A 57,671-nucleotide genomic window follows, 5' to 3' on the forward strand; every position below is an offset into this window, starting at 1 on the left:
GGCAAGGGGTCGCGGGGGCACGGGAGCGAGGACTTCGGTGCACGGGATTGCCCGTACAGTGCCCTTTTCTCCCTGTCGGTCCCCGGTGTGCCGTGCCTACCGTTCGTCGGGTGACCACAACGACCGAGTTCGGTCTCCCCACCGTGGTTGTCACGCCCGGTCGGGAGACCAGCACGACGATGACGGTGCGCAACGACAGCGATATCGTCGAGGCGTACGAGTTCGAGGTGGTGGGCGGGTGCGCTCCCTGGACCACCGTCGAACCGGCACGGCTGTCGCTGTACCCCGGCACCTCGGAGCAGGTCGCGATCGTGCTGCGGCCACCGCGATCGCCCGAGGTGCGCGCGGGCGAGGTGCCGCTCGGGGTGCGGGTGCTGCCGGTCGAACGACCGCGGACGGCCGTCGTGGCCGAGACGACCGTGATCGTCGAACCGTTCGCGCAGCAACGGGCCCGACTGGTCCCCAAGCGTCGTCGTGCGTGGCGCAGCGCGCGCTTCCGCGTCGAGGTGCACAACGACGGCAACACGCCGACCGCCGTCACGCCCGCGTTGCCGGAAGCCGACGACCACCTGAAGCACACGGTGGCGACCGCACCGACCACTGTGGACCCCGGCGCGCGGGCCGAGCTGGACCTGCGCGTGCGGGTGGCGAAGCTGCTGTGGTTCGGCAAGCCCCGGGTGTGGCCCGTGCGGCTGGACGCGGTGGCCCTGGCGGCGGAGGAGCGGCACGAGCACGAGCTGGCCGGTGAACTGGTGCAGCTGCCGGTCCTGTCCAAGTGGCTGCTGTCGGTGCTCGGCGCGCTGGCGATGCTCCTGCTGGCGTGGCTGCTGCTGGTGCGCCCGGCGGTGCTCAGCGCGGCACGTGAAGCCGCCGACGACCGTGCCGCGGAGATCGTGCGGGCCGCCGCGCCGCAGGTGCCGGTCGAGGAGGCCGGCGTCGCGCCGGAGCCGCCGCCCGGCGGTGAGCAGGGCCAAGGGCAAGGCCAGGGACAGGGACAGGGCCAAGGGCAGGGGCAGGGTCGCGGCACGTCCGGTGGACGTGAACAGCACTCCGGCACCATCGAGGTCCGCACGAACGCCGGTCAGCAGGCGACCGGGACGTACGTCGTGCCGCCGGGCAAGGTCTTCCACATCACCGACATCGTGCTGGCCAACCACCAGGGTGACGAGGGCGTGCTGACCATCGCGTTCGGCGAGCGCACGATCACCACGATCGCGCTGGAGACGTTCCGCAACCAGGACTACCACTGGGTGACGCCGATCGACGTCCCGCAGAGCGGCACCGTGACCGCGACGGTCGACTGCGCCCGGCCAGGCACCCCCGCGAGCGGCAGGCAGGCCCCGGGCTGCGCGCAACTGCTCAACGTCAGCGGCGAACTGGGCGACATCGTCCCCTGAACCCGTCCCAGCCGCGACGCCGCGCACTCGTTCCCGTGGGTGCGCGGCGGATTCGCGTCGGTGGGACTTGTACCGGCTGAGTTCGGGCCGGCTGAACTCGTGCCAGGGGTGTCACCGGGCGCGGCGGTTCCACTCGTCGAGCAGGGTGTCGATCCAGGCGAGCACCAGCTCCACCGTGGCGTCGTCCTGGCGCTCGCGGTAGTGGCGGAGGTCTTCCACGGCCGTCGCCAGTTCCAGGCGCAGGTCGCAGGACGTGAGCCCGCCGGGTGCCGGCCTCACGGCTCACGCGGCGCGTTGCGGGCCGCCATCCGGAACGCCTCGATGTACTTCGGCAGCTCGACCAGCGCGCGCTCCCACGAACCCGACGTGATCTGCTCGGCGAACACCGCGTCCACCACGAGCCGGTCCACGTCCGGGTCCATGTCGTCGCCCGCCGCGTCCCGCAGCCGCCGCGACACCGCGATCCGATGCGTGCGCGACCGGACGACCTCCAGGGTCCGCTCCAACTCGGCGATGACCCGTTCGGCCTCGTCCGGCCGCACCACGAGCCAGCCCTTGGCCGCCAGGTCGAGGAACAGGTCGCCCGCGAACCTCTCGCGCGTCGAACCATCCGCCACGCGACCGCCGTCCTCTTCGGACCACATCGCCTTCGCACCTCCGTACCGGCACCGGGGCCGGTACCGGTCCTCCGGGACCCCCGTCCGTCGTGCGGCAGGGGGCCGGCTTGAGCCCATCACGGGGACCGGGTGCGTCGGAAGACCGGCGGGCCAGGTCTGCCCGTCCGTACCCACCCGCATTCCGGACGCCGGGGCGTCCCGTGAACCGGACTACGGCGAACGGGTGGTGTGCGACGGGATCTGAACCGGTGCGGGTGGCTGCGCGTGCCCCTCCTGACCAAGGGGGTGCGGATGTGCTCTGAGGAGCTGAGGGTGAGCGTGCTGGGGCCGGTGCGGGCCTGGCTGGGGGAGGTCGAGCCGGCGCTGGGGCCGACCCGCCGGCGGACGGTGTTCGCGTTGCTGGCCGGTCGGGCTAACCAGGTAGTGTCGCGCGACGAGCTGGTCGACGGCGTGTGGGGCGACGAGCCGCCGATGGGTGCCGTCGGGAGCCTGCACACGTACGTATCGGGGCTGCGCAGGGCTCTGGGGTCGGCGCGGGAGGCGTTGGTGTCGCGGAACGGCGGCTACCTGCTGCGGCTGGCCGAGGCGGCGCTCGACGCGGAGGTCTTCGAACGCGGGCGCGTCGAGGCACAGCGGCTGCTGGCGGCGGACGACTGGAGCGGTGCCCGTGCCGCGGTGGACGCCGCGCTGGGCCTGTGGAAGGGGGCCGCGTACTCGGGGGCGTCCGGCCCGTTCGCCGAGCAGGAGCGGCGGCGGCTGGGAGAGTTGCGGTTGAGCGCGCTGGAGCTGCGCTGCCGTGCCGCGCTGGAGTCGGGGCAGCACGCCGAGGTGGTCGCCGAGGTGACCGCGCTGCTGGTGGAGCACCCGTGGCACGAGTCGTTGAGGGCGCTGCTGATGCTGGCCCTCCACCGCGCCGGTCGGGACGGCGAGGCGCTGGAGGTGTTCCGGAACGCGCGGCGGGCGCTGATCGAGCACCAGGGCATCGAACCGGGCTCGGCACTGCGCGACGCCCACCGGATCGTCCTCGCCGAACTCTCGCCCCGGCGCGCGGCCAGGGCCTGCTGACCCGAACGGAGGTCGTCGGCGAACCGCAGCCGTGGTGCCGGTCGACCTGTGGGCGTCCTCCTGACTGCGTCGCCAGTAGATTCGCCGGCATGCGCGTACTGTTCGCCGCCCTCGCCTCGGTGGGCCACACCTACCCACTGATCCCGCTCGCGATCGCGGCCCGTGAGGCCGGGCACGAGGTGCACTTCGCCGTGGGGGAGGGGGTGCACGCGCCACTGGCCGCGAACGGACTGCGGCCCTTCCGCCCCGCCGACTCGTTCTACGAGATCTACGCCGAAGACCTGGAACCGGAGCTGGCCAGGCTCGAACCCGACCTCGTGGTGCACGAATGGGGCGTGCCGGGAGCGGCCGTCGCCGCGCGGCGGGCCGGGATCCCCGCTCTCTGGCACGGTTTCGGCCGCATGTTCCCCGAGGGCATCGGCCTCGAATCGCCCACGAAGGCCGTCCCGGGACGCCCGCACGTCGACATCTGCCCGCCTTCGTTGCAGGACAAGGACTTCCTCGCCACGGAAGACCGGATCGCGCTGCGCCCCGTCCCGTACTCGGAACCCGGCCCGCTTCCCACGTGGGACGAGCCGGTGGTCTACTTGACGCTGGGCACGGCGTTCGGCACCGCGGACCTGCTGACCACGGTCATCAAGGGCTTGGCGACCCTGGACGCGCACGTGGTGGTCGCCACCGGCCGCGTCCGCCCGGAGGAGCTGGGCGACCTGCCGCACAACGTCACCGCGCGGCCGTGGGTGCCGCAGGCGGACCTGTTGCCGCACGCCGCCGTGGTCGTCCACCACGGCGGCAGCGGCACCACCCTCGGCGCGCTCGCGGTCGGCGCACCGCAGTTGGTCCTGCCCCAGGGCGCCGACCAGTTCGCCAACGCCGACGCGATCACCGCCGCCGGCGCCGGTCTGCGCCTCCTCGCCGACGAGCTGAGCGCGGACGCCGTCGCCGACAGCGTCCGCGCTCTGTCACAACGCCAAGGCCACCGTGACGCGGCCCGTGCGATCGCCGAGGAGATCGCCCACATGCCTTCACCGGATGACGTGGCCCGCAGCCTGCCGGACCACGCCGAAGCTAGCGCTGGGTGATGTCGGACGGTGAGTAGAAGCAGTTCCTGCCGTCCGCGCCTTCGCCGATCTTCTTCGGTTCGGAGCCCTTGGGGACGCCTTGGTACTTCTCGCAGATGACGGTGCTGCCGTAGACGGTGATGCGGGAAAAGCGGGCGGTGTCGCCCCAGTTGGTGTTGATGCCGGCGAGCACCTTGGTGCTGCGGGCGGTGACGCCGTCCATGACGACGTGCCGCTGGTACGACGTGGAGCAGTTGCCGCAGGCGCGGTAGAGCTTGCCGGAGCCGTGGACCTGGAAGTTGCGGATGGTGACGGTGCCGGCGCCGTTGTGCTGGAAGACCTTGTCGGTGCCGGACTTGGCACCGCCGCCGTCGACGAGGTAGGTGGCGGAGGAGCTGGAGGACTTGAACGTCGCCGCGTCCTCGCCGACGTCGTTCCACCAGACGTTGCGGATGGTGCAGGAGCCTTCGCAGTGGATGCCGTCGCCGGCGGGGGCGTCGATGAGGAGGTTCTGGATGGTGCCGCCGTTGGCGACGACGAACATGGGGTCCTGGCCTTCGCCCTGGCCGCCGTCGCCGATGCCGTAGTAGCGCTTCATGCCGCCGTCGAAGTAGGTGCCGACGTTGCGGGTGGTGGTCTGGTGCACGCTGCCGGTGTCGCCGGGCCACGGGCCGCTGCCGTCACCGCCACCGGGCGTGCCGCCGGTGCCGACCTTCACCATCTGCCACTGCTGGTTGGCGCCACCCAGGTCGTCCCACTGCGAGATGCGGGCGCCGTCGGCGGTGGACCACTCCCACGCCTCCAGGGCCTTGCCGCTGTGGCGGTTGAGCAGCCGGACGTGCCCACCGTCGGAGTCGGCCAGCCGGAACTGCTGATTGGTCGCGTTCAGGTCCGTCCACTGCACGACCTGGGCGCCGCCTTCGGCGTTCCACTCGAACAGGTCGAGCACCTTGCCGCTGTGCCGGGACTTGAGCCGGTAGTAGCCGGAGCCGGAGCTGACGAACTGCCACTGCTGCCACGCGCCGTCGTTGCGCGGCCACTGCACGATCGCGCCACCGTCTGCGGTGGACAGGTTGTGGACGTCCATCGCCTTGCCGCTGTGCCGGTTCACCAGCACGTACCAGGCGTTGGTGTCCACGGTGGCGGCCTGCGCCGGCGTGACCGCGACGACGGCGCCGGTCGCGACCAGCGCCGTGGAGGTGAGGGTGACCAGCGCGGCACGCCACCTGCGTACGCGTGGGGCCCGTCTTGCGAGTAGCGACATTGCGACTCTCCGATCCGCAGGGAGCACTCCGGGCCGTTGGTCCGACCCGGCGATTCAGGGACGTGAACGGGTGGCGGCGGTTCACTCGCGAATGAGGGGGATAGCGCTTTCCACCGGAGCGTAGGTCTGCCTGGAACGTCGGTCAACCGGGTGCCCGAGGGTTGACCGTCGCGAAGAGCGACTTACAGGTTGAGAGCGCTCACAAGCTTGGACACGAGGAGTAACCACACCTCATCATCTTGACGAGCGATGCGGACGTGTTCAGCGGCGATCTGGTCGTTAGCGCTCACATGGACCATCCGCCGCACCGCCGAGTGGTGTGCACCAATGCGCGCGAACTGCCGTAGTCGCCATTCCCCGGAACTGCGAACGACCCGTGGACCACCGTTCTACCTCTTCGTGGAGCGGCCTTCTCAGCCGCAGTGGTGCCCTACGGTGCCATCATGTTCGGCGACGCGGCCGGAAAACCGCGTGCCCGCAGGTGCCGCTAGCGGGAGGATGGTGGGAGGCGTGCCACGGTCAGGCGTCCGCGTCGCCGTCGACGGAGGGGAAGCTGTGCGAGTTTTCAGCGACCTGGTGATCGGGCGACTGCGCGGGCGTCTCGATCGGTTGTCGGGTGCCGGGAGCCCGCCGGAGGACTTGCCCTCCACACCGCCGGCTCCGGAGGACATCGACCACGCCATCGACGGTGCGGCGAGTGGCCGGGTCGATGCCGCCGACGACCTCGCGTCGATGCTGCTCGCGGTCAGCCGCTGCGGGGACGCCGACCTGGTCGCGCGCACCGCACGCGCTCTGGTCGCGGCGAGTCCGCGGATGTGGCTCGTGCTGGACGTCTCCGCTCGGCGGAGCCCGTGGCGTGCGCCTCGGTGGACCGTGACCGTCGCCCGCCGTCTTGCCCAGGGTCGATCCGGGCCGTGGGACCTGCTGCTCGCTGCGTGCCACCCGGACGGCTTCGTGCGGGAGGCGGCCGTGGCCGCGATCTCCGAACTGGACGAGAGGGTCGTGCTGCCGACGCTGGCCCTCCGTGCGGCGGACTGGGTGCCCGAAGTCCGCGACCGTGCCCGCTCGGCTTGTCGGTGGTACCTCGACCACAAGCCGGCCGAGTCGATCACGACCCTGGCACCGGTCGCCCTCGCCCTGCGCGCACGGCAGGAGGGTGGGTGGCTCGCCGACGCCGTGCACGACCTGCTCCGCGACGGCCCGCCGGAAGCCATGTCCGCCGCAGTGGCGGCCGAGGACTGGCGCACCAGGCGAGCCGCGCACGTCATCGGCCTGAACGCGGGTCGGCTCGACGCCGACCAGCTGTGGCGTGCGGCGACGACCGACAGCGACCTGCCGATCCGGATCATGTGCGCGGAAGCCGCCATCCGCGCCGCGCAGGCCGTCGGCGACCGTGAGGTCCCGCGCCGGCTGCTCGCCGGCGGAGCAGCCGCGGTACGCGCCGAAGCCGTGCGCGCGCTGGGAGTCGTGGGTGAGGTCGGCCCGGCCACCGAGGCGTTGACCGACCGCAGCGCACTCGTGCGCGCGACCGCCCAGGCCATCGTTCGCCGTGCCGGCACGGACCCTGCCACCCGGTACCGGGCACTGCTCGCCGCGCAGCAGCCACCCGACCCCTCGGTGATCGCCGGCCTCGGTGAGACCGGGATGCGCTCCGACGCCGATCTGCTCAAGCCATGGCTGGACCACCCCACGTCACGCGGTCGGGCCGAAGTGGTCCGGGCACTGCGGCGGCACGGTTGCACGTCACCGCACCTGCTCCTGCCGTTGCTCACCGACCCGGTCTCCTCGGTGACACGACAGGTGATGCTGTCACTGCGCGGCCAAGCGGACACGTTGGACGAGCACTCCCTGCGGCTGTTGCTCGACCAGTCACAGCCGCACCACGTCCGAATGGCTGCCTACGGCCTCCTCCGAGCGCACGGCACGTGGGCGAGGATCAGCGCCGACCTCCGGCTCGTCGACGATCCCCTACCCGCCATCCGCGCCGACGCCCGGACCGACCTGACCAACTGGCTGGCACGCGAAGCCGCAGCGACGTACTCCTACCCCCAGGCGTCACGCGCCGACGAGCTGGCCGCGCTGCTCACCGGCACCGAGGCCATCCTCGGCCCCGACCGGACGCGCCTCCTGCGCTTCCACCTGGGCTTGACCCGGTGAGCGGCAGGTGTGCGTTGGTCGCGGTGATCTCCTCCGCGGTTCCGGATACCGCCGAGCAGCGGACGTGGCCGGCCGAACTGCTCGAACGCCCCGCTCACCGAACGGCTCGGAACCCGAGCTAAGTCACGTCCCGGTGCTCCTCGGCCCACGGCAGCGCCTTCCGCTCGACGTGAGCAAGCCCGTAGAAGAGCGTGATGCTCATGATCGCGAGCAAGGACATCGCCGCGAAAGCCAGCGAGGTGTCGGCACTCGCACCGGACTGCGAGATGACATAACCGAGGCCGGCGCGGGCGCCGATGAACTCTGCGATCACCGCACCGATGACCGCCAGTGAGATCGCCACCTTCAGCCCGACGAAGACCTGGGGCAGCGCGTGCGGGAACCTCAGCTTGAAGAACTCCTGCCGGCGCGTGGCGTCCAGCGAGCGGAACAGCTCGACCAGCTCGTGGGGTGTGGATCTCATACCGGCCGTGGTCGAGATGACGACGGGGAAGACGCACACCAGCACGATCAGCAGCACCTTCGACTCGATGCCGAACCCGAACCACACCACGAAGATCGGTGCGATGGCCACCTTCGGCACGGCGTTCAGGGCGACCAGCAACGGGTAGAACATCCGCTCCAACACCTTCGAGCCGACGATGAGCAGCGCGAGCGGCACACCGACCACAATGGACAGCAGGAAGCCGAGGACCGTCTCCCACAGGGTCACCAGGGTCTGCTCCAGCAAGTAACCCGGCAGCTCGAAGAACGACGACACGACGTCGGCGGGCGACGGCACGAGGAACGACTCGATCCCGAAGACGATCGTGGCCAGCCACCAGAGGCCGATGATCGCCAACAACCCCAGCACCGGCAACACGGCGGTCACGCCGTCACCTCGCCCAGCAGCACGCGCAGCTCACGGCTCACCTGGTCCAGGTCGGCCCGCCCGAGCGCGCGCGGCCGGGGCGCGGCGACGTCGACGACCCGGTGGACCCGGCCGGGCCGCGGGCTGAGCACCACGATCCGGTCGGCGAGCACGACGGCCTCCTCGATCGAATGCGTGACGAACAGGACCGCCCTGGGCAACTCCATCTGCACGCGTTGCAGCTCCTCGGAAAGCTCCGTGCGCGTCAACGCGTCCAACGCCGAGAACGGCTCGTCCATGAGCATCACCTTCGGGCTCTGGATCAGCGACCGGCACAGCGACACGCGTTGCTGCATCCCACCGGACAGCTCGTGCGGCAGCCGTTCCCCGAACCCGCCCAGCCCGACGAGGTCCAGCAGCCGGTGCGCCCGGTCCCGGCCCGACCGCCTGTCCGAGCCGAAGACCTCGATCGGCAGCAGCACGTTGGACAGCACCGACCGCCACGGCAGCAACGCCGGGCGCTGGAACATGAACGAGACGTCGCGGCGCGGCTCGGTCACCGGCTCGCCCGCCACCACGATCCGCCCCTCCGTCGGCGCCAGCAGACCCGCGACGAGCCGCAACAACGTCGACTTGCCGCAGCCGGACCGCCCGATCACCGCGACGAACTCGTGCGCGCCCACCTCCAGGTCGACACCGGCCAACGCGCGGACCGCACCGGCGCGGCCGTCGAAGGTCTTGGCGACCTGGTGCAGGGTGATCACGGCTTCGGCACCAGCCCGAAGGAGACGACGTCGCCGGACGTCACCGCTCCGGCGGGAATCGCCCCGGCGTCGACGAGGGTGCCAATGATCTTCTCGACCCTCGCCTCGGTCAGCTCGCCCAGCGGGCCGCTGAAACCGGACGGCTTGACGTACGGCCCCATCAGCGCGACCTCGGCGCCGGCCACACCGGCGTCCTGGGTCGGCTGGTGCTTCCGCAGGATCCGGCCGAGCTCGTCGGGGTGCTCGATCGAGTACGCGAGGCCCTTGAGCAGCGCGCCCGTGAACCGGCGCACGCGCTCGGCGTTGTGGTTGGCGAGCTCCTTCGACGTGACGAGCGCGTTGCCGTACAGGTCGGGCACCAGGTCGCCGTACGGCAGCACGACCACCTTCCTGCCCTTCACCGCCGCCTCGATCAGCGGTGTGCCGACCACGAACTGCCCGATGCCGTCCACCTGGCCGGCCGCCAGCAGCTGAGGCAGGGCGGGCGGGGGCGACGGGACGAACTCGACCTGGGCGGGGTCGATGCCGGCGGCTTTGGCGTAGACGGGGAACATCACCTGGTTGGTCGAACCCGGCTGGTCGCCGATCTTCTTCCCGACCAGGTCGGCCGGTTCGGAGATGCCGTTGCCCTCCAACGAGACGATCGCGGCGAGGGACCGCTGGTGGATCGCCGCGACCGCGGTCACCGGCAGCTCCTCCTTCGCCACCGTGATCGCCGTGGCGGTGAAGTCGGCGACGCCGAAGTCCGCTCGACCACTGGAAACCAGCTTGAGCACGTCGACGCTCCCCGTGCCGGGAGTGATCGTGACGTCGAGACCCGCTTCGGCGAAGTACCCCTTCTCCAAGGCGACGTAGGCGTAGGCGTCACGCCCGAAGGTGCTGAACGACGTCAGGTAGGAAACCTCGTCCCGGCCTGCGGAACCGTTGTCCGAACCGTCGTCCGATCCGCCGCAGCCGGTGGCGGCCACCGCGATCACGAGCAAGACTGCCGATAGAGATTTCATGATGCCTCCCCTGACACCACCCGTGTCATCCCCGAACACCTGAACATAGAGCCTGGGAGGGGACGATGAACACGACCACTCCGCCGGTGGCGGTCATCGGGGGCGGCCCGATCGGGCTGATCACCGCGCTCGGCCTGGTGTCCCACGGCGTGCCCGTGGTGGTTTTCGAGGCCGGCTCCGACCTGTCCGCCGATACCAAGGCCGGCACGATCCTCACCCGGACGGTTGAAGTGCTGGACCGGTACGACGCGCTCGGCCCGGTGCTCGGGGCGAGCCTGCGCATCGACGAGATCGGCGAGCTTGACCGCGCCACCGGCGTGTCCACCGGGAGCGTCCTGACCTCGGCGCTGGCCGGGGAGACCCGGTTCCCGTTCGTCATCAACATCCCCCAGCACGAACTGGAACCGGTGCTCGCCGACGTGCTGGAACGCCGTGCGCCGGGGTCGTTGCGGATGCGGCACCGGCTGGACGACTTCGAGCAGCACGCGGGTGGTGTGACGCTGCACCTGTCCACGCCCGAAGGGCCTGTCGCGGTGGAGGCGAGTCACGTGCTGGCCTGCGACGGCGGCCGGTCCACCGTGCGGGAACGGCTCGGCATCGAGGTCGGCGGGTACACGCTGGAGCAGCGCTACGTGCTGGTCGACCTCGTGTGCGACCTCGACGTCGGCAATCCGCGCGACTACCCGTACCTGGCCTACTTCGGCGACCGCGAGGAATGGGTGGTCCTCGTGCGGCAGCCGCACTGCTGGCGGTTCGTCTTCCCGCTCGCGCCCGGCCGCCCCGAGCCGACGTCCGACGAGCTGCGGGACAAGGCGCGCCACCTCATCGGCGACGTGGACGAGGTCGAGGTCCTCGGCAGCAACACCTACACCGTGCACCACCGGGTGGCGACGTCGTGGCAACGGGGCCGGGTGTTCTTGCTGGGCGACGCCGCGCACCTGATCACCCCGATGTGGGCGCTGGGCCTGAACACCGGCGTCCTCGACGCGTCCAACCTCCCGTGGCGGATCGCGTGGGTGCGCCGCGGGTGGGCGAGCGAAGACCTGCTCCGCGGCTACGAGACCGAGCAGGCGCCCGTGGCCGTCCACGGTTCGGGCGAGATGGCGGAGGCGGCCCGCGCGGTCATGGACCGGCGCCTCGGCTCGACCACCGGAATGGGCGCGGGCGGTTGGGGCGACGCGATGACCCGCACGCTGCTCGGGGTGCGGCTGAACGTCGCCGGCGGCTGGTCGATGGTGCGCGACACGGCTACCCCTACCCCCGTTCGGGTGGGTGAGCGGGTTCCCGACCTGCGGGTGTTCGGGACGCACGGGCCGGTTCACCTCCACGAGCTGTGCCGGGACTCGTTCGTCGCCCTGCACCTCACCGACGCGCGCCGCCGGCCGCCGATTCCCACCCGCGACCCCGCCGGCCTGCGGCAGGTGGTGGTGAGCCGGTGGGACGCCCCGCACGACTCGGGCCTGCGGGATCGGGCGTACTTCGACCCGGGCGAGACGGTTCGCACCCGCTTCGGGCTCGGCGATGTCGTGGTCCTGCTGCGCCCCGACGCGCACATCGCCCACGTCGAGCCGTGGACCGCCGACTCCTGGCGGCACGTGCAGGACCGGTATCGGCAGGAGGTGCGCTGTGAGGGGTGACGTCGTGGTCTCGCCCTCGGGCGAGGAGGTCGTCCTGGTGGACGTCGGGCAGGTCGTGCTGCACGACGGCCCGCTGGTCCGGGTGTGGGACGTCGCGCTCGAACCGGGGGAGACCCATCCGTGGCACCTGCACCACAACCCGTACGTGGTGCTGAGCACGGCCGGGTCGGAAGGCCGGATGGACTGGCTGGACGGCAGCGAACCCCGGTTCCTCTCCGAGTACCGGGGAGGCGCGGTGTACCGGCCGGTGTCGCCCGTGCACCGGCTCACGAACATCGGGAAGTCCTCCTACCGCAACCGGCTGGTGGAGCTCAAGGAACTCGGTGAGCACCGCGCCGAGTCGTTGGACATCGGGCCGGGCGCGCGCAGCGTCCGGGGCGCGCCGGTCGAACCGCTGCCCGACGGGCGGGTGCCGGTGCTGCTGCACGATCACGTCGGCGTGTGGACCGTCACCGGGGACGGTTCTGGGATGGATCTGCGGGGGCCGCACGTGCGCTGAGAGCGGCTGTGCGGCGACCGCCGCGTGCGCCGGCACGCCTTCGAGCAGGGGCTGGTCGACCTGTGCGGCGGTGGCGACGCGTCGATCACGCTGCCGCCTCCTGCCAACATCGACATCGTCCGGCAAGACCGTGGCCTTGACGTGCTGCGCGCCACCCTCGTGGCGCGGTGAGCGGCTCCGACCCGATCTGAAGGAGGCGGCGATGCGCCGCAGGCACCTGATCTCCCTCGATGACCTGGACGACGACGACCTGCGCTGGATCGTCGCCCGCGGCGCGGAGTACGCCGCCGGTTCGCTCGACCACGTCCGCCCGCTGCGCGAAGCGGTCGTCGGCGTGCTGTTCCGCAAGACCTCGACCCGCACCCGGACCGCGTTCTCCGCGGGCGCCCTGCGGCTGGGCGGCCGGCTGATCACCTACGGTCCGGGCGACCTCCAGGAGAACACCGGAGAGACCGCCGCCGACACCGGGCGGGTGCTGGCCGGCATGCTCGACGTCCTGGTGGCCCGCACCGTGGGCGCCGAGGCCGAACTGCGCGCCTACGCCGACCAGGACCGCATGGCCGTCGTCAACGCGATGAGCGCGGGGGAGCACCCCACCCAGGCGCTGGCCGACCTGACCACGCTCACCCGCCGGTTCGGCGTGGTCGACGGCCTGCGGGTGCTCTACGTGGGCGAGGGCAACAACACCGCGTCGGCGCTGGCGCTGGGCCTGTCCCGCTTCGCCGGCACCGAACTGCACCTGCGCACCCCGGCCGGCTACGGGCTCGCCCCCGACTACCTCCACCGCGCCGCCGGCCACGCCAAGCTCGCCGACTCGCGGATCGACCAGCGCCACGACCTGCTCGACCTGCCCGAGGTGGACGTCGTCTACACCACCCGCTGGCAGACCACCGGTTCCGTCAAACCCACATCCGACTGGCGCACCGCGTTCGAGCACTTCCAGGTGAACAGCGCGCTCATGGACCGCCTTCCCGGTGCGCTGTTCCTGCACGACCTGCCCGCCCACCGCGGCGAGGAGGTCACCGCCGAGGTGCTCGACGGCCCGGCGAGCGTGGCGTTCGAGCAGGCGGAGAACAAGTACCACTCGGCGCGCGCGGTGCTGGAGTGGTGCGCCGGTGACCTCCGGTGACCGGGCTGCCCGCACTGCCGGCCGCCGGCACCGGGTGACCACGGCCCCGGCGCCCACGACGGCCGAACGCAAGTTGTTCGCAAGGTATGGGCCCGCGCCCCCGGGCATCCGTGAACGGTGGTACCGACCGTGCGGAGGAGGGGTGCCGATGACGCGGCTTCTCGCGCTGTGCCTGGTGGCGGGTGTGCTGCTGGCCGGGGTGCTGTTCCCGGTCGTCGGTGGAGCGGGCGTCCTGCTCGTTCGGATGGGTGACCAGGCCTTCAGCGCGGCCGTGCTCCCGGTCCACGCCCGACCGCCGGCGATGACGACCTTGGTGGCCTCCGACGGCGAGCCGTTCGCCTACCTCTACGACCAGTACCGCGTTCCCGTCGCCTCCGACCGGATCTCGCAGGCCATGAAGGACGCGATCGTGGCGGTGGAGGACCACCGGTTCTTCGAGCACAACGGGGTCGACTGGGTGGCCACCATGCGCGCGGCGCTGCGCAACTACACCTCCGGCCAGGTGGTGCAGGGCGCGTCGACGTTGACGCAGCAGTACGTCAAGAACCACTTGATCCACGTGGCGGCACGTGACGACCCGTTGCGCCAGGAGCGGGCACGGATGCGGACGGCCGCCCGCAAGCTGCGGGAGATCCGCACCGCCGTGGCCTTGGAGAGCACCCTGCCCAAGGACGAGATCCTCACCCGCTACCTCAACACCGTGCCGTTCGGGTTCGGGACCTACGGCGTCGCCGCAGCGGCACAGGCGTACTTCGGCACCACTCCCGACCGCCTGACCGTGCCGCAGGCCGCCCTGCTGGCGGGCCTGGTCAACAGCCCGGCGGCGTTGAACCCCGAACGCCACCCCGAGTCGGCCCTCCGACGCCGCAACACCGTCATCGACCTCATGGCACAGCACGGCATGGTGGCCCCGGAAGTGGCGGAGAGGTCCAAGGCCGAGCCGTTGGGCGTGCGCGCCCCGATACGCCCGTTGCCCACCGGCTGCGTCGCCGCCGATCCCGGGCTGGGGTTCTTCTGCTCCTTCGTGGTGGACCACCTGGTCGCGAAGGGACTCGACCTGGATCGGCTCAAGACCGGCGGCTACACCGTCCACACGACGCTGGACCGCGCGGTCAGCGAGGCCGCGCGGCGGGCGGTCGTGGCACAGGTGCCCAGGGAGACCCCGGGCATCGCCAACACGATGGCGGTGGTGGAACCGGGCCGTGAGGACCGCAAGGTGCCGGCCTTGGTGGCCAACCGCGACCACGGCGTGGACGCCCGGCAGTTCCAGACCATGCTCGACCTGCCGAGCGCCGTGGCCAACAAGTTCGGCGCCGGCTCCGTCTACAAGATCTTCACCGCCGCCGCGGCGCTGGAGCACGGCCACACCATCGACTCGGTCATCCCGGCGCCGCTGTCGCACACCTCGGGGGTCTTCAAGGGCGGCGCCCCCGGCTGCCCGCCCACAGGCGAACAGGGCACGCGCTGGTACTGCCTGAGGAACCACAACGACAGCTACCCGCCGAGCCTGACCCTGCGCGAAGCGCTGGCCACGTCTCCCAACACCTCCTTCGTCATCCTGGAGGAACGGGTCGGCCTCGCGGCGGTCGTGGACATGGCGCGCGAGCTCGGCATGCGCCGCACCCTGGCCACCAACATCGCTGGCGTCCCGCCGGACCCGAAGTCGCCCCGGCCCGAGCTGAGGGTCGACCAGGCGGAGTTCTTCACCGGCCGGCAGAACGCGTCCTTCACCCTCGGCCCCGCGCCGTCGAGCACCCTGGAGCTGGCGAACGTCGCCGCCACGATCGTCAGCGGCGGCACGTGGTGCGAGCCCACGCCGATCGTCGGGGTGGTCGACCGGCAGGGCGACGCCGTGGAGCTGCCGGCGCCGCCCTGCGAGCAGACCGTCCCGGAACCACTGGCCAACGCCCTCGCCACGGCCCTGAGCGACGACGAGGACCGCGGCACGGCGGCGACCGCGGCACGGCGGTACGGCTGGGAGCGGCCGATGGTCGGCAAGACCGGCACCACCGAGGAGTACAAGTCTGCCGCCTTCGTGGGCACGACGATGGACTACGCGGGTGCGGTGCAGACGTTCAACGACAGCCCCGAACCCCGGGCCGTCTGCGTCGGGGCCGGTCCGCCGCGACTGTGCTCCACCGGGAACCTCTACGGCGGCACCTTGCCCGCCAACACCTGGTTCGACGCCATGAAGCAAGTCCACGCCGGACTCCCCGCCACACCCCTCCCGCCCGTGGGGGAGGCCTTCCGGAGGACTGCCGGCGGCTGAACCGCCACGTGGTGCCATCAGCCGGTCGGCATGCTCCACCGCTGGTTCGGACCCGCGACGCAGTCCCACACCTGCAACTGGCGACCGTTGGTCGCGTTCCCGGCGTCGAGGTCCAGGCAGCGCTTCGACCACGCGTTCTGGTACTGGTTCGCGCCGATCCGGATCCACCGCTGGTTGTCGCCACCCCAGCACGGGTGGGTCTTGAGCCTCGCGCCGTTGCCGATGGTCTCCCCGGGCTGGTCGAGGCACTCGTCGCCGATCCGGATCTTCCCGGCCGCCGTGAACGTCCAGCGCTGGTTGCTCCCGTTCCAGCAGTCCCAGATCAGCACGACGGCCGTGGCGCTGTCGCGGTCGGCGCACTTGTCGGTGCCGTTCCACTTGATCATGCCGACGCCCTGGTCCGGTCCGCTGGGTGCGCTCGTCCAAGCCTTGGCGAGCCGCCGGAAGGTCAGTGACTCGATCCGGACCGTGCCGTTGTTGGCGTACGCCCGGATGCCGAGGCTGCGGCTGGACGAGTCGAAGTCGACGTTGTCGGTGACCGAGATCCTGCCGTCGTTGCCGAACGTCTCCAGCTGCCCGCGGTCGACCAGGACCCTCAGCTTCACCCGGTTGTCGACGGGCCGCATGAGGGCTCCGGCCAGGGTCTGCCGAACCCGGTCGTAACCGATCGCCGCGTCCCGCGTGCCGTCACCGCGCCGGTGCAGCTCGAAGCCGAAGTCCGTCGCCGTGGCTCCAGCCAGGTCGTACGTCGCCTCGATCTCGTAGGTGTCGGCGGCGATGCCGTTGAACGGGTTCGTCGCGAGGTCGTTCGAGATCGTCAGGTTGCTCCAGGTCTGCGCCGGCTGACGGATGGACGAGATCTCCCGCACCGGGTTGCGGGTCACCCGGATGCCCTCGCCCGGGAACGTCTTGAGCCCGAGCTGGGCCGGGAACGACGCGTTGCCGGTCCACGTCGAGCCCCGGTTGCCGGGCTGCCAGAACATCTGGACCACCCGGTTGTCGGGCATGTTGGTGAAGGTGAGGCCGGCGTAGACGGTCCCGTCGAAGCCGGCGCGTCCCATGTCGAGGCGTTGCGGCCGTGACCAGCCGGCATCCGGCACGAAGACGCCGGCGCTGTTCAGCGTGCCGACCACGTACTCGCCGCCGGCGTCCTGCAGGACCCACTTCATATCGGCCGTGTTCCCGTCGACCGGCAGCTGGAAGAGGTCGGGGCACTCGAACAACCAGTCGGCGCGGAACTCACCGCGGTACGTCCAGTCGAGCAGGTTCGTCGAGCTGTGGAACTTCGCGACGTTGCCGCCTTCGTCGCCCCAGAAGACCATGCTCCAGCGGTTGCGCGCGGCGTCCCAGAGCACCTTGGGGTCACGGGACTCGAACGGGGTGGAGATCACCTTGGCGCCACCGTTGTACATCCGGAACGTCCGGGCGCCGTCGGTGCTGTACGCGATGGACACGCCGTCGGTGTTCGTGAAGAGCAGGATGGGTGCGTCGGCGCCGGTCTTGAGGCCGGTGACGTTGTGGGTGTCGACCCAGCCGCCGCCCGAGAAGAGCGTGGCGTTGTGCGTGCCCGGTTCCAGCGCGATCGGCTTCTGGGTCCAGTGCACCAGGTCCGTGCTGGTCGCGTGACCCCAGTGCATCGTGTCCCAGTGCAAGCCGTGCGGGTTGTGCTGGTAGAAGAGGTGGTAGACGCCGTTGTAGTACAGCGGCGCGTTCACGTCGTTCATCCAGCCGCCCTGCGAGCTGAAGTGGAACTGGCCGCGGAAGGGCTCGTTGTAGTCCGTCGCGTCGTAGGGGTGGTCCGGATAGGTCGCGGCCTGTGCCGAGGGTGCGGCGACGGCCGTGGTCGCGGTGAGGATCGCCACCGCGACCAGGACGGCGGTGCGGCGCCGGAGCGATCGCTTCAAGGCAGATGTGCGCATGCGGACCTCGCTTCACGTCAATGGGAAGGGGGAAGCTCGCTTCGGTCGACTCGTGAGGCCGTCCGGCCGGAGCGCGGACGACGTGGACCGGGATGTGCGGGGTGGTCCGCGTTCAGCGGGACGCGGCGCGGACTTCGACGGGGAGCAGTTCGTCGAACCACGGGGAGTCGGCGCCGGGACGGGTGCAGGTGATGGCGGCGACCCGTTGGGCGTAGGTGAGGGTGTCGGTCAGTTCTGCGTGGGTGACGGTGGCCAGGTTGGTCCGGGTGAGCAGGTCGGCGCGTTCCAAGGCGGCCAGGAGGCCGGCCATGAAGGCGTCCCCGGCGCCCACGGTGTCGACGATGTCGACGGGAAGGGCCGGGAGGTCGACGTGGCCGGTGGGCCCGGAGGCGGACACGCCCTCCGCTCCACGGGTGACGACGACGAGAGTGGCGCCCAGCTCGTGCCACTCGGAGACGACATCGGCGAGAGGGCGGTCGGGTGCGATCCACCGCAGGTCGTCGGCGCTGACCTTGACGATGTCGGCCAGGCCGAGCCAGCGCCGCAGCCGGGCGCGCACGGCGGTGTGGTCGGTGATCAGCGCGGGGCGGATGTTGGGGTCGAGGGTGATGACGCGGTGGGGGTGTTCGCGGGACAGGAGGGCCTCGAACGCGGCGGCCATCGGCTCGACCGCGAGGGCGAAGGAGCCGCCCACGTGCAGCGCCGCGTCCGGGGGGAGGGCGGCCGGCAGGTCGGCCACCTGCCAGCCGCCATCGGCGCAGCCGTCGATGTAGAACGAGTAGTCGGCCACGCCGCGCTGGTCGACGTCCACCACCGCGAGCGTGGTCGGCGCGGTCGACTCGGCGACGTAGCGGAGGTCGACGTTGGAGGTTTCGAGGTGGACCCGCAGCAGCGCTCCCAGGCGATCGGCGGCCAGACGTGCCAGCAGCGCGGTCTGCGTGCCGAGCCGGCCGAGGCCGACTGCGGTGTTGGCCGGGCTTCCACCCGGGAGGGGGCGGTAGCCACCGACGCGGTCGGGCACGAGGTCCACCAGGGCCTCACCACCAACGATGATCATGTCGTGTCCTTCTCGGAAGCGGTGGTGGAGCCGGAGCCGTGCCCCACCGCGGTCAGGCGGCTTGGTCGGGCGGCTCCATGGCGCCCGTCATGATCGCGACGGCGTCGGACATCGAGATGGTCTTCGGGTCGACCACGGCCTTGCGGCGGCCGAGGCGCTGGATGTGGATGCGGTCGGCGACCTCGAACACGTGCGGCATGTTGTGGCTGATCAGGATCACCGGCAGACCCCGGTCCCGGACCTGGAGCACGAGGTCGAGCACGGCCCGCGACTCGCGCACGCCGAGCGCCGCGGTGGGTTCGTCCATGATGACGACCCGGCTGCCGAAGGCGGCGGCGCGCGCCACGGCGACGGCTTGCCGTTGGCCGCCGGAGAGGGTTTCCACGGCTTGGCCGGGGTTCTGGATGGTCATGATGCCCAGCGCGTCGAGCTGCCGGCGCGCCTCTTCGCGCATCCCGTTGCGGTCGAGCATCCGGAACACCGTGCCGAGCACTCCCCTGCGGCGGCGCTCACGGCCCAGGAACAGGTTGCTCGCGATGTCCAGCGACGGCGCGACGGCCAGCGACTGGTGCACCGTCTCGATGCCCGCGTCCCGGGCGTCGATCGGCGAGGTGAACGACACCGGCCTGCCGTCGACCAGGATCTCTCCCTCGTCCGGCACCACGGCCCCGGACAGCGCCTTGATCAGGCTGGACTTGCCCGCGCCGTTGTCGCCGATGACGGCCAGGATCTCGCCGGGCAGCAGCTCCAGGTCGGCGCCGTCCAGCGCGGTCACCCGGCCGTAGCGCTTGACCAGGCCGCGAGCCTGCAACACCGGCGCGGTCATGGCTTCACCTTCCGAATCCACTGGTCGAGCGACACCGCGACGATGATCAGCACGCCGACGGCCATCGTCTGCCACAGCACGTCCACCCCGGCCAGCGCCAGGCCGTTGCGGAACACGCCGACGATCAGCGCGCCCAGCAGCGAGCCGACGATCGCGCCCCGGCCGCCGAACAGGCTGGTCCCGCCGATCACCACGGCGGTGATCGAGTCCAGGTTGTCCAGCTGCCCGGCCTGCGGGCTGGCCGACGCGATGCGGCCGATGAGGACCCAGGCGGCCAGCGCGTACACCAGGCCCGCCGTCACGTACACGCTCAGCAGCACGCGACCGGTGCGGATGCCGGCCAGGCGGGCGGCTTCGGCGTCGTCGCCGGTGGCGTAGACGTGACGCCCCCAGGCGGTGTTCTTCAGCGCGAACGCCATCGCCGCGACCAGCACCACCATCATGATCGAGCCGTAGGTGACGCGGGTGCCGGCGATGTCGACCGTCTCACCGGTCCACAGCAGCAGCGACGGCATGTCGGCGCCGCGGATCGTGGCGCTCTGCGAGTACCAGAGGTTCAGCGCGAAGAACACGTTGAGCGTGCCGAGGGTGACGATGAACGGCGGCAGCTTCAGCCGCGTGACCAGCAACCCGTTGAGCAGGCCGCACAGCGTGCCGATCAGGAAGCCGAGCAGCAGCGCGGGCAGGCCCGGCAGCCCGGTGTCCGCCGCGACCTTCGCCATCACGATCGACGACAGCACCATGATCGCGCCGCAGGACAGGTCGATGCCCGCGGTCAGGATGACGATCGTCTGGCCCACGGCGAGCGTGCCGATGACCGCGACCTGTTGCAGGACCAGGGAGATGTTGCCGGGCGTGAGGAAGCGCGGTGACAGCACGGCGAACACGACGACGGCGATCAGCAGCACCACGGCCGGGCCGATGGTGGCCTGCGAGTGCAGCAGGTGCTGGATCCGGGTCAACGGCGAGCGGCGCACGCCCTCGCCGCTGGGCGGGCCACCGGGTGTGCGGCCCTCGGACAGCGTGGTCGACATCGGCTCAGCCCCAGCAGTTCTGCAGGCCCCAGGCGGAGTCCTTCGACTCGACGCCCTCGGCCGGCTGGTCGGTGATCAGCGTGACGCCGGTGTCCACGAACTCCTTGCCGGCGGTGTTCTGCGGCTTGGTGCCGTCCTCGGCGAACTTCGCGATCGCCTCGACGCCGAGCTGCGCCATCTTCAGCGGGTACTGCTGCGCGGTGGCGCCGATGACACCCGACTGGACGTTCTCCACGCCGGGGCAGCCGCCGTCGACCGACACGATCACGACGTCCTTCTCCTTGCCCGCCGCCTTCAGCGCCTCGTACGCACCGGCCGCCGCGGGCTCGTTGATGGTGTAGACGAGGTTGATGCCGGGGTCCTTCTGGAGCAGGTTCTCCATCGCCGTCCGGCCACCCTCAGGGGCGCCGTCGGTCACGTCGTGGCCGACGATCCGCGGGTCGCTCTCGTCGCCGATCCTGTTCTTGTCCTTGACGTCGACGCCGAAGCCCTCAAGGAAGCCCTGGTCGCGCTGCACGTCGACGGACACCTGGTTCGGGTTGAGGTCCAGCAGCGCGATCTTCGCCTGCTTGCCCTCGGCCTCGAACTTCGCCTTCGCCCACTGCCCGATCAACCTGCCCGCCTGGTAGTTGTCGGTGGCGAAGGTCGCGTCGGCGGCGTCGGCCGGTTCCAGCTGGGTGTCCAGCGCGATGACCAGCAGACCGGCCTGGCGGGCCTTGTCCACCGAGGGCACGATCGCCTTCGAGTCGTTGGGCGTGATCAGGATGCCCTTCGCGCCCGCGCCGATCAGGTTCTCGATCGCGTCGACCTGCGACTGGTTGTCGCCGTCCTGCTTGCCGGCGAACGACTGCACCTTCGCCCCGGTCGCACCGGCCGCCTGCTGCGCGCCTTCCTTCATCTTCACGAAGAACGGGTTCGTGTCGGTCTTGGTCACCAGGCCGACGAGCGTGCCGTCGCCGCCCGCGGCCGAGCCCCCGTCCCCGCAACCGGTCACCAGCGCCAGCAGCGCCGCCGACACCAGGGCCGTGAGCTTGCCGCCCGTACGTACCCGTCCGGTCATGTCTCCTCCAACGTCAACGTTGACGTAACGGCCAGCCGGACACGATGAGCTTGTGATCGGGTTCAGCCTGTTACGCGAGATAGCTCGAAAGGAAGCAGCACTTCCTGTCCCATGAGGACCTTCGGGAAGTGGGGCTTTTGTTAAGTCATCGTTGACGCTAGCTTCGTGCTGCAAGTCACGACAAGTGGCCGTTACGCAAGCGTTACTCGGGATGGGGCAGGGCATCATGGATCCACGGGGTGCACGGCGGGAGCCGACCATGCGGGACGTCGCCGCGCTCGCCAAGGTCAGCACGAAGACGGTGTCGCGGGTGATCAACGACCTGCCCGGCGCCGGACCCGAGGTGGTCGAGCGGGTCCGCGCCGCCGCGCGGAGCCTCGGCTACCGGCCCAACCTGACCGCCAGCAGCCTGCGCCGCTCCGACCGGCGCAGCGCCACCATCGGCGTGCTGCTGGAAGACCTGTCCAACCCGTTCGACGCCGCCCTCCTGCGCGCGGTCGAGGACCGGGCGCGGCAGAACGACGTGCTGGTGCTCGCGGGCAGCAGCGAGGACGACCCGGACCTGCAACGCGAACTGCTCACCTCGCTGGCCACCCGTCGGGTTGACGGCATGGTGGTCATGGCGGCCGGTGGCCACCAGGACGCGCTCCAGCAGGAACGCGAGCGCGGCACGCCCATGGTGCTGGTCGACCGACCGCCGACGTTCCACGGCACCGACAGCGTCACCACCACCAACCGCGACAGCTCGCGGGACGCCGTGCTCCAGCTCGCGGGCCTGGGTCACCGGCGCATCGCCTTCCTCGGCGACCGGCAGACGTTGTGGACGAGCCAGGAGCGCTACACCGGCTACCTGGAAGGGCTCGCGCACACCGGCCTGACGTTGCGGGGAGAGCTGGTCCACACCGACCTGCACGGTCACGACGCCGCCGAGAACGCCACCGCGAGCCTGTTCGACCTGGACGAGCCGCCGACCGCCCTGTTCACCGCGCAGAACCTGGTCACGGTCGGCGCGATGCGAACCCTGCGCGAGCGCGGCCTGCACCGCCGGGTCGCGCTGATCGGGTTCGACGACTTCCCGTTGGCGGACATGCTCGAACCCGCTGTCACGGTCCTGCGCCAGGACGTCCCCGCCCTCGGCCGGAAGGCCGCGGAACTGATCTTCAACCGGATCACGGGCGACAACTCCCCGCCCGTGCACGCCGTCATCCCCGCCACCCTCATCCGTCGCGGATCGGGGGAGATCCCACCGCCGCCCGGCCAGGACGGCTCCCGACCGGACGCTCTCGTCCGCCGGTCGCCGTGATGCCGGGGCTGTCGAACGGGAGCTGACCTGGACCGGGCTCAGGCCGGATTCACAGGTCGAGCGGGCCGGCACCCACTGCCGGTCGAGCGCGGAGTCGCCGGACGGCGAGGCGGGATCGGCTACCTGATGGCCGGCGCCCGGCCGTCCGGCCCGTCCAGCTCGTAGACGCGGACGGCGGTCCCGCCGAAGACCTGGGCACTCTCGTCCGACGAGCAGTCGGACAACAGGTGTTCGGCGGCGGCGAACACGTCCGCGTAGTCGGCGGCGAGCAGGCACACCGGCCAGTCCGAACCGACCATCAGCCGGTCGGGGCCGAACTCCTGCAACGCGGTGTCGACGTAGGGCCGGAGGTCTTCGACGTCCCACTTCGCCCAGTCGGCCTCGGTGACCAGGCCGGACACCTTCGCGACCACGTTCGGCCGCCGTGCGAGCGCGCGCAGGCCGTCCGCCCAGGCGTCCCGCTTCCCGCTCTTGATGTCCGGCTTGGACAGGTGGTCCAGCACGAAGCGCAGGTCCGGCACCGCCCGCACTGCCTCCAGTGCCACAGGCAGGTGGTGCGGGAGCGTGAGCAGGTCGTAGGCCAGGCCGGCGTCGCGCACGGCGCGCAACCCGGCCAGCACGTCGGGCCGCACCAGCCACCGGGGGTCGGGTTCGGACTGGACCAGGTGGCGCACCCCGACCAGGCGGTCGCCACCGGGCACCGAGCGCAGCCTGACGAGATCGGCCGCGACGTCCGGCCCGGTGAGGTCGACCCACCCGACCACGCCGGCGATCAACGGCGACTCCGCCGCGAGCGCCAGGAACTCGACCGTCTCGTCCAGGTCCGGCAGCACCTGGACCAGCACGGTGCGCTCGACCCCGACCGGGGCCGTCGCGGCACGCAACCCGTCCACGGTGAAGTCACGGCGGATCGGGGTCATGTCCGCTCCGTCCAACCAACCCTGAGGTCTCGCCGCGAGGTTCCAGAGGTGGTGGTGGGCGTCGACCCTCGGCGGTCGGGTGGTGGGGGAGGGGTGCGCGCTCATCGAGCAATCCTTCCTCGGTCAGTCATCGGGTGTATAGCCGGTTGGGGTCGGCAAGTCCAGTCTCTGAACGGGGTGTCGCAGTCACGCGCCGCAGCGGGTGAGGCGAGCGGTGAGCGCTACGGAGATATGGGTTGGCCAGCACATCTTGTGGGTGGACTGCTAGGGGTGCGCACGGCGTGCCCATGGTGCCGCGCTGTTCTTGCCGGACTGCGCTGACTACTACTGAGCGAGCCGGTCGGTCTAGTAGTCCGACGTATTCCGCTTTGCGGTCCAGTCCACGCCTGGTGGACGACTCGATCCACCAGAACCTGACCCACGCCAGGACTTGTGGCGACTGTTAGGCATAAGTGAGCGAGGGTCCTGCGCTTAGCGGATCGACTTCTGTACTTAACGCGCCATATGATCCAGCTTACGTTCGCCACCACGTCGGGCCTGAAGGAGAGAGTCGATGAGCCGTCCGGTCACGTTGTTCACCGGTCAGTGGGCGGATCTGCCGTTCGAGGAGGTGTGCCGGTTGGCGTCGGGGTGGGGTTACGACGGGTTGGAGATCGCTTGTTCGGGTGACCACTTCGAGGTGGACCGGGCGTTGGCGGAGGACGGGTACGTGGCGGCGAAGCGGGCGGTGTTGGAGCGGTACGGGTTGGAGGTGTTCGCGATCTCGAACCACCTGGTGGGGCAGGCGGTGTGCGATGACCCGATCGACTTCCGGCACCGGGCGATCCTGCCGTCGCGGGTCTGGGGTGACGGTGTGCCGGAGTCGGTGCGGGGGCGTGCGGCGGCGGAGATGGCGGACACGGCGCTTGCGGCGGCGAGGTTGGGGGTGGGCACGGTGGTGGGGTTCACGGGGTCGTCGATCTGGAAGTACGTGGCGATGTTCCCACCGGTGTCGCAGGCGGTGATCGATGCGGGGTACGAGGACTTCGCGCGGCGGTGGAATCCGGTTCTGGACGTGTTCGACGAGGTGGGGGTGCGGTTCGCGCACGAGGTGCACCCGTCGGAGATCGCGTATGACTACTGGACGACGCGCAGGGCGTTGGACGCGGTGGGCAATCGGCCGGCGTTCGGGTTGAACTGGGATCCGTCGCACTTCGTGTGGCAGGACCTGGATCCGGTGGGGTTCATCCTGGATTTCGCGGATCGGATCTACCACGTGGACTGCAAGGACACGAAGAAGCGGTTCGACGGGCGCAACGGGCGGTTGGGGTCGCACCTGGCGTGGGCGGATCCGCGGCGGGGGTGGGACTTCGTGTCGACCGGGCATGGAGATGTGCCGTGGGAGGAGTCGTTCCGGGCGTTGAACGCGATCGGTTATCGCGGGCCGATCTCGGTGGAGTGGGAGGACGCCGGGATGGATCGGTTGCGGGGCGCGGAGGAGGCGGTCGGGTTCATCCGGCGGCACCTGTTCGACCCGCCCACCGCCTCCTTCGACGCCGCGTTCTCCCAAGACAGCTGAACCGCCCGTGGCTTCGGCACCGGCCCGGGCGTGGTGGTCCTAGCGGGGGGCGGCAGACCGGTGATCGTCGGAGACGAGCTCGCCCCGCAGGCGCGCCAGCTCCTGGTGCTCATGGCGACCGGGGCGACGGACCGCGCGATAGCAAGGGAACTGGGACTGAGCGAACGCACGCTCTGCCGCAGGATCGCGCGCCTGCAGGCCAAGCTCGGCGTGCGGACGCGGTTCCAGCTGGGAGTCCTCGCCGCGACCAACGACTGGTTGTGAGCTGATCACCCGTGGGGGCACGGAAGGGGGCACGGAAGGGGGTACGGCAGCGGGAACACGGCAGGGGAGCACGAACGCGTCAGCGCCGTCCGCTGCCTTCCGGCTCGCCGTCGAGCATGACCGTGCCGGAGTCGCCCCCGGACGGCAGTTGCACGTGGACGTGCCCGTTGCCGCCGTCGATGTTGATCACGTCGAGCTGCAGCGCCGCCACCGACCACGTCTGCAGCGCCAGGTCGCGCTGGTGGCCCGCCAAGGTGACCAGGTCGGCGCCGAGCGGCCCGGTCGTCTCGACCGCCGCCCGGAAGCCGTCTGCCGACGTGGAGAGCTGGCGGACGGCGGTCCGCATCGCGGTCCGGGCGACGTTCACGCCGTTGCCCGACGACGGCGTCTCCTCGTACCGCTTCTCCTCGGCGGACAGCACTGCGCGCCAACCGTCGACCTCCGCCGCGGTGAGAGGACTCGTCGGGGTGTCGCCGCCGAGCGGAGCCGCTTTCGCCATCGCCTCCAACACCGGGCCCAGGCGATCCCGGGTGCCCCGGGCCAGTTCGGTCAACTGCCGGATCTGCTCGACGTCGCGTTGCGCTTCGGCCTGCTGCAACTCGGCGATCCGGCGCTCGGTGGTGTCCGGCCCGGACGTCCACGTGCCGATCACGAACGCGAGGGCGAGTCCGAGCACGAAGGCGGTGAGCAGTCCGGTGACGAGCTGAGCCCGTGACGCCGACGGTCGGCTCCGCGGTGCGGCCGGACGGTTCTTGGGCATGCGTTTCCTCCTGGCGGATCCGGACGTCGGCTCGGCCTCGGGCTGCGGTGCCACCCCACCGGACGCGTTGGTGCGAACGTAGGTCCAGAGATATGGCGGGGTCAACGCAAAAGTGCCTGCCCGGCTGTCGTATATCCGCCAGGGTGCGGTCTCTTGACACGTTCGTGTTCTTGCTCGCACAATATGACAGCTTCGAATGTTAACGCAAACATTCCTGGCATTCGACCGCCGGTACGCCGTTGACATCGCCCAGGCCGGTCGACCGTCCGGAAGTCGTCGACAGCACCGGGGAGATCAACGATGAACTCTTCACCCTTCCGCCGCGAACGCCTGGCCACACCGGCCGCGAGCGCTGCCGCGAACGACTTCACCGGGTAACCCTAATCGGTCCGGCGCGGCTCCTGCGCCGCCGACCGGGTCGCACCGTCTGTCCACACCGGACACCCAGGCCACTGTGCGCCGGTGAACCCGGCCATTGCCGACGTTCCTGCCGGAGCTCCCGCGCCGGCGCGGAACGGACTCGTGTTCGCGCTAACAGCGCACGCCATCGATGTCGGTCGCACTCGCGTCGCGCAGATCCCGTCCCACCGACCTAGGAGATGACCCGTGAACAGACAGCTGAAGGTCAGGCGCTGGCTGGCCCGACTCGGCGTCGTGGCACTCATCGCCGCCGGCACCGGGGTGGCCGTCACGTCACCCGCACAAGCCGCCCCCGGCTACGTCTACACCACGTTCAAGGGGGATGGCGCTGCCGACCAGGAGCTCTGGGTCTACTCGTCGGCCAACGGCACGAACTTCAGCGTGCTGGCCGACACCGACTACCGCGGCCCGTCCGGCGTGCTGCGCGACCCCAGCATCATCCAGCACAACGGGCTCTACTACATCGCCCACACCGTCCAGTCCTGGACCACGAACTCGACGCACTTCAACATCGCCTCCAGCCCCGACCTGGTCAACTGGACGCACGTGACCAGCGTGAACTCCGGCATCGCCAACACGCGGTTCACGTGGGCGCCCGAGTTCTACGTCGAGGGCGGCACGATCCGGGTCATCGTCAGCATCAACCAGACCACCTGCTCCAACTGCTTCCGCCCCTACGTCTTCACCGCCCAGAACAGCGCGCTGACGTCCTGGAGCGGACCGGCGCAGATGGGCGGGCTCGGCCACAACTACATCGACACCTACGTGGTGAAGTCGGGGAGCACCTACCACGCCTTCACCAAGAACGAGACCACCAAGTACATCGAGCACTGGACCAGCGCGAGCCTCACCAGCGGGTGGGCCAACCGGGGCCAGTTGTGGAGCTCGGGCTACGAGGGTCCGGCCGTGCTGCGGATGAGCGACGGCTCCTGGCGCATCTGGATCGACAAGTACACCAACGGCGGCATCTGGACGGCCACCAGCTCGAACCTGGACTCCTGGTCGGGCCTGAGCCAGATCGCGTGCCCCGGTTGCCGCCACGGGACGATCCTGCCGGTGGCCGACGTGCCCGGCTCGACGCCGGCCTACCGGGTGACCAACCGCAACAGCGGCAAGGTGGTGGACGTCGTGTCGGCCTCCACCGCGGACAACGCCGAGATCAAGCAGTGGACCTGGAACGGCGGCGGGAACCAGAAGTGGGAGTTCCGGGACGCCGGCAGCGGCTACTTCCGCATCGTCAACCAGAACAGCGGCAAGTGTTTGGACGTGGCGGCCGGCTCCACCGCCGACGGGGCCAACATCATCCAGTACACCTGCGGCAGCGGCGCCAACCAGCAGTGGCAGTGGCAGGCGACCGGCAGCTACTTCCGGATCGTCGCGCGGCACAGCGGGAAGTGCCTCGACATCGTCAGCGCCGGCACCGGCGACGGCGCGGACATCCAGCAGCACACCTGCGGCAGCGGCGCCAACCAGCAGTGGACCCGAACCCAAGCCTGAGCCTGCCTGATCGGCAAGTCCAGAACCCGCCCGCACCTACTGATTGGACATCCCGTGACACTGATCATGGCGTCTGATGGTCACCCATCAGGACCACCGCGGAGCACCCGGTCGTCGCGCCGAGGGTTGATCGCCCTGGTGGTGACCGCGTTCACCGCAGCGCTAGGCCTCGTCGTCACCGCGCCGCAGGCCACTGCCGCCACCAGCCAGTTCCGCGGCATGAACTGGGCCGTGCTGGGTGACAACTTCAGCACCGGCACGCTCGTCGTGCAGGGCCTGAGCCAGTCCGACAGCAACGCGACCGTGCGGGCCAAGGCCAACGCCCTCTACGACGACATGGCCGACACCATGGGCGTCAACACCGTCCGGTTGCCGATCAACACCCACACGGTGGCCAACACGACCTGGTGGAACGCCTACCGCGGCGCCATCGACGCCGCCACCGAACGCGGGTTCAAGGTCATCCTCGCCTACTGGGAGGACGGCGCCGCCTCCGGCGGCAGGATCACGAACATGGCCGCGTGGAACACGATGTGGTCCAGCGTGACCAACACGTACGGCTCGAACCGCAACGTCTACTTCGAGCCGATGAACGAGCCGCACGGCTACACCTCGACGGACTGGCGCAACGTCGCGGCGAACTGGCTCGGCTACCACACCTCGGCCGTGCCCGGCAGGGTACTCATCGGTGGCACCGGCTACAGCCAGGACCTGCGGGACATCTGCAACGACAGCCGCTTCAACTCGACGCTGCTGTCCTTCCACCACTACGCCTTCTTCTACAGCCCGATGACCTACGACCAGTTCCGCAACCACATCCAGACCCGGCTGGGCAACTGCGCCTCCCGCGCGGTCGCGACCGAGTACGGCGCGCCGATGTCCACGGGCCTCAACTACGGCGACGCGAACAGCTCCGACAACTTCGTGCGCCACATCCGCGCCATGGCCCAGGTCATGCGGGACAACAACATGGGCGGCACCTACTGGCCCGCCATCGGCGGCAAGCGCACCGGAGACCTCGGCTACGACCACTACTCGATGTACGCCCTGAGCGGCAGCGGCACCGACCTCAACCTGACCGTCCGCAACACCTCCGGCGCCGACCGGGTGCGGTACGGGTGGGGCGACACCGTGACGACCCCGCCGGCGACGTACTACCGGGTCACCGTGCGCCACAGCGGCAAGGCCATGGACGTCCAGCAACCGAACACCGACAACGGTGCACGCGTCGGCCAGTACACGTACGGCGGCAACGCGTGGCAGCAGTGGCAGTTCCAGGACGCCGGCAGCGGCTACTGGCGCATCGTCAGCCGCCACAGCGGCAAGTGCCTCGACGTGGTCAGCGCCTCCACTTCCGACGGTGCCGAACTCGTCCAGTACACCTGCGGCAGCGGCACGAACCAGCAGTTCCAGATGGTCGCCAACGGCAGCTACTTCCAGCTCCGGGCGCGGCACAGCGGCAAGTGCGTGGACGTGCCGGGCGCGTCGACCGCGGAGGGCGTGGTCCTCAAGCAGTACACCTGCAACACGGGCAGCAACCAGCAGTGGTCCCGGACGGCCGTCTGACGGTCGTCCCGGCGTGACCGCGGAATCCGCGGTAGGCCTGCACGCCCCCGGTGCCGAGTTCGCGCTCGGTGCCGGGGGCGTGTGGCCTTCCTCTGGCGGGAGGTGCCCTCACGGGATGTCGGCGAGTAGCTGGTAGCGGCGGGGATGAGCGGTGCCCGCCAGTGCGTGCTCCTCCTGCTGGCCAGCGCCACGACGGCGGAGTCGGTGGCGGGCCGGAAGCCGAGGAAGACGGTGTGCCCGAAGGTGGCTCCGGCGTGGAAGTGCAGCGCGCCGCGGTCGTGGTGGTGGAGGAACCAGCCGAGGCTGCGCAGTTGCGGGCGGCTTCGGCTGCCGTGGCGCAGCAGCGGTGTGCGGACGGCGCGGAGGGGTGCCTCGCGGTCCGCCACCAAGCCTGGCGCTGCTTCGATCAGCAGTGCCATGGTGACCACTCCTTCCGCTCGCCGGGGTGCACAGGCCGCGGAAGGCGATCCACACGCCGAGCCGGAACCCCCGTTCGTGCGTTCGTCCGAGCTGGAGCCTGAAACCTCCCACCGAACGTCCGGTCGGAACCGACACCTCGCGTAGCGCCGTGACGAGGGACGTGGAGCATCGCGGCGGAGTCGGATTCCCTTCCACTGGGCCTGATACACGATTCGCGGAATGTGATTCGGTGTGTGCGCGCTGGGGCTGCGGTGTTCTGGTCTGATCGAGTGTCCTTTGTTCCCACGAGACCTGGACGCGGGTGATCCTTGCGTCGACTCGGGCTTCACGAACTTCGAGAGGGTGGGACTCAGTGTCGAGAACCGTTCAGTGGGTGGCGTCAGCGGTGTTCGCGGTACTGGCGTTGGTGGGAACCGGTGTGGGCGCGCAGGCGTCGGCGGCGTTGGTGGAGCGGGAAGTGGCGACCGTGCCGGTGCCGCCGCTCAAGCCCGCCGAGGGCAAGGTCGAGAGCTCGTCGATCAACTGCGTCTGGACGTACCTCCCCGGCCGGAACTCGACCGTGTGGGTCGACTGCCACCAGATCGGCGGCGGCGCGTCCGGTTTCTCGGTGTCGGTGTCGTGCAGTGACGGCAGCGTCCACAGCAGCAAGGTGACCCGGTTCGGGTCTTCCGCGATGGCCTACTGCCCCGGGACGGCGACGATGAACAGCTTCACCGTCTGGGCACACTACTGACGACCTTGTGGTGCTCGGGCAGGAGCACCCGGGGCGCGGTCGGTGAGTTGGGCGCCTGTGTGACGGCGGCCCGTGCGACCCGGTGGTCGTGCGGGCCGCCGTCCGTGTCGGTTCCAACCCGCCGAATGGCTGGTCCACCTCGGCGTATCGCCGGTCCGCGAGCCTGGTCCGGTGGCGGCCTTGAGTTTCCAGGACGAAGCGCGGGGGTCCAGGGTGATAACGGGTCGGCGTAGGTGCCGGTCAGGAATCGCTCCAGGAGGCGCAGTCAGTGCTCGATCAGGCTCACGGACCGGGACGGGCTTCGGCGGCACCGGCCGCTTCACGGGGACTTGCGCAGGAGCTCGGCCACGATGTCGACCGCGCGGTCCACGTCGGAGGCCGTCACGCCGAGGTGGGTGACGGCCCGGAGGCGTCCGTGGCCCAGTTCGGCGATGTTCAGGCCCTCTGCGGCGGCGGCCGTGCAGAAGGCCTGCCACGTCCACATCGGGTTCGTGATGCGGAACATCACGATGTTCGTCTGCACGGCCGAGGGATCGATCTCGATGTCGTCGAGGGCGTGCAGGCCTTCGGCGAGACGGCGGGCGTTGGCGTGGTCCTCGGCCAGGCGGCCGTGGTCGTCCAGCGCTCGCAGCCCCGCTGCGGCGAGAACTCCCGCCTGGCGCATGCCGCCGCCGAGCATCTTGCGGACGCGGCGCACGGTGCGGATGAACTCCGCGCCGCCCGCGACCATCGAGCCGACCGGGGCGCCCAGTCCCTTGGACAGGCAGAACTGCACCGAGTCGACGTGCGCGGTGATGTCGGAGGCGGGACGTCCCATCGCGACGGCGGCGTTGAACAGGCGCGCGCCGTCCAGGTGCAGGGCGACGCCGCGTCGGGTGGCGAGCGCGCGGACCTCGCGCAGGTAGTCCAGGGGCAGCACGACCCCACCGCACCGGTTCTGCGTGTTCTCCAGGCAGATCAGCGACGGCACCGCGAACTGGGGGTCCTCCGGGTCGTCCGGGAAGCCCGCCTCCAGGTCGGTCAACGCGATCGTGCCGTCGGGCCGGTTGGGCAGCGGCTCGTACTGCACGCCCCCGCACACCGACGCGCCGGCCGCCTCGTACACGTAGATGTCGCTCTCCACGCCCACCAGCGCCTTGGAGCCGCGCGGGGCGTGCGCCATGATCGACGCCAGGTTGGCCATCGTGCCGCTGGGCATCAGGCACGCCGCGGCCATGCCGGTCAGCTCCGCCGTGCGCTCCTCCAACCGCCGCACGGTCGGGTCCTCACCGTAGACGTCGTCGCCCAGTGGCGCGGCGACCATGTCCGCCAGCATCTCCGGTGTGGGCAGGGTGAACGTGTCGCTGCGCAGCTCGATCACGGCGTGTGCTCCTCCAGGATCACGCGGCAGTGCGCGCGGGCGGCGTCGAGCGCCGCGACGGTCTCGGACGGCGAGCCGGTCCGGGCGATCACGTAGCCCAGCCGGTCGTAGGCGTTGCGCGCCGGTCGAACCTCCTGTCCGGGGCGGGCGGTCACCGTGATGCGTTCGACGCCGGGCACGCGCAGCGCGTCCTCCACGCCGTCGACGGCGACCAGCACACCGGGCCGGTCGGCGGTCAGGAACTGGATGCCGACCGTGCCGCGGTCCGTCGTCGTCAGGTCCGGCGCCCGGCCCAGCGCGGCGCCCAGTTGCATCTCCAGCAGGTCCAGCCCGGTGGCCAGGCGGATCGCCTCGGGGATCATGCCGCCGGCGGGCCGCGGGTTGACCTCCACCACGGCCGGGCCGTCGACCGTCACGCGGACCTCGGTGTGCGTGGCACCGGTGCGGAACCCGGTGGCGGTCAACGCGCCCGCCGCGGTGGCGACGATCGCGTCCCGCTCGTCGGGGGCCAGCGGCGCCGGGAACACGTGCCGGTCCTCCACGAAGTGCGGCGGCGGCCCCAGGGTCTTCGCGGTCACGCCGACGCAGTGCGCGCGGCCCTCCCACGAGAACATCTCCACGCTGTACTCGCGGCCGTCGAGGTACTGCTCCACGAGCGCCGCCCCGGACATGGCCTGTCCGCGCACGTTCTCCGTCACGGCGAGCACCGCCGCCACCTGCGCCCGCGCCTGCTCGGCCGTGGCGCACAGCAGGACGTTGTTCGAGCCCGAGTCGTCGGTCGGTTTCACCACGCACGGCAGTCCGACCGCCGCCACCGCGTCCTCCACGTCGTCCACCGATCGCACGACGGCGAACCGCGGCTGTCCCACGCCCGCGTCGGCGAGCAGGGCCCGCAGCGCCGCCTTGTCCCGGCACGCCGCCACGGCGTCGACGGGGTTGCCGGGCAACCCCAGCCAGCCGGTCAGCTCGGCGACCGTCGCCACGTAGAACTCGCTGGTCGTGGTCACCCCCGCCAGGTCCTCCCGGCGGAACTCCCGCTGGACCGACTCGCGCAGCGCCGGCAGCGAGCCCGTGTCGCACACCAGCACGTCCGCGCCGGTCTCCGCCAAGCCCTGGTAGCGCTCCGGGCGCGAGGTGAGCAGCACCGGCCGCATCCCCAGTCCCAGCGCCACGCCCAACGCGGCCATGCCCGTGCCCGTGGTGTTGGACTCCACGAACAGCAGGGTCCTCGGCGCGTCGTCGGGCGCCTTCATCACCGCGCGCGACCAGCGCCGCACGGGCGTGCCGTAGTCCACCGGCTCCGGAGCGCCGGCCAGTTCCAGCGCCTCCAGGTCGTGCTCGGCCCAGTGCTCGTCGCTGTAGACCGTGGCGGTGTAGCGGTCGCCCCGGTCGGGCAGGATGCCCACGACGCGCGACCCCGGTTCGGCGCGCGCCGCCACGTCGGTGAGCACCCGGTACACCGAGCCTGCCGTGTTGCCGCCGAAGACCTGCTGCTCGGCCGCGAGGGCCCTGGTCGCGGCGAAGGCCTCGTGGTCGTTGAGCCAGTGCACCTCGTCGATGGCCCGCCGGTCCAGGTTGTGCGGCAGGAGGCTGTTGCCCAGGCCGCTCTGCAGCCGCTTCGGCTCGTCGGGCTGGTCGAAGAGCATGCTGCCCACGCAGTCCACGCCCACGACGTGCAGGTGCGGCGACGTCCACCGCAACGCGCGCGCCGTGCCCGTCAGCGATCCGCCGGACCCGACCGCCCCGACCAGCACGTCCACCCCACCCAGGTCGGCGACCAGTTCGGCCGCCAGTTCCCGGTACGCGCCGGGGTTGTCCGGGTTGCTGTACTGGCGCGGCCAGAACGCACCCGGCGACTCGGCCATCAGCGCGGCCAGCTTCTCCAGGCGTGCGCTCTGCCAGCCGTTGGCGGTCATCGCCGACACCACGTGGACCTCGCAGCCCAACGCGCGCAGCTTCGCCGACGTCGTCGGGTCGATCCGGGGGTCGGTCACGATGTGCACCGGGTGCCCGAGCGCCCGACCCACCAGCGCCACCCCCAGCGCCATCGTGCCCGACGAGCTCTCCACGATCGGGGCCCCCGGCAAGAGGGCGCCCACGCGGCGGGCTTCCAGCAGCGCCCGGCGCGCCACCCGGTCCTTCATCGCGAACGGGTTCTGCAGCTCCAGCTTGGCGTACACCTCGACGCCGGCCGCCGCCCGAGGCAGCCGCAACCGCACGAGCGGGGTGTTGCCGATCGCGGCGATCACGGATTCATACCGCACCGGCGGCCTCCTCGTCGGTCGATCCCGGGGTGCGCAGGGGCAGGGACAGCAGCCGGTCGGTCTCGGTGAACGCCCGGCGCACGCCGTCGGACCGCTTCCGCGCCCACGCCGCCAGCCGCTCGCGTTCGGCGTCCTGAGCGGTCAGCTCGACGGCCACCGCGTCGGGGTGCGTCGACCCCGCCGACGCCATGCGCCGCAACGCCCGGTCGGTGTCGAACGACTCGACGAGCAGCCGGGCCGGGTCCTCGACCGCGAACCCCTCCTCGGCCAGCACGGACTCCAGCAGCTCAGGGTCCGGCCGGGTCGGCGGCAGGCCGCGTTCCAGCGCGTCGAGCACGTACCGCCCGGCCAGCACCTGCGCCGTCCGCCACGGCACGCCCGCCGTCAGCGTCAGCGCGTTGGCCAGCGCGAAGCCGCCCAGGTAGTCGGCGTCGCACGCCGCGCGCATCCGGTCGGCCCGGAACTCCAGCCGCTCCACGACCACCCGGAACAGGCGCAGCACGCTGTCCAGGACCGCGAACGCGTCAGCGAAGTGCCGCCCGGCCTCCTTGGACACCTCCACGAGGTTGCTGAACGGGGTGTTGCGCTGCCCCAGCAGCAGGTCCACGTGGTAGCCCGTCAAGTGCGCGGTGCGACCGCGGATGCGCTCCAGCACCGGGAAGTTCTTCTTCTGCGGCATCGCCGAGGAGATCCCCGACAGGTCCGGCGGCAGGTCCAGGAACTCGTACCGGCTCCCGCCCCAGGCCAGCAGGTCGGTCGCGAACCGGCTCAACGACGTGCCGATCAGGCTCAGCTCCGCCGTCGCCTCCAGCGCCCAGCTCCTCGACGCCACCGCCACCAGGGCCGACGGTTGCGGCCGGGCGAACCCCAGCAGCCGCGCCAGCCGTGCCCTGTCCCACGGCAGCTCCTGCCCCGACATCGCGCCCGAACCCAGCGGACACGCGTCCAGCAGGTCGTGCGCCGCCGCCAGCCGCCGCACGTGGTGCAGCACTTGCTCGCCCAGCGCCGCGAAGTAGAACCCGGGCGTCACGACCTGGGCCGCCTGGTGGTGGGTGAACCCGGGCATCGGCAGGTGCGCCGTGCGACCCGCCAGGGAGCGCACCGCGCCCGCGAACCGCAGCAGTTCGCCCACCGCGCCCGTGATCAGGTCCTTCCCGGCGATCATCTGGGCGGTGGCCTGGAGGTCGTTGCGGCTGCGGTCGACGTGCCAGCGCGGCGCGGGTGCGGTCACGTGCCGCGCCACGTGCCGTTCGATGGCGAACGCCAGGTCCGACAGGTTGCCCTCCGGGTCGGCGGTCAGCGCGTCCGCGTCCACGGTGTCCAGCGCGGCGGCGAGCGCCGTGGCCTGCGTCCCGTCCAGTACGCCCATCCGCAGGTACTCGACCAGCAACGCCTTCTCCGCGGCCACGTAGCCGGGCAGCAGGGCGCGCACCTCGTACCGGAACTGCGGCTCCAGGACCTCCTCGTGCAGCAGAGCGCTCGGCGTCGGGTCGATGCGGCCACTCAGCTCCCGGTTCGTCACGACCCCTCCGCCAACGCCGCCGCCAACGCCCGTTCCGCGCCCGGCCGCAGCCGTGCCCGCACCGGCAGGCTGGTGTAGCCGCCGATGAAGTTCGACACCAGGTGGCGCACCTCGCCCACCACCTCGAACCCGGCCGCGATCCGCGCCAGCTCGCCGAAGAACTCGCCCAGCGCGATGCGGGCCAGCGGCGCGCCCACGCAGTAGTGCCGCCCGAAGCCGAACGCCAGGTGGTGGTTGGCCTGCCGCGTCACGTCGAACCGGTACGGGTCGGCGAACACCCGCTCGTCCCGGTTCGCCGACCCGAGCCACCCCACCACGGCCTCGCCCTCGCCGATCGCCACGCCGTCGATCTCCGTCTCCGCTGTCGTGTAGCGCATGGTGTGCGTCGCGGGGGAGGACCACCGGAGCCCTTCGGTGACGGCCAGGTGGATCGACGACCCGTCCTCCGGCACGACCCGCGCGTACTCGTCCGGGTGCTCGGCGAACGCCAGCACGGTCGCGCCGATCACGTGCGGCGTGGTCACCGTCGCGCCGAGCAGCAGGTTGTAGCAGTTGTAGATCACCTCGTCGAGACGGATGTCCCTGCCGTGCAACGACAACCGCCGCACCGCGCCCACCAGGTCGTCCCGGTCGCCGGCGGTGAGCGCCGGCTCGGCGAAGTACTCGAACAGCTCGTGGTGCGCCGACGCGAGGTTCTCCGCCTCGGCGCCGAACTCCGGGTCGTCCGGCGCGACCGCCGTGGACGTCAGGCGCACCAGCTCCGGCCAGTCCGACTCGGGCAGGCCCATCAGCGCCCCGGTGAACATCATCGGGAAGGCCGCCACGCTCTCGGCCACGTCCCACGTGCCGCCTTCCAGGAGCGGGGCGAGGAGCCTGCGGGCCATCGCCCGGATCGCGGGGCCGAGTGCCCGGAGTTGCCGGTGGGAGAGCAGTTTCGCCAACGGCTCGCGCAGCGCGGTGTGGATCGGGGGATCGCTGGACACCATCATCCGGTCCGCCGCGGGGTCGTGCCCGCCGAGCACCGACAGCATGTTGCCGCGCCGCGACGTGAACACGCGGTGGTCCGCGATCACCCGGCGCACGTCGGCGTACCGGGTCACGGACGTGTACTCGCGCCCGTCCGGCAGCACGTGCCGGTGCACGGGCGCCTCGTCGCGCATCGCCTGCCACACCGCGTGCGGGTCGCCCTCGGCGTACAGGTGCGGGTCGGTCAGGTCCGCGGCACGCCAGTCCGGGTGCGCGCCGCCGTGGCCGATCCTCACACCGCGGCCTTGTCACGGGCCTCCAGCAGCGTCGCGACCTGGATCGCCAGCAACGCCACCGTCGGGTTGAGGTAGAACACCCGGGCTTTCACCAGCACCCCGTGCTCCTGCAGGATCTCCCCGGTGATCCGGGTCGCGGTCAGCGAGTGCCCGCCGATCTCGAAGAAGTCGTCGTCCACGCCCACCGGCTCCACGCCGACGACGTCCTGCCACAGCTCCACCAGCCACGTTTCCAGCGGCCCCGTCGGCGGCCGGTACGGCACGGTCACCGAGCGCTCCCGGTTGCGGTGCGCGACGAGCGCCGCCCGGTCCACCTTGCCGTTCGCCTTGAGCGGCAACGACTCCAGCCACGTGAACGACGAGGGCACCATCGCGGGCGGCAGCTCGGCGGCCAGCACGCGCCTCAGGTGCGCCGAGGACAGCGCGAACGGGCTGTCGTAGAACGCGGCCAGCCGCCGGTCGCCGGGCCCGTGTTCCTGCACCACGACCGCAGCGTCCCGGATGTCGGGCTCGTTCCGGAGCCGGGCCTCGACCTCCTCCGGCTCGATCCGCACCCCGTTGACCTTCAGCTGGCCGTCCGCGCGTCCCATGAAGTCCAGCGCGCCTTCGGTGTTGCGGCACACGAGGTCCCCGGTGTCGTACATGCGTGCGCCCGGCTCGTCGGAGAACGGGTCGGGCCGGAACTGCCGGGCGGTGAGGCCGGGGAGGTTCAGGTAGCCGTGCGCCACACCCGCTCCCGCCGCGTACAGCGTGCCGACCTGCCCGTCCGGCACCGGGTCGAGGTTGTCGTCCAGCACGTGCACGCGGGTGCCCCGGATCGGCGACCCGATCGGCACCCGTTCGCCCAGCGGACCGGTGATCGGGTGCGTGGTGGTGAACGTCGTGTTCTCCGTGGGCCCGTAGGCGGCCGACAGCACACCCTCGGGCAGCCGTGCCGCCGCGCGGGCCATCAGTTCGGGCGACAGCACCTCGCCGCCGGTCAGCAGGCACCGCAGGGCGGGCAGGTCCAGCAGGTCCGAATCGGCCACCTGGTGGAAGATCGCGGTGGTGAGGAAGAGGTGCGTGACGCGTGCCCGTGCCGCGAACTCCAGGACCTCGCGCGGCCCCAGCCTGCCCGGTGGTGCGAGCGCCAGCTCCGCGCCGTTGAGCAGCGGGCCGAAGATCTCCGCGGTGGACGCGTCGAACGCGACGGGGGAGTGGTGGGCGACCACGTCACCGGGCCGCACCTCCCAGTGGTCCTGGCCCACCACGAGCCGGAGGACGCCCCGGTGCGGCACGCACACGCCCTTCGGCGTGCCCGTGGAGCCGGACGTGTAGGCGATGTAGGCGACGTCGTCGGGACCGGGCGGCGGCGGGGCGAACTCCGCCGGGACCTCGGTCGCCACCGCGTCGGCCAGCGCCAGGGCAATGCCCACAAAGGACGGAGGGGGCGGGCCGCTCTCGACCAGGAGCGCCGCCACGCCCGCGTCGCGCAGCACCGACTCGATGCGCGGGCCGGGGTCGTGGAGGTCGACGGCCACGTAGGCCGCCCGGACCTTCAGGATCCCCAGGAGCGCGGCGACCAGGTCGCCGGACCGTCCACTAAGGACTCCCACGCGATCGCCCGGTCGGACGCCTGCGGTCCACAATGCGTGCGCGACGGCCGTGGCGGCAGACTCCAATCGGGTATAAGAGCGTTCACCCTTGACGTCGGACACCGCGACCGCCTCCGGGAAGCGGCCGACCACCTCGGCGAAGCGCGTGACGACACTGGGTTGGGACAGCGGTTCGGAGACGGACACGATGCTGGTTTCCCCCCAGTCTGCCGTTCGCCGACGCCGCCGGGATTGACCGGCGGAGCAAGGGAGAACGGGTCTCGACACATCGGTGATCCTGTTGCGAGCGTAGCGGACGCCGCTGCCGGCGACCACTACCATGAGGCGACGAGAGGTGCGGGAGGTGGGGGTGGGTCGGTGGTGCGCACGTGTGAGGGCGCACCCGGGAACCCCGTTCCCCCCTTTACGCTCATGGCAAGCTGAGGTCCGAGGCCGGCGCGTCCGCGCGGGAGCCCCGACCGAAGAGGAAATCGCTCGACAGCAAGGCAATTCCGCCTGAGTCGTCCGGCGCCTGCCGGAACCGGGGGATGGAGCTCGACGTCGAGGAGGTGCTTTCATGGGGGAGTCCGCCCGCGTGACGGACGTGGTCGGAGTCGGGTTCGGGCCCGCCAACCTGGCGTTGGCGGTGGCGTTGCAGGAACTGGGGGTGAACCCGCCGGGCGGCGAGGGCCTCACGGTGGAGTTCCTGGAGGCGCAACCGCGATTCGGCTGGCACAGCGGCATGCTGATCGACGACGCGACGATGCAGGTGTCGTTCCTCAAAGACCTGGTCACGCCGCGGAACCCGACGAGTCCGTACTCGTTCGTGGCGTACCTGCACAAGGTGGGGCGGTTGTCCCGGTTCATCGACAGCAAGTCGTTGCACCCGCTGCGGATCGAGTTCCACGGTTACCTGGAGTGGGTGGCCGGGCACTTCGCCGACCGGGTGGAGTACGGCAGTCGGGTGACGGCGATCCGGCCGGTGCGGGGAGCCGGTGGCGTGGAGTTGCTCGACGTGGTCGCGGAAACCGCCGATGGTGCGGAAGTCGTCCGGCGGACCCGCAGCGTCGTGCTGGCGTGCGGACTCCGGCCTAACATGCCCGAAGGGCTCGTGCAGTCCGACCGGATCTGGCACACGTCCGCACTCGTGCCGCAGGTCCGGCGGATCGCCGATACGGCGCCGAAGTCCTTCGTCGTGCTGGGAGCGGGCCAGAGCTCGGCCGAAGCCGCTCACTACCTGCACCGCAAGTTCACCCGATCGTCCGTCTCCGTGGTCCATTCCCGCTACGGCTACAGCGCTTCCGACGACAGCCCGTTCGTGAACGCGATCTTCGGCGCGGAAGCCGTCGACGAGTTCTTCAGCGCTTCGCCGGAGGTGAAGCGCATGATGCTGGACTACCACGCCAACACCAACTACTCCGTCGTGGACCAGGACCTGATCCAGCGCCTGCACGGTGACGCCTACCGCGAATCGCTCCTGGGCGACGACCGGCTGAGCTTCCACCACGTCTCCCGCGTCCGCGACGTGACACCCGGCGACCACGGTGTGCGCGTGGAGGTGGAGTCCCTCTCCGACGGGCACCGCACCGTCATCATGGCCGACGTCCTGGTGTGCGCCACCGGCTACCGGCCCGCCGACCCGGCCGACCTGCTCGGCGACCTGCTGCCGCTGTGCGAGCACGACGACCGGGGCCGTCTGCTGCTCGACCGCGACCGCAGGCTGGTCACCTGCGAGCCCTTCGCGCACGGCGTCTACGCGCAGGGCTACGGCGAGCACACGCACGGCATCGCGGAAACCCTGTTGTCCCTGACCGCGCAACGTGCCGGGGAACTGGCCGAGGCGCTGGCCAAGGAACTCGTCACTTGAGGAGGTCCGCGTGTTCGTGCCCCGCATCTACCAGGTGGACGAGGAGCGGTGGCCGATAGCGGTCGTCGACCGCTACCCGCTCGCCGTGCTGACCACCAACGGAGTGGACGTGCCGCACGCCACGCACGTGCCGGTCATCCGGCCGGCACGCGGGGAGCGGTTGGTGGGCGAGGAGTTGATCGCCCACATGAACCGGGTCAACCCGCACTGGCTCGCGTTGTCCGACGACGCCGCCGCGAAGCTGGTCTTCTTCGGCCCGCAGGGCTACGTGACGCCGTCCGTGTACCACGTGGACCCGGCCGTGCCGACGTGGAACTTCGTCGCCGTGCACCTGACCGGGACGCTGCGGGTGTCCGAAGAGGCGTCGGACGTGCTCTCGGCCGTCACGGCCACCGCACGGACGTTGGAGCACCGCTTCGGTGTGGGGTTCGACGTGGACCGGGCCGCCGACCACCACGCCCGCATCGCCTCGGGAGTGGGCGCGATCCGGTTCCGCGTCACGAAGGTCGAGGCGATGTTCAAGCTGAGCCAGGAGAAGGACCCGGAGGTCCGCGACCGGGTCGCGGAGTGGTTCGACCGCAGCGACACCGGCACGCACGCCGACCTGGCCGCGATGATGCGGATGTTCTCCGGGACCGCGGACCTACCGCCTCACCGCACCGGGGGATAGCCGGGGAGTGGGAACTCCGCGCACAGGTCGGCGACCCGTGCGCGGACCTCCTCCCGCACACCCCCGTCCAGCACGTACCCGCGCGGCCCGGTCGGGTGCACCGCGCGCAGCACGACGTCGACCAACTCCGCGCAGCGCACCGCCTCGGGCCCGGCCATGCCGCGCGCCGCGGCCGCGTTGGAGCCCAACCGCATCCCGGCCCCGACCAGCGGCGGCGTGGCGTCGCCGGGCACGCGGTTCTTGTTCACCACGATGCCGCACTCCTCCAACGCGGACTCCGCCACCAGCCCTGTCACACCCGCGTCGCGCAGGTCCACCAGCACCGTGTGGTTCTCCGTGCCACCGGACACGATCGTGTGGCCGCGCGCGGCCAGCTCGTCGGCCAACGCGCCCGCGAACCGCACGATCCGCCGCGCCGTGTCCGTGAAGGAGGGCGTCGCCGCCACGGCGAACGTCCGCGCCTTCGCCGCGATCACGTTCATCGCCGGCGCGCCCTGGTAGAACGGGAAGATCGTGCGTTGCAGGAACTGCGCCAAGGTGCCCGCGCCGCGCGGCGCGGGGGAGTCGTGGTCGCGTCCGGACAGGATCACGCCGCCGCGCGGACCGTAGAGCTGCTTGTGCGTGCACGCCGTGGTCACGTGCGCGTGATCCACCGGGCTGGGGTGCAGGCCGGTCACGACGAGCCCCGCGATGTGCGAGATGTCCGCCAGCAGGTACGCGCCCACGTCGTCGGCGATCCGCCGGAACCGCGCGAAGTCCACGACCCTGCTGTACGCCGTCGCCCCGCACACGATGACCTTCGGCCGGTGTCGCCGGGCCAGCTCCGCCACCTGGTCGTAGTCGATGCGGCCAGAGCGGTCCAGGCCGTAGCCGAACGCCGCGTAGTACTGGCCCGCGTACGCGGCCGGGCTGCCGTGCGTGAGGTGCCCGCCGTCGCTGAGGTTCATGCCCAGCAGCACATCGCCGGCCCGCATCAACGCCGCCAGCACGGCGTAGTTCGCGGTTGTCGCCGAATGCGACTGCACGTTGGCGTACTGCGCTCCGAACAGCCGCAGCGCGCGCTCGATGGCCAGCCGCTCGATGTCGTCCACGACCTCGCACCCGGCGTGGTACCGGCGACCGGGGTAGCCCTCCGCCGTCACGTTCACCGCCGCCGACGCCTGCGCCGCCAGCACGGACGGGTCCACGACGCTGCTCGACGCCACCAGGGACAGCGTCGTCCCCTGCCGGTGCACCTCGCGTGCCAGCACGTCGTGCAGCTCCGGGTCTTCTTCGCGCAACGCCTCGACACCGTCCCGGGCCAGGGTGGCGAGCGGGTCGTCGGTGTGGACGTCAGGGGCCGTCACGGCCGTCTCCAACACGGTTTCCGCCTTTCACGCGGGTGAACGACTCGGAGGACGTGCTCAGCGGCCCAGCTCGCGCGCCAGCGCGGCGACCGTCGGGCACTCGAACAGGATCCAGACGTCGATCTCCACGCCCAGCACGGCGTTCACCCGGTTCGCGAGGCCCACCGCCGTGAGCGAGTGCCCGCCCAGGGCGAAGAAGTCGTCCTCCACGCCCACCGCCGGCAGGCCGAGGGTTTCGGCGAACAAGGCGCACAGCGTGGTTTCCGTCGCCGTCGTCGGCTGCCCGGTCGGCTGGGTGGTCGACCGCGAGGTCGGTGGCGAGGTCGAGTGGGTGGTCGCTTCCACGGCGTCGGCCCGCTCGGCGAGCGCCCGCCGGTCGAGCTTGCCGCTGGGCCCCAAGGGCAGCGCCGTGGTCGGCACCACCACCGCCGGGACCATGTGGGCGGGCAGCACGTCGCCCAGCGCGGTGCGGACGTCGCCCGGGTCGCCGACCACGAACGCCACCAGCTGCCGTCCGCCCGGCGAGTCGCGAGGCACGACCGCTGCCGCGTCCACACCGGGCAGCGCCCGCAGCGCGGCCTCGATCTCGCCAGGCTCCACCCGGAACCCGCGGATCTTCACCTGGTCGTCGACCCGGCCCAGGTACTCGACCTCGCCATCGGGCCGCCGCCGCGCCAGGTCGCCGGTGAGGTACATGCGCGCGCCCCTGCCGGCGAAGGGGTCCGGCACGAACCGGTCGGCGGTCAGGCCGGCCCGACCGTGGTAGCCGTAGGCCACCTGCACGCCGCCGATGCACAGCTCACCGACCGCGCCCACCGGCAACGGCCGCAGCCGCGCGTCCACCACGTGCAGGTCCGTGCCCGCGATCTCCCGACCGATCGGCACCGCGCCCGCACGACCCGGCGGGCACGCCCAGTGCGACACCTCGATGGAGGCCTCCGTCGGCCCGTACAGGTTGTGCAGCTCGCACGACAGCACTTCGTGGAACCTGGCCGCGGACGCCGGGGACAGCGCCTCACCGCTGCACAGCACCCGGCGCAGGGTGCGGCAGTGGGAGGCCAGGTCGGGCTCCTGGAGGAACACGTCCAGCATGGACGGCACGAAGTGCACGACGGTGGCGCCCCGGTCGCGGATCAGCCGCTTGACGTAGCGCGGGTCGCGGTGCCCGCCGGGCTCCGCCAGCACGAGCCGAGCGCCCGCCGTCAACGGCCAGAACAGCTCCCAGGCCGAGACGTCGAAGGTGAACGGGGTCTTCTGCACGACCCGGTCCTCTTCGGACAGCGGCATCGCGCGCTGTCGCCAGCGGATCGTGTTCAGCACGCCCGCGTGGCGGTTCACCACGCCCTTGGGCTCGCCCGTCGACCCGGACGTGTAGATCATGTAGATCGGCGACCCCGGCTCCGGCGCGCGCACGTCGCCGCGTGCCGAACCCGTCGTCAGCCCGTCCAAGGTCGCGGCCGGGACGTCCAGCGCGGCCAACGCGCCCACGTCCTCGGGGCGGCAGAGCACGAGGTCCAGGCCCGCGTCGTCGACGACGTACCGCACCCGCCGCGAGGGTGACCCCGGGTCGATCGGCACGTACGCCAGGCCGGCCTTCGCCACGCCCAGCAGCGCCACCACCATGTCCGGCGAGCGCGTCATGTGCACGCCGACGAACGGCCGCGCGGTGCGCGCGGACAGCGCCGCGGCCACCTCACCCGCCCGGCGGTCCACCGCGGCGTACGTCAGCCGCTCGTCCCCCAGTTCCACGGCGATCGCGTCCGGTGTGCGGGCGACCTGCGCCTCGATCGCGGCGATCACCGTGCCGGGCTCGAACGGCAAGTCGTTGGTGCGCCACGTGTCCGGCCGCTCCTCGGTCCGGAACGCGATGTCGGCCACGTCCGTCGTCGGGTCGTCGGCCAGCGCGGCCAGGACTTCGTCGAACCGGGTGAGCATCACGTCCGCCAGCTCGGGCGGGAGCAGGTCGGCCGCCGGGTGCGCGGACAGCGACCAACCGTCGTCCGTGCGGGTGATTTCCAGGCGGGACACGGGTTCCGCGCTCACCGCGCGTGGGCTCGCCAGCAGGGCCGGGAAATCCCGGTGCGACTCGAAGTCGTAGACGACTGGCACGCCACCGCTCGTTCCCACGGCCACCCGGTCCTGCGCGGTGTGCCGGTGCAGCAGCACGGCGTACGCGGCCAGCACCACTCCGGTTTCCGTCGACGCGGTGTCGGGAACACCGGCCACCAGCTTGTCCACCACGGCCGACGCCACGACGAGCGCGGTCACCGGACACCCCAAGCGCTGCGCACACGTTCCCCCAGGATCTCGGCGCGACAAGGCGTTCCACTGTCTGTGAGCCAACGGCATGGACACCCCTGTCTTCCCTAGCATAGTGTCGATTCCGTGATCCGGGCACAACGTTCGGTCACCGAAGTGCTCGGTCATCCGATCGGCGGAGCGGGGGTGGCGGGTGGCTGCGGACGCGGACCGCGTGCCGCTTTCGGCGGGCCAGCGGGCGTTGTGGTTGTTCCAGCACATGTCGCCGCGCAGCAGTGCGTACAACGTGCCGATCGCGTTCCGGCTCTCGGGACCGCTGAGGGTGGACCTGGTGCGCGCGGCGCTCGACCTCGTCGTGCTCCGGCACGAGTCGTTGCGCACGGCCTTCCGCGCGGGCGAGGACGGTGTGCCGCACCAGGAAGTGCTGCCGCCCGAAGGGGTTCACGTGCCGCTGCACGACGTGGCGGACCGGGACGCGGCGGTGAAGCTCGTGGAGGACCTGGCCCGCACGCCGTTCGACCTCGCCGACGGGCGCCCGATCCGCGCCGCCGTGGTGCGCGTCGCCGAGAACGATCACCTGCTCGTGGTGGTGCTGCACCACATCGTCGGTGACGGGTGGTCATTGCGCGTGCTCGTCGAGGAGCTGTCAACCGCCTATCGGGCGCTGTGGCGGGGCGAGGAACCCGCGTTGCCGCGCTTGGAGGTGCAGTACGCCGATTACGCGCTGTGGCAACGCGACTTGCTCACGCCATCCGAAATGGACGACCGGTTGGCCTACTGGGAACGCGCCCTCGTGGACGTGCCCGCGGTGGACCTCACCGGTGGCCGCGTGCGGTCACGCCGTCCGACGTACGCCGCCGCACGGCTGTTGGTGGACGTGCCCGCCGACGTGGCGCGGACCGTGCGGGCCCACGCCGCCGCCACCGGCACGTCGTTGTTCCCCCAGTTGGCAACCGCGTTCGCGTTGGCGCTGCGGCAGCGCACGGGCGGCACGGACGTGGCGTTCGGCACCATGCTGGCGGGCCGCGTGGAGCCCGAGCTGGAGCCGTTGATCGGCTACTTCGTCAACCTCGCGGTGCTGCGCTGCGACCTGTCCGACGACCCGCCCACGGCCGAGGTGTCCCGCCGCCTCGGCGCGGCGATGCTCGCGGCCCTCGACCACGAGGTCCCGTTCACGGCCGTAGTGGCACGCCTGGCCCCGCCGCGCGCGGCCGGACGCAACCCGATCGTCCAGGTCACCATGCAGCTGCGCACCGGGGGCAGCGCGCCCGCCGTGCCCGACCTGCCCGGGGTCACGGCCGTCGAACTCGACGTCTACCAGGGGCAGCACGCGTTCGACCTGACGCTGACGTTCCTGGACACGCCGGACCGGCTGACGATCAGCGTGGAGCACTCCACCGAGCTCTTCGACCGGGACTGGGCGGCCGGCCTCGCCGAGCAGCTCGTCCGCACCCTGCACGCACTGCCCGAGGGGACCGCAGATGGCCGAACGCGCTGATCCAGTCCACCCCGTGCTCTGGACGTCCGGACCCGGGCGACACGCCACCACGACCGTCCCGCCCGCCCGAACGGGTGTGGGGGACTTCGTGGCGGCCGTGTGCGCGCTCGTGCGGCGGTACGGGGCACGGCCCACGGCGTTGCTCGTGCGCGACGGGGGCGCGGCCACCTGGTCGTCCGCCACGGTGGGCGAGGAGCCCACGCTCGGCGGGTTGCGGGCGTCGGCGGTGGTCACGGGCGTGGCGGGGCCGGTCGTGGAGGTCGCGTTCGACGAGGCCGTGACGTTCCGCTTCGAACCCCTGGGGCAGGAGTGGGCGATCACCGTGTCGTCGACCGCGGCGCCGGACGACGACACGGCGCTGGACCGGATCGCGGCACACGTGACGGCGTTCGTGACCGCCCCGGACGAACGGCTCGTGGACGACGTGGACCACCGCGCCGAAGCCGAGCGGGAGCTGTTCGCCGCCGTGAACCGGACCGCGGCGCCGGTGGGCGAGCCGCCGCTGCTGCACCGCCGGGTGGAACAGGTCGTGGACGCCTCGCCGGAGCGGGTCGCGGTCGTGCACGGTGACATCACGCTCACCTACGCGCGCCTCGACGGCCTGGCCAACGCCCTCGCCGCGCGGATCGCCGACGCCGGGGTCGGTCCGGGCGGGCGGGTCGGTGTCGCCGCCGCGCGCGGTGCGGGGCTCGTGGTGGCCGCGTACGCCGCGATGAAGGCCGGGGCCGCCTACGTGCCGCTGGACCCGCTGATGCCCAGGGCCCGGCAGGAGGCGTTGCACCGGATCGGCAAGGTCGACCTGGTGCTGGTGGAGGCGGGTCTCGACGTGCCGTTGGCCGAGTCGGCACCCGTGATCGCCCTGGAGCCGGTCGAGCGGATGCCGACCGCGCCCCGCCCGGCACCGGCCCCGGTGGACGCCCGCGACCTCGCGTACGTGATCTTCACGTCCGGTTCGACCGGCGAGCCCAAGGGCGCGCTGCTGGACCACGTGGGCCGCGTCAGCATGATCGGAGACCTGAGCCGGCGCGTCGGTCTCACGCCCGACGACCGGATCCTCGCCGTGTCGTCGCCCAGCTTCGACATGACCGTGCTGGACATCTTCGCCGCGCTCATGGCGGGCGCGGCGATCGTGCTGCCCGACCGGGGCCGGGAGAACGACGTCGAGCACTGGGTCGACCTGGTGGAGCACGGCGGCGTCACGGTGTGGCACTCCGTGCCGTCCGCGCTGACGCTGTTCCTCAACGTCTGGGGCAAGACGGGGCGCGCGGGCGGCCTGCGGGTGTTCCTGCTCGGCGGTGACTGGATCCCGCTGGGCCAGCCGGACGCGGTGCGGCGGGCGTTCCCCGGCGCGCACTTCGTGAGCCTGGGCGGCGCGACGGAGGTGTCCGTCGACAGCACGTACTACTCCGTGGGCGCGGTCGACCCGGCGTGGAGGTCCATCCCGTACGGGCGGCCGATGGGCAACCAGAACGCCTACGTCCTCGACTCGCTCGGCCGCCCGACTGGCGTGGACCAGGTGGGGGAGCTGCACCTGGGCGGCCTGGGCGTCGGCTGGGGCTACCAGGACCGGGCCGCGCTCACCGCGGAGAAGTTCGTGCCGGACCCGTTCGCCGGACCGCCCGGCGCGCGCATGTACCGGACCGGCGACCTGGCGAGGCTGCGCGGTGACGGCGAACTGGAGCTGATCGGGCGGGTCGACCAGCAGGTGAAGGTCGGGGGCGTGCGGATCGAACTGGGCGAGGTGCAGGCGTGCCTGCGGGAGCACCCCGGCGTCGGCGAGGTCGTCGTCGTGGCCGTGCGGGACGCGGCTGGCCACGCCCAGTCGCTCGCCGCCTACCTCGTGCCCGCCGGCCCCGCCGATGACCTCGTCGCCGACGTCCGGCGGCACCTGCTGGACCGGTTGCCCGCGTCGATGGTGCCCGCGCGGATCACCGTCGTGGACGAGTTGCCGGTCAACGCCAACGGCAAGATCGCGCGCGGCGACCTGGAGCGCCGGGCGGCGGCGGTGGACGACGTGGACGACGTGGACGCCGAGCTGGTGGCCGCCGTCGCCCAGATCTGGGGTGAAGTCCTGGGTCTGCCGGAGGCGCCGTCGGCCGACGAGTCGTTCCTCGCGCTCGGCGGCGGCTCACTCGCGGCGATCCAGGTCGCCGGTCGCCTCAACCGCCGGTTCGCCACCGACGTGAAGGTCTCGGACCTCGTGGACGCGGACACGGTCGCGCGGGTGGCCCTGATCGTCACCAGCCGCCGGGGCCGCGCCACCCGCCCGTCCTTGACCAGGCGGCGCAACCCGACGACGTGAGCCGGCCCTCAGCCGGTGAGCAGCGCGGCCACCGCGTCGCGGTCGACCTTGCCGCTGGGGGTGCGGGGGAGTTCGGGGACCGTCGTGATCGACTGCGGCAGGAACGCGTCGGGCAGGACGGTGGTCAGGTGGCCGCGCACGCGGTCCGGGTCGATCGGCGGGGCGCCGGGCTCCGTGGTCACGGCCGCGTGCACGGACTTCGAGCCCTCGACGTCCCACACCACGCAGATCGCGTTGCCGATCCCCGGCACCTCCAGCAGTTGCGCCTCGATCTCCAGCAGGTTCACCCGGTAGCCGCGGATCTTCACCTCCTGGTCGCGCCGCCCCAGGAAGTGCACGACGCCGTCCACGAACCGCACCAGGTCACCCGTGCGGAACGCCTTCCGGTTGCCCTGTGGTGTCGGCTCGACGTCCACGTACCGGGCCGCCGTCAGCTCCGGCTGGTTCAGGTAGCCCTCCGAGAGCGGGTCACCGGTGACCAGCAGTTCGCCGACGTCCGGCTCGGCCGGGTCGACCACGTCCAGCAGCACCTCGCAGCCGGGCAGCGGCGTGCCGATCGGGGGCAGCGACGGCCACGTGCGCGGTGGGCCTTCGAGCGTGTGCGCGGTGACCATGGCGGATTCGCTCTGCCCGTAGTGGTTGTTGAACCGGCAGCCGGGCAGGCGCTCGAACAGCCGTCGGATGTCCGGCGTGCACACGACCTGCTCGCCCGCCGTGTTCACCTCCGCCAGCCGCACGTCCGCCAGGTCCTCGTCGGACGCGGCCACGGCCAGCATCTGCAACGCCACGTACGGCAGGAACAGGCGCTCCACCGCGTTGTCCCGCAACCAGTCCAGCAGCTCGAACGGGTCCTGCCGCAACCGTTCCGGCACGACGACGAGGGTGCCGCCGCCGCACAGCGTGCCCAGCACCTCCTGGAACGACACGTCGAAGTTCAGCGGCGCGAACTGGGCCGTGCGCAGGTCGCGCCGCACGGAGTGGGTGCGCTGCCACTCGACCATGGTGTCCAGGCAGCGGTGCGGGACCGCCACGCCCTTCGGCCACCCCGTCGAGCCCGACGTGTAGATCACGTACGTCGGCAGGGCGTCGTCGTGCGGCACCGGTTCACCGGACCCGGCCGTCACCGGGATCTCCCACTGCGGCACGGTCGGCTCGAACGCGGGCGGCGGACCGTCGTGCAGCAGCAGTTTCGCCCCGCTGTCGGACAGCATGTGCGACAGGCGGCGCGCGGGGTAGTTGCTGTCCAGCGGCAGGTACGTCGCGCCGGCCCACAACACGCCGATCATCGCCGTCACCACCGGCACGCCGCGCGGACCGGCCACGGCCACCCCGTCACCGGGGGCGATCCCGGCTTCGCGCAGCAGCGCGGCGATTCCCCGCGCGCGGTCCAGCAGTCCGCCGTACGTCACCGCGCCGTCCTCGTCCACCACGGCCTCCCGGCCGGCGTGGTCGGTGGCCTGCCGGTGGAACGAGTCGAGCAGGCACGGTGCGTCGATCGCACCTCCCCACAGCGAGGTCATGCCGGGCTCCTTCGCTTCTAGAGCAGGTCGAGCAGGTCCGGGTCGTCCAGGAAGTCCTCGGAGCCGATGATGCCGACGACCATGGCGAAGTAGCGGGCGGTCAGCTCGGGTGACGTGCCCACGGTGCGCAACAGCTCCACGCGGGACGGGCCCAGTTCCAACCGGGCCAGGTCGAGCGTGCCGCGGTAGGTGTCGCCGGTGGCCTCGTCCCGCCGCGCGGCGAACCTGGCCGTGGCCGCGTCCACCGCCACCGGGTCCGCCGGGTCCACCGCTGCCAGCTCGTCGGCGATCAGGTCCGCCTGGAGGAACGCGTTGGTGATGCCGGCGGCGGTCATGGTGTCCAGGTGGTGCCCGGCGTCGCCGACCAACGCCCAGCCGTGGCCGTGCGCGCGCCGGTAGAAGTTGCGCTGGTCCCCGGTGCCGCGGATCCGGTCGACGAGTTCCCCGTCCACCACCATCTCGTGCAGGTCGGGCGCGTTCTTCCGCACGGACGCCAGGTGTGCGGCCAGCGGGTCGCGCCGGATGTCGCCGAACTCCCGTTGCGGGGAGTACGTGGAGATGATCGTGAGGCCGTCGTTCGTGGGGATGCGGGCGATCCAGCTCCCCGGCCGCTCGTGGAACCCGAAACCGGTGCGCAGCCCGCTCCACGTCGTGTAGTAGACGCAACTGGCCAGCGGGTCGCTGACCTCGACCGGCGCGCCCACCAGGTCGGCGACCCGCGACCGCATGCCGTCCGCGCCGACGACCAGCCGCGCGGGCACCTCCCGCTCGCCCGCCCCACCGGCCACGCGCACGCCCGTGACCCGGTCACCGTCACGCAGCAGACCGCGCACGGACGTCCGGTCGGCCACCTCCACGCCCGCGTCCACCGCCGCGCGCACCAACAGCGCGTCCAGCAGGTGTCGCCGCGGCGCGTAGGCGGCATCCGCCCCCGGCAGCGTCGGCGCGGGCGACTCCAGGCGGGCTTCACCCACGTCGTAGCTGATCGTGTTCAACGGCGGGCAGCCCGACGCCACCACGGCGTCCAGCACGCCCCACTTCGACAGCAGCGCCACGCCCGGTTGACGGATGAACAGCGTCGACATGGTGTCCGTGCCGAGCGCCGCCCGGTCCACCAGCAGCACCCGTCGACCCTGCCGGGCCAGCAGCAGCGCGGTCGACGCGCCCGCGCACCGCGCGCCCACCACGACGACGTCGAACACGGGCGCTCAGACCTCGGCGGCGGAGGAGAGCCGGGCCGCGACCAGGTCCTCCAGCCGCTCCGCGACCGTGCCGACCGTCGGGTCCGCGTACAGCGCCACCAGCGGCAGGTCCACGCCGAGGCGTTGCCGCACCCGCGCGGTGAACTGGGTGGCGGTCAGCGAGTGCCCGCCCAGGGCGAAGAAGTTGTCGTCCAGCCCGATCTGCTCCACGCCCAGCAGGTCGCCCCACAGCCCGGCGACGAACAACTCCGCCGCGCTGCGCGGAGAACGTGCCGCGGGCACGGCGGGCGCCACGGTCGGGATCTCGATCGCGCGCCGGTCGACCTTGCCGTTGCTGGTGAGGGGGAACGACTCCAGCACCACCAGCCGCCACGGCACCATGTGCTCGGGCAACCACTGCCGGACGTGCGCCAGCACCTCGTCCACGTCCGGGGGCCGCGCCGGGTCGGCGGGTGTGGCGAACGCGACGAGCCGCCGCGCCGTGCCCGTGCCGTGCACCAGCACCACGGCCTCCCGCACGTCCGGGTGGCCCTGCACGGTCGTCTCGATCTCGCCCAGCTCCACCCGCATGCCGCGGATCTTCACCTGGTGGTCGCTGCGGCCCACGAACCGCAACCGGCCGTCCGGGCCGCGGAACCCCTGGTCACCGGTCCGGTACAGGCGTTCGCCCGGACTCCACGGGTCGGGCACGAACGCGGCGGCGGTGCGCGCCGGGTCGTTGAGGTAGCCGCGGGCCAGGCCGGCGCCGCCGATGTAGAGGTCGCCGACCACCCCGATCGGCACCGGCTGGAGCTGCGCGTTGAGCACGTGCACGGTGTTGTTGTCGAACGGCAGGCCGAGGCTCACCGGTGCGGAGCCCACCTCGTCGTCGGGACCGCACGTGTGGCACGTCGAGTCGATCGACACCTCCGTCGCGCCCCACGTGTTGTGCAGCACGCCGGGAAACAGCCGGTGGAACCGGAACACCGTCGCCGGGTACAGGGCCTCGCCGCTGGACGTGGTGTTGCGCAACGTCGTCGGCGCGTCGTCGGGCTCCAGCTCCAGCTCGTCCAGCATCGCGATCAGCATGCTCGGCACGACCTGGAGGTACACCGAGCCGTAGTGGCGCAGCGCGTGCAGGATGGCCCGGGGGTCGCGGTGCGCGCCGGGTTCGAGCACGGCCACCCGGCCGCCCTCGGCGAGCGGCCAGAACAGCTCCAGCGCCGAGTCGTCGAACGTCATGGTCGTCTTGTGCAGCACGGTCTCGCCCGGCGCGAGCCGGTGCTTGCGCTGCATCCACACCATCCGGTTGACCCACCCGCGGTGCGTGCTCGCCACGCCCTTGGGCATACCGGTCGAGCCGGACGTGTAGTAGACCGACACCAGGTCGTCGGGGCGCGGGTCGGGTCCGCGCACGGCGGGCGCGGCACCGGGAGCGGCCGGGTCCACCGCGCGCACGCCGTCGGGCAGCGTCAGCGCCGGGTCGTGCTGGACGACGATGTCCGCGTCCGCGTCGGCCAGGATCTCCCGCACCCGCGCGGCCGGCGTGGACGTGTCCAGCGGCAGGTACGCCGCGCCGGACTTCAGCACACCCAGCAGGGCCACGACCAGCTCCGCCGAGCGGTCCACGCGCACACCCACCACCCGGTTCGGGCCCGCGCCCAGCGCGCGCAAGCGGAACGCCACCGCGTCGGCCCGCCGGTCCAGCTCCCGGTAGGTCAGCTCCTCGTCGCGGTACACCACGGCCGGCGCGTCCGGCTGCGCGGCGACGCGCTCTTCGACCATCCGGTGGAGCAGGAGGGGTTCCGGGACCGGCGCGCCGGTGGCGTTCCACGCGGCCACGGCGGCGACCTCCGCGTCCGCCCGCAACTCCAGCTCCGCCAACCGGGTTTCCGGCGCGGTGGCCACCCGGTGCGCCACCGCGCGGAAGCCCTCGGCCAGCCGGGCGGCGGTCGAGGCGTCGAACAGCGCTTCGGCGTAGGCGATGGTGCCCGACAGCGAGCCGTCCGGCGCGGGCGTGAGGTCGAACTCCAGGTCCGTCTGCACGTACCCGGTGGGCACGACCTCGCACCGGGACGGCAGCCCCGCGAACTCCGGCGCGGGTGGGGAGTCGTGGTGGTAGTTCACCACGACCTGGGCGAGCGGGCTGTGGCTGAGCGTTCCCTGGAGGTCCAGGCGGCGGACCACGTCGTCGAACGGCACGTCCTGGTTGCGGAACGCGCCGACGCACGACGCGCGCACTGCGTCCAGGTACTCGCCGACCGTCGCGTCGGGCCGGTAGCGGCTGCGCAGCACCACGAAGTTCACGAAGAACCCGACCGTGCGGTCCAGCGCCGGGTCGGTGCGGTGCGAAACCGGCACGCCGATCGGCACGTCGTTCTCACTCGTGTGGCCGTGCAACAGCAACCCCACGACGCCCAGCAGGACCATGTACGGCGTCATGCGGTGCTCGCGCGCGAGCGCGGTGAGCCCGGCGACGGTGGCCGCGTCCAGCTGGACGTCGAGCAACGCGCCTTCGAACCGCTGCTCGGTCGGCCGGGCCCGGCCGGTCGGCAGCTTCAGCAGCGCGGGCAGTCCGGCCAAAGCCTGCGTCCAGTAGTCCAGCTGCCGCGCGGCCAGCCCGTCCGCCAGCCGCGCCGCGGTGCGCTCGGCGTGCCCGGTGTAGGGCGGTGGCACGACGAGGTCGGGTTCGCCGCCCGCGACGATGCTGCCGTAGGCCGCGGCGATGTCCTCGGCGATGACCTGATTGGACCTGGCGTCGGTGATGATGTGGTGCAGGTTGACCAACAGCGCGCACTCGTCGTGTGCGGACCGGATCAACCTGATGTCGAAAACACCCGAACGGCTCAGGTCGAAAGTCGTGCGCGCCGCGCTGCGCAACGCTCCCGCGACGTCGTCGGTCTCCTGCACGGGCAAGGAGAACTCGACCTCGTCGGCGACGATCTGCACGGGTTCGTCGTTCCGCAGGGGGAACGCGGTGCGCAACGACTCGTGCGTCGCGACCACCGCCCGAACCGCGCGTTCGAGCGCCGCCACGTCCACGGCGCCGCCGAGGTGGTAGGCGTACGGACCGTTGTAGACCGGCAGGTCGGGGAAGAGGTGGTGCAGGACCCACAGCCTGCGTTGCTGCGGCGACAAGGGAAAAACCCGTTCGCGCATGCTGCCCCCAGCGGTTCGCGTAACGCGCGGCCGTCGCCGACAGTAGCGCACATCCCGGCGTGCCGGCAGGGCCGTCGTCCGCGCGGGAATCCGTTTGTGCCAACAGGGTTGACACGGTGCTGAACCGATGGAAGAACAGTAAGAGCGCGCCGTCACCGTGCCGGGTCCTCCCGGCGCGGAGGCAGTGGGGTGCCGTACCGGTAGCGCTGATGGGGGGCTGGGCAACTCGTGCACGGCGGAGAACCACACCACGACACCGGCGGCGAAGACGCCTTCCCCGCCTCCAAGACCCAAGCGCAGCTCCACTTCGTCCAGACCACCCTGGGTTCCGCGCCGACCTACCACGTGCCGGTGTTCCTGCGCGCGGACGGCCCGGTGGACGCGGTGGCGCTGCACCGCGCCGTGTCGTTGGTCGCGTCCCGGCACGAGGCCCTGCGCACGCGTTTCCGCGTGACACCGGAGGGTCTGCTCCAAGTCGTCGACCACGATTTCACCGTCGACTTCGCGACCGCGTCGGACGTGGACGACGTGCCGGCGTGGATGCGCGCGCAGGTCGCGCGACCGTTCGACCTCCACGCGGGACCGTTGTTCCGAGCGGCTTTCGCGGACCTCGGTGCTACCGGGTCGCTCCTGTCACTGTGCTTCCACCACGCCGTGTGCGACGGCTGGTCCGTGCGGGTGATCGTCGAGGAACTGGCGCAGGCGTACCGGGATCTCGTCGAGGGCGCGGATCCGAAACTGCCCGAGGTCGACTACCAGTTCGGCGACTACGCCGTCTGGCACAACGAGTGGCTGGAAGGGGTTTCCGCCGAGCGCCAGCTGCGTTACTGGGAAACGGCGTTGTCCGGTGAGCTTCCGGTGCTGGAGCTGCCCTCGGACGTGCCGGCGGGCGCCGCCGCGGAGAGGGCCGGCGGCACGCACGACTGGTCGCTCCCGCCTGCTGTCGTGCGGCGGTTGCGCGACCAGGCTCGGCAGGCGAGCGGTACGCCGTTCGCCGCGTACCTGGCCGCGTACCAACTGGTCCTGGGCGACCTCGCGGGCTCGTCGGACGTGCTCGTGGGCGTGCCCGCGCTCAACCGGACCCGCCCGGAGTTCCGCGACACCGTGGGGTGCTTCGTGAACATGGTCGTGGTGCGGGCGGACCTGGCGGCGCCCGGGACGTTCGCCGAGCTGGTCGCGCAGGTGCGGGCCACGGCGTTGCGCGCGCAGGACAACCAGGAGGTGCCGTTCGACCTCGTGGTGCGGCGGGTCAACCCGGTCCGGCTGCCCGGCGTGGAACCGCTCGTCCAGGCCGCTTTCACGCTGGGGGACACCGCGCTGGGCCGGGTGGATGCGGGTCCGGTGTCGTTCGCCCCCGCGGAGGTCGACTCGGCGACCGCGAAGTACCCGATCTCCTTGCAGTTCAACGATCTCGCCGAAAGCCCGGGCGTGGAGATGGAGTACCGCGCGGACCTGTTCTCGCCCGAGTGGGCGCGCGAGTTCGCGCGGCGGTACGTGCGCGTGCTCGAACTCGCCGCGCAGGACCCGGAACGGCCGCTCGCCGAGTTCTTCACCGGCGAGCGGCCCGCGGCGACGGTGGCGAGACCGGTGCGGCGGCGCGTGACCTCCTACGCGGAGCCGCGCGACGACGTGGAGCGGACGCTGGCGCGCGTGTGGGCGGAGGTGCTCGGCCGCGTGCGGATCGGCATCGACGACAACTTCTTCGAAGTGGGCGGCGACTCGATCCGGGTCGTGCAGATCGCCGCCCGCGCCGCCGATCGCGGCGTCGGGTTCGAGGTCCGGGACCTCTTGCGGCACCAGACCATCCGCGAGCTCTCCGCCGTCGTGACGCGGGTCGGCGACGAACCGGCACCCGTGTCGGAACCGTTCGCGCTCGTGTCCGAGGCCGACCGGGCGCTGCTGCCCGGGACGGCCGTGGACGCGTACCCGTTGGCCTCGCTGCAACTCGGGATGCTCTACCACAGCGAGACCAGCGCGGTGCACACGATGTACCACGACGTGCTGACCACGCACGTGCGCGTGCCGGCCTACTCCGAGGACGCGTGGCGGGCAGCCGTCCGGCGGCTGACCGAGCGCCACGAGGTGCTGCGGACCTCGTTCGAGCCGGGCCGGTTCAGCGAGCCGCTGCAGGTCGTGCACTCCGCCGTGGAGCCGCCCGTCACGTTCGAGGAAGCGCCGACCGAAGAGGTCGTGGCACATCGGATGCGGTTGGAGTCGGCGCGTCCGTTCGACCCGTCGGTCGCGCCGCTCGTCCGCTTCCACGTGCAGCGGCGGTCGGCCGACAGCGTGCAACTGTGGACGGTCCTGCACCACGCCGCCTTCGACGGCTGGAGCGAGCGCCTGCTGTTCACCGAGCTGCTCGCGATGTACCTGGAGGAGCTGGGCCGGCCGGCCACCATCGCCCCGCCGCCCCGCGCCCGCTACCGCTCGTTCGTGGCGCTGGAACGCGCCGCGGCCCGTGACCCGGAGCAGCTGGCGTTCTGGCGGGACCGGCTCGCCGGGCACGTGGTGACGCGCGTGCCCGCGGGCCCGGACACCGGCGTGCCCGACATGGCGGTGCTGGGGCACGAGCTGCCGGGCGGCCTGTCCGCCGGCCTCGCCGACTTCGCGGCCCGGCAACGGGTGCCGTTGCGGGTCGTGCTGCTGGCCCTGCACGTGCGCGTGCTCGGGTTGATCGGCGGCGAGGACGACGTGCTGACCGGAGTCGTCTACAACGGCCGGGTGCCGGAGCCGGACGGCGACCGGGTCGCGGGCCTGTTCCTGAACACGCTGCCGTTCCGGGTGCCGCTGGGCGACGAGTCGTGGGCGGACCTGGTCGCGGCGGTGATGGCCGAGGA

The 57,671-nt window shown here is 71.6% G+C and carries 43 protein-coding genes (1 of these 43 cut by a window edge); 20 read left to right on the forward strand and 23 right to left on the reverse strand.

Annotated features, from left to right (window positions below; all coding sequences use genetic code 11):
• Positions 1-110: 110 nt before the first annotated feature.
• A complete protein-coding gene (locus ACRAKI_RS16420; protein ID WP_447007957.1) occupies positions 111-1,397 on the forward strand; it encodes a COG1470 family protein in 1,287 nt (428 codons plus the stop codon).
• 111 nt (positions 1,398-1,508) lie between these two features.
• Here ACRAKI_RS16420 and ACRAKI_RS16425 read toward each other — a convergent pair whose 3' ends face one another.
• On the reverse strand, positions 1,509-1,676 hold the full coding sequence (locus tag ACRAKI_RS16425; protein ID WP_447007958.1) for a hypothetical protein: 168 nt from the start codon (positions 1,674-1,676) through the stop codon (positions 1,509-1,511).
• On the reverse strand, positions 1,673-2,041 hold the full coding sequence (locus tag ACRAKI_RS16430) for a hypothetical protein (protein ID WP_447007959.1): 369 nt from the start codon (positions 2,039-2,041) through the stop codon (positions 1,673-1,675). Before ACRAKI_RS16430 ends, ACRAKI_RS16425 begins: the two co-directional genes overlap by 4 nt.
• A gap of 285 nt (positions 2,042-2,326) precedes the next feature.
• On the opposite strand from ACRAKI_RS16430, the gene ACRAKI_RS16435 reads away from it, so the two are divergent.
• The gene (locus tag ACRAKI_RS16435) at positions 2,327-3,079 is read left to right on the forward strand and encodes an AfsR/SARP family transcriptional regulator (protein WP_447007960.1); all 753 of its coding nucleotides are present in this window, start codon (positions 2,327-2,329) and stop codon (positions 3,077-3,079) included.
• Positions 3,080-3,168: 89 nt separating this feature from the next.
• Positions 3,169-4,161 (forward strand): glycosyltransferase, encoded by a 993-nt coding sequence (locus ACRAKI_RS16440; RefSeq protein WP_447007961.1) that lies wholly within the window; start codon positions 3,169-3,171, stop codon positions 4,159-4,161.
• On the opposite strand, the gene ACRAKI_RS16445 is transcribed toward ACRAKI_RS16440, so the two are convergent.
• Complete coding sequence (locus ACRAKI_RS16445) at positions 4,148-5,404, reverse strand: pectate lyase (RefSeq protein ID WP_447007962.1); 1,257 nt, start codon at positions 5,402-5,404, stop codon at positions 4,148-4,150. The genes ACRAKI_RS16440 and ACRAKI_RS16445 overlap by 14 nt on opposite strands.
• A 555-nt stretch (positions 5,405-5,959) precedes the next feature.
• Here ACRAKI_RS16445 and ACRAKI_RS16450 point away from each other — a divergent pair.
• Positions 5,960-7,561, forward strand: a complete 1,602-nt coding sequence (locus ACRAKI_RS16450) for a hypothetical protein (RefSeq protein WP_447007963.1) — start codon at positions 5,960-5,962, stop codon at positions 7,559-7,561.
• Positions 7,562-7,679: 118 nt separating this feature from the next.
• Here the strand turns inward: ACRAKI_RS16450 and ACRAKI_RS16455 are convergent, their stop codons facing one another.
• The 3 genes from ACRAKI_RS16455 to ACRAKI_RS16465 are packed head-to-tail and all read right to left on the reverse strand — an operon-like array spanning position 7,680 to position 10,179.
• On the reverse strand, positions 7,680-8,432 hold the full coding sequence (locus tag ACRAKI_RS16455; protein WP_447007964.1) for an ABC transporter permease: 753 nt from the start codon (positions 8,430-8,432) through the stop codon (positions 7,680-7,682).
• Positions 8,429-9,175: an ABC transporter ATP-binding protein gene (locus tag ACRAKI_RS16460; RefSeq protein WP_447007965.1), complete on the reverse strand. Its 747-nt coding sequence runs from the start codon at positions 9,173-9,175 to the stop codon at positions 8,429-8,431. Before ACRAKI_RS16460 ends, ACRAKI_RS16455 begins: the two co-directional genes overlap by 4 nt.
• Positions 9,172-10,179, reverse strand: coding sequence for an ABC transporter substrate-binding protein (locus ACRAKI_RS16465; RefSeq protein ID WP_447007966.1), 1,008 nt, complete (start codon positions 10,177-10,179; stop codon positions 9,172-9,174). The genes ACRAKI_RS16460 and ACRAKI_RS16465 overlap by 4 nt, the downstream gene beginning before the upstream one ends.
• Positions 10,180-10,244: 65 nt before the next feature.
• Here ACRAKI_RS16465 and ACRAKI_RS16470 point away from each other — a divergent pair, with 65 nt between their 5' ends.
• The 5 genes from ACRAKI_RS16470 to ACRAKI_RS16490 all read left to right on the forward strand — a co-directional run bounded on the left by ACRAKI_RS16470 (position 10,245) and on the right by ACRAKI_RS16490 (position 15,713).
• Positions 10,245-11,816 carry an FAD-dependent monooxygenase gene (locus ACRAKI_RS16470; protein WP_447007967.1) on the forward strand — a complete coding sequence of 524 codons (1,572 nt, stop codon included), beginning with the start codon at positions 10,245-10,247 and terminating at the stop codon, positions 11,814-11,816.
• The gene (locus tag ACRAKI_RS16475; protein ID WP_447007968.1) at positions 11,806-12,315 is read left to right on the forward strand and encodes a hypothetical protein; all 510 of its coding nucleotides are present in this window, start codon (positions 11,806-11,808) and stop codon (positions 12,313-12,315) included. Before ACRAKI_RS16470 ends, ACRAKI_RS16475 begins: the two co-directional genes overlap by 11 nt.
• 24 nt (positions 12,316-12,339) lie before the next feature.
• A complete protein-coding gene (locus ACRAKI_RS16480; protein ID WP_447007969.1) occupies positions 12,340-12,486 on the forward strand; it encodes a hypothetical protein in 147 nt (48 codons plus the stop codon).
• Positions 12,487-12,517: 31 nt separating this feature from the next.
• Entirely contained in the window at positions 12,518-13,444 is a 927-nt protein-coding gene (locus ACRAKI_RS16485) for an ornithine carbamoyltransferase (RefSeq protein WP_447007970.1), read from the forward strand.
• 148 nt (positions 13,445-13,592) lie between these two features.
• Positions 13,593-15,713 carry a transglycosylase domain-containing protein gene (locus ACRAKI_RS16490; RefSeq protein WP_447007971.1) on the forward strand — a complete coding sequence of 707 codons (2,121 nt, stop codon included), beginning with the start codon at positions 13,593-13,595 and terminating at the stop codon, positions 15,711-15,713.
• A 17-nt stretch (positions 15,714-15,730) separates the two neighbouring features.
• On the opposite strand, the gene ACRAKI_RS16495 is transcribed toward ACRAKI_RS16490, so the two are convergent.
• From ACRAKI_RS16495 to ACRAKI_RS16515, 5 genes are all read right to left on the reverse strand, one after another.
• Positions 15,731-17,632 (reverse strand): ricin-type beta-trefoil lectin domain protein, encoded by a 1,902-nt coding sequence (locus ACRAKI_RS16495; protein WP_447007972.1) that lies wholly within the window; start codon positions 17,630-17,632, stop codon positions 15,731-15,733.
• Positions 17,633-17,744: 112 nt separating this feature from the next.
• Positions 17,745-18,689 carry a carbohydrate kinase family protein gene (locus tag ACRAKI_RS16500; protein ID WP_447007973.1) on the reverse strand — a complete coding sequence of 315 codons (945 nt, stop codon included), beginning with the start codon at positions 18,687-18,689 and terminating at the stop codon, positions 17,745-17,747.
• Positions 18,690-18,741: 52 nt separating this feature from the next.
• Entirely contained in the window at positions 18,742-19,515 is a 774-nt protein-coding gene (locus ACRAKI_RS16505; RefSeq protein WP_447007974.1) for an ATP-binding cassette domain-containing protein, read from the reverse strand.
• The gene (locus tag ACRAKI_RS16510) at positions 19,512-20,549 is read right to left on the reverse strand and encodes an ABC transporter permease (RefSeq protein ID WP_447007975.1); all 1,038 of its coding nucleotides are present in this window, start codon (positions 20,547-20,549) and stop codon (positions 19,512-19,514) included. The genes ACRAKI_RS16505 and ACRAKI_RS16510 overlap by 4 nt, the downstream gene beginning before the upstream one ends.
• Before the next feature lie 4 nt (positions 20,550-20,553).
• Entirely contained in the window at positions 20,554-21,609 is a 1,056-nt protein-coding gene (locus ACRAKI_RS16515; protein WP_447007976.1) for a substrate-binding domain-containing protein, read from the reverse strand.
• A gap of 226 nt (positions 21,610-21,835) precedes the next feature.
• On the opposite strand from ACRAKI_RS16515, the gene ACRAKI_RS16520 reads away from it, so the two are divergent.
• On the forward strand, positions 21,836-22,912 hold the full coding sequence (locus tag ACRAKI_RS16520) for a LacI family DNA-binding transcriptional regulator (RefSeq protein ID WP_447007977.1): 1,077 nt from the start codon (positions 21,836-21,838) through the stop codon (positions 22,910-22,912).
• Positions 22,913-23,031: 119 nt separating this feature from the next.
• Here ACRAKI_RS16520 and ACRAKI_RS16525 read toward each other — a convergent pair whose 3' ends face one another.
• Entirely contained in the window at positions 23,032-23,937 is a 906-nt protein-coding gene (locus ACRAKI_RS16525) for an amidohydrolase family protein (RefSeq protein ID WP_447007978.1), read from the reverse strand.
• Between the two features lie 448 nt (positions 23,938-24,385).
• Between ACRAKI_RS16525 and ACRAKI_RS16530 the strand changes: the two genes are divergently transcribed.
• Both ACRAKI_RS16530 and ACRAKI_RS16535 read left to right on the forward strand, forming a co-directional pair.
• Positions 24,386-25,390: a sugar phosphate isomerase/epimerase family protein gene (locus tag ACRAKI_RS16530; protein WP_447007979.1), complete on the forward strand. Its 1,005-nt coding sequence runs from the start codon at positions 24,386-24,388 to the stop codon at positions 25,388-25,390.
• A 60-nt stretch (positions 25,391-25,450) separates the two neighbouring features.
• Positions 25,451-25,654: a helix-turn-helix domain-containing protein gene (locus ACRAKI_RS16535; protein WP_447007980.1), complete on the forward strand. Its 204-nt coding sequence runs from the start codon at positions 25,451-25,453 to the stop codon at positions 25,652-25,654.
• 79 nt (positions 25,655-25,733) lie between these two features.
• On the opposite strand, the gene ACRAKI_RS16540 is transcribed toward ACRAKI_RS16535, so the two are convergent.
• The gene (locus ACRAKI_RS16540; protein ID WP_447007981.1) at positions 25,734-26,414 is read right to left on the reverse strand and encodes a hypothetical protein; all 681 of its coding nucleotides are present in this window, start codon (positions 26,412-26,414) and stop codon (positions 25,734-25,736) included.
• 606 nt (positions 26,415-27,020) lie between these two features.
• Here ACRAKI_RS16540 and ACRAKI_RS16545 point away from each other — a divergent pair.
• From ACRAKI_RS16545 to ACRAKI_RS16555, 3 genes are all read left to right on the forward strand, one after another.
• Positions 27,021-28,331 (forward strand): RICIN domain-containing protein, encoded by a 1,311-nt coding sequence (locus ACRAKI_RS16545; protein WP_447007982.1) that lies wholly within the window; start codon positions 27,021-27,023, stop codon positions 28,329-28,331.
• Between the two features lie 126 nt (positions 28,332-28,457).
• A complete protein-coding gene (locus ACRAKI_RS16550) occupies positions 28,458-29,897 on the forward strand; it encodes an RICIN domain-containing protein (RefSeq protein ID WP_447007983.1) in 1,440 nt (479 codons plus the stop codon).
• A gap of 793 nt (positions 29,898-30,690) precedes the next feature.
• Positions 30,691-31,050, forward strand: a complete 360-nt coding sequence (locus ACRAKI_RS16555) for a hypothetical protein (protein ID WP_447007984.1) — start codon at positions 30,691-30,693, stop codon at positions 31,048-31,050.
• 319 nt (positions 31,051-31,369) lie between these two features.
• Here ACRAKI_RS16555 and ACRAKI_RS16560 read toward each other — a convergent pair whose 3' ends face one another.
• The 5 genes from ACRAKI_RS16560 to ACRAKI_RS16580 are packed head-to-tail and all read right to left on the reverse strand — an operon-like array spanning position 31,370 to position 39,239.
• Positions 31,370-32,410 (reverse strand): GntG family PLP-dependent aldolase, encoded by a 1,041-nt coding sequence (locus ACRAKI_RS16560; protein WP_447007985.1) that lies wholly within the window; start codon positions 32,408-32,410, stop codon positions 31,370-31,372.
• Entirely contained in the window at positions 32,407-34,674 is a 2,268-nt protein-coding gene (locus ACRAKI_RS16565; protein ID WP_447007986.1) for a pyridoxal-phosphate dependent enzyme, read from the reverse strand. Before ACRAKI_RS16565 ends, ACRAKI_RS16560 begins: the two co-directional genes overlap by 4 nt.
• Positions 34,664-36,196: a lyase family protein gene (locus tag ACRAKI_RS16570; protein WP_447007987.1), complete on the reverse strand. Its 1,533-nt coding sequence runs from the start codon at positions 36,194-36,196 to the stop codon at positions 34,664-34,666. Before ACRAKI_RS16570 ends, ACRAKI_RS16565 begins: the two co-directional genes overlap by 11 nt.
• The gene (locus ACRAKI_RS16575; RefSeq protein WP_447007988.1) at positions 36,193-37,458 is read right to left on the reverse strand and encodes a cytochrome P450; all 1,266 of its coding nucleotides are present in this window, start codon (positions 37,456-37,458) and stop codon (positions 36,193-36,195) included. The genes ACRAKI_RS16570 and ACRAKI_RS16575 overlap by 4 nt, the downstream gene beginning before the upstream one ends.
• Positions 37,455-39,239, reverse strand: coding sequence for a non-ribosomal peptide synthetase (locus ACRAKI_RS16580; protein WP_447007989.1), 1,785 nt, complete (start codon positions 39,237-39,239; stop codon positions 37,455-37,457). The genes ACRAKI_RS16575 and ACRAKI_RS16580 overlap by 4 nt, the downstream gene beginning before the upstream one ends.
• Positions 39,240-39,609: 370 nt before the next feature.
• Here ACRAKI_RS16580 and ACRAKI_RS16585 point away from each other — a divergent pair, with 370 nt between their 5' ends.
• Both ACRAKI_RS16585 and ACRAKI_RS16590 read left to right on the forward strand, forming a co-directional pair.
• Positions 39,610-40,899, forward strand: a complete 1,290-nt coding sequence (locus ACRAKI_RS16585; protein ID WP_447007990.1) for a lysine N(6)-hydroxylase/L-ornithine N(5)-oxygenase family protein — start codon at positions 39,610-39,612, stop codon at positions 40,897-40,899.
• 10 nt (positions 40,900-40,909) lie between these two features.
• Positions 40,910-41,569: an FMN-binding negative transcriptional regulator gene (locus ACRAKI_RS16590; RefSeq protein WP_447007991.1), complete on the forward strand. Its 660-nt coding sequence runs from the start codon at positions 40,910-40,912 to the stop codon at positions 41,567-41,569.
• Here ACRAKI_RS16590 and ACRAKI_RS16595 read toward each other — a convergent pair.
• Together ACRAKI_RS16595 and ACRAKI_RS16600 are read right to left on the reverse strand one after the other, a co-directional pair.
• On the reverse strand, positions 41,551-42,915 hold the full coding sequence (locus ACRAKI_RS16595) for a serine hydroxymethyltransferase (RefSeq protein WP_447007992.1): 1,365 nt from the start codon (positions 42,913-42,915) through the stop codon (positions 41,551-41,553). The genes ACRAKI_RS16590 and ACRAKI_RS16595 overlap by 19 nt on opposite strands.
• A gap of 57 nt (positions 42,916-42,972) precedes the next feature.
• Positions 42,973-45,183 carry an amino acid adenylation domain-containing protein gene (locus tag ACRAKI_RS16600; RefSeq protein WP_447007993.1) on the reverse strand — a complete coding sequence of 737 codons (2,211 nt, stop codon included), beginning with the start codon at positions 45,181-45,183 and terminating at the stop codon, positions 42,973-42,975.
• Positions 45,184-45,367: 184 nt separating this feature from the next.
• Between ACRAKI_RS16600 and ACRAKI_RS16605 the strand changes: the two genes are divergently transcribed.
• Complete coding sequence (locus ACRAKI_RS16605) at positions 45,368-46,672, forward strand: condensation domain-containing protein (RefSeq protein WP_447007994.1); 1,305 nt, start codon at positions 45,368-45,370, stop codon at positions 46,670-46,672.
• Positions 46,673-46,685: 13 nt separating this feature from the next.
• A complete protein-coding gene (locus ACRAKI_RS16610) occupies positions 46,686-48,974 on the forward strand; it encodes a non-ribosomal peptide synthetase (RefSeq protein WP_447007995.1) in 2,289 nt (762 codons plus the stop codon).
• An 8-nt stretch (positions 48,975-48,982) separates the two neighbouring features.
• Here ACRAKI_RS16610 and ACRAKI_RS16615 read toward each other — a convergent pair whose 3' ends face one another.
• The 3 genes from ACRAKI_RS16615 to ACRAKI_RS16625 are packed head-to-tail and all read right to left on the reverse strand — an operon-like array spanning position 48,983 to position 54,834.
• Positions 48,983-50,494, reverse strand: coding sequence for an AMP-binding protein (locus tag ACRAKI_RS16615; protein ID WP_447007996.1), 1,512 nt, complete (start codon positions 50,492-50,494; stop codon positions 48,983-48,985).
• A 17-nt stretch (positions 50,495-50,511) separates the two neighbouring features.
• The gene (locus tag ACRAKI_RS16620; protein WP_447007997.1) at positions 50,512-51,696 is read right to left on the reverse strand and encodes an NAD(P)/FAD-dependent oxidoreductase; all 1,185 of its coding nucleotides are present in this window, start codon (positions 51,694-51,696) and stop codon (positions 50,512-50,514) included.
• A gap of 6 nt (positions 51,697-51,702) precedes the next feature.
• Positions 51,703-54,834, reverse strand: a complete 3,132-nt coding sequence (locus ACRAKI_RS16625) for a non-ribosomal peptide synthetase (RefSeq protein WP_447007998.1) — start codon at positions 54,832-54,834, stop codon at positions 51,703-51,705.
• Positions 54,835-55,062: 228 nt separating this feature from the next.
• On the opposite strand from ACRAKI_RS16625, the gene ACRAKI_RS16630 reads away from it, so the two are divergent.
• Positions 55,063-57,671, forward strand: partial view of an amino acid adenylation domain-containing protein gene (locus ACRAKI_RS16630; RefSeq protein WP_447007999.1) — the 5' end (the start) only. 2,893 nt of this gene lie beyond the right edge of the window; 2,609 of the gene's 5,502 nt are visible here — the first part of the coding sequence; its start codon is at positions 55,063-55,065; its stop codon lies beyond the right edge, outside the window.

This window comes from Saccharothrix isguenensis (assembly GCF_052936305.1).

Bases quoted from the DNA above. Each gene is read 5' to 3' on its own strand.
- ACRAKI_RS16430 (WP_447007959.1), bottom strand. From the start codon at position 2,041: ATGTGGTCCGAAGAGGACGGCGGTCGCGTGGCGGATGGTTCGACGCGC.
- ACRAKI_RS16440 (WP_447007961.1), top strand. From the start codon at position 3,169: ATGCGCGTACTGTTCGCCGCCCTCGCCTCGGTGGGCCACACCTACCCA.
- ACRAKI_RS16445 (WP_447007962.1), bottom strand. From the start codon at position 5,404: ATGTCGCTACTCGCAAGACGGGCCCCACGCGTACGCAGGTGGCGTGCC.
- ACRAKI_RS16465 (WP_447007966.1), bottom strand. From the start codon at position 10,179: ATGAAATCTCTATCGGCAGTCTTGCTCGTGATCGCGGTGGCCGCCACC.
- ACRAKI_RS16470 (WP_447007967.1), top strand. From the start codon at position 10,245: ATGAACACGACCACTCCGCCGGTGGCGGTCATCGGGGGCGGCCCGATC.
- ACRAKI_RS16485 (WP_447007970.1), top strand. From the start codon at position 12,518: ATGCGCCGCAGGCACCTGATCTCCCTCGATGACCTGGACGACGACGAC.
- ACRAKI_RS16490 (WP_447007971.1), top strand. From the start codon at position 13,593: ATGACGCGGCTTCTCGCGCTGTGCCTGGTGGCGGGTGTGCTGCTGGCC.
- ACRAKI_RS16495 (WP_447007972.1), bottom strand. From the start codon at position 17,632: ATGCGCACATCTGCCTTGAAGCGATCGCTCCGGCGCCGCACCGCCGTC.
- ACRAKI_RS16500 (WP_447007973.1), bottom strand. From the start codon at position 18,689: ATGATCATCGTTGGTGGTGAGGCCCTGGTGGACCTCGTGCCCGACCGC.
- ACRAKI_RS16505 (WP_447007974.1), bottom strand. From the start codon at position 19,515: ATGACCGCGCCGGTGTTGCAGGCTCGCGGCCTGGTCAAGCGCTACGGC.
- ACRAKI_RS16510 (WP_447007975.1), bottom strand. From the start codon at position 20,549: ATGTCGACCACGCTGTCCGAGGGCCGCACACCCGGTGGCCCGCCCAGC.
- ACRAKI_RS16515 (WP_447007976.1), bottom strand. From the start codon at position 21,609: ATGACCGGACGGGTACGTACGGGCGGCAAGCTCACGGCCCTGGTGTCG.
- ACRAKI_RS16520 (WP_447007977.1), top strand. From the start codon at position 21,836: ATGGATCCACGGGGTGCACGGCGGGAGCCGACCATGCGGGACGTCGCC.
- ACRAKI_RS16525 (WP_447007978.1), bottom strand. From the start codon at position 23,937: ATGAGCGCGCACCCCTCCCCCACCACCCGACCGCCGAGGGTCGACGCC.
- ACRAKI_RS16530 (WP_447007979.1), top strand. From the start codon at position 24,386: ATGAGCCGTCCGGTCACGTTGTTCACCGGTCAGTGGGCGGATCTGCCG.
- ACRAKI_RS16540 (WP_447007981.1), bottom strand. From the start codon at position 26,414: ATGCCCAAGAACCGTCCGGCCGCACCGCGGAGCCGACCGTCGGCGTCA.
- ACRAKI_RS16585 (WP_447007990.1), top strand. From the start codon at position 39,610: ATGGGGGAGTCCGCCCGCGTGACGGACGTGGTCGGAGTCGGGTTCGGG.
- ACRAKI_RS16615 (WP_447007996.1), bottom strand. From the start codon at position 50,494: ATGACCTCGCTGTGGGGAGGTGCGATCGACGCACCGTGCCTGCTCGAC.
- ACRAKI_RS16625 (WP_447007998.1), bottom strand. From the start codon at position 54,834: ATGCGCGAACGGGTTTTTCCCTTGTCGCCGCAGCAACGCAGGCTGTGG.